The 57,671-nt window shown below is 39.9% G+C and carries 45 protein-coding genes (2 of these 45 cut by a window edge); 23 read left to right on the plus strand and 22 right to left on the minus strand.

What is annotated here, in order from left to right; translation table 11 throughout:
• From V6W77_RS06860 to V6W77_RS06880, 5 genes are all read right to left on the minus strand, one after another.
• Positions 1–956: the 5' portion of a restriction endonuclease subunit S gene (locus V6W77_RS06860; protein ID WP_334254193.1), read on the minus strand. The gene continues 244 nt to the left of window position 1, outside the view; only the first 956 of its 1,200 coding nucleotides appear in the window; its start codon is at positions 954–956; the stop codon falls past the left edge of the window.
• Between the two features lie 220 nt (positions 957–1,176).
• Positions 1,177–2,088, minus strand: coding sequence for an Abi family protein (locus V6W77_RS06865; protein ID WP_334254231.1), 912 nt, complete (start codon positions 2,086–2,088; stop codon positions 1,177–1,179).
• Between the two features lie 146 nt (positions 2,089–2,234).
• Positions 2,235–3,782: a type I restriction-modification system subunit M gene (locus V6W77_RS06870; RefSeq protein ID WP_334254194.1), complete on the minus strand. Its 1,548-nt coding sequence runs from the start codon at positions 3,780–3,782 to the stop codon at positions 2,235–2,237.
• A 111-nt stretch (positions 3,783–3,893) separates the two neighbouring features.
• A complete protein-coding gene (gene gyrA, locus V6W77_RS06875; protein ID WP_334254195.1) occupies positions 3,894–6,587 on the minus strand; it encodes a DNA topoisomerase (ATP-hydrolyzing) subunit A in 2,694 nt (897 codons plus the stop codon).
• A gap of 97 nt (positions 6,588–6,684) precedes the next feature.
• Positions 6,685–7,065, minus strand: coding sequence for a pyrimidine dimer DNA glycosylase/endonuclease V (locus V6W77_RS06880; RefSeq protein WP_334254196.1), 381 nt, complete (start codon positions 7,063–7,065; stop codon positions 6,685–6,687).
• Between the two features lie 64 nt (positions 7,066–7,129).
• On the opposite strand from V6W77_RS06880, the gene ubiG reads away from it, so the two are divergent.
• Positions 7,130–7,843: a bifunctional 2-polyprenyl-6-hydroxyphenol methylase/3-demethylubiquinol 3-O-methyltransferase UbiG gene (ubiG, locus tag V6W77_RS06885; protein ID WP_334254197.1), complete on the plus strand. Its 714-nt coding sequence runs from the start codon at positions 7,130–7,132 to the stop codon at positions 7,841–7,843.
• Positions 7,844–7,904: 61 nt separating this feature from the next.
• The gene (gene ttcA / locus V6W77_RS06890; protein ID WP_334254232.1) at positions 7,905–8,846 is read left to right on the plus strand and encodes a tRNA 2-thiocytidine(32) synthetase TtcA; all 942 of its coding nucleotides are present in this window, start codon (positions 7,905–7,907) and stop codon (positions 8,844–8,846) included.
• Positions 8,847–8,985: 139 nt separating this feature from the next.
• Here the strand turns inward: ttcA and malM are convergent, their stop codons facing one another.
• From malM to malK, 3 genes are all read right to left on the minus strand, one after another.
• A complete protein-coding gene (gene malM / locus V6W77_RS06895) occupies positions 8,986–9,882 on the minus strand; it encodes a maltose operon protein MalM (protein ID WP_334254198.1) in 897 nt (298 codons plus the stop codon).
• 83 nt (positions 9,883–9,965) lie between these two features.
• Positions 9,966–11,237: a maltoporin gene (locus V6W77_RS06900; protein ID WP_334254199.1), complete on the minus strand. Its 1,272-nt coding sequence runs from the start codon at positions 11,235–11,237 to the stop codon at positions 9,966–9,968.
• Positions 11,238–11,334: 97 nt separating this feature from the next.
• Complete coding sequence (gene malK / locus V6W77_RS06905; RefSeq protein WP_025235595.1) at positions 11,335–12,453, minus strand: maltose/maltodextrin ABC transporter ATP-binding protein MalK; 1,119 nt, start codon at positions 12,451–12,453, stop codon at positions 11,335–11,337.
• Between the two features lie 357 nt (positions 12,454–12,810).
• Here malK and malE point away from each other — a divergent pair, with 357 nt between their 5' ends.
• The 4 genes from malE to V6W77_RS06925 all read left to right on the plus strand — a co-directional run bounded on the left by malE (position 12,811) and on the right by V6W77_RS06925 (position 18,704).
• Complete coding sequence (gene malE, locus V6W77_RS06910) at positions 12,811–14,001, plus strand: maltose/maltodextrin ABC transporter substrate-binding protein MalE (protein WP_025217810.1); 1,191 nt, start codon at positions 12,811–12,813, stop codon at positions 13,999–14,001.
• A gap of 93 nt (positions 14,002–14,094) precedes the next feature.
• Positions 14,095–15,633, plus strand: a complete 1,539-nt coding sequence (malF, locus tag V6W77_RS06915; protein ID WP_334254200.1) for a maltose ABC transporter permease MalF — start codon at positions 14,095–14,097, stop codon at positions 15,631–15,633.
• Between the two features lie 52 nt (positions 15,634–15,685).
• Positions 15,686–16,576: a maltose ABC transporter permease MalG gene (gene malG / locus V6W77_RS06920; protein WP_025217812.1), complete on the plus strand. Its 891-nt coding sequence runs from the start codon at positions 15,686–15,688 to the stop codon at positions 16,574–16,576.
• Between the two features lie 70 nt (positions 16,577–16,646).
• The gene (locus V6W77_RS06925) at positions 16,647–18,704 is read left to right on the plus strand and encodes an alpha-amylase (RefSeq protein ID WP_334254201.1); all 2,058 of its coding nucleotides are present in this window, start codon (positions 16,647–16,649) and stop codon (positions 18,702–18,704) included.
• A gap of 101 nt (positions 18,705–18,805) precedes the next feature.
• Here the strand turns inward: V6W77_RS06925 and malT are convergent, their stop codons facing one another.
• Entirely contained in the window at positions 18,806–21,532 is a 2,727-nt protein-coding gene (gene malT, locus V6W77_RS06930) for an HTH-type transcriptional regulator MalT (RefSeq protein ID WP_334254202.1), read from the minus strand.
• A 163-nt stretch (positions 21,533–21,695) separates the two neighbouring features.
• Between malT and malP the strand changes: the two genes are divergently transcribed.
• Both malP and malQ read left to right on the plus strand, forming a co-directional pair.
• Positions 21,696–24,065 carry a maltodextrin phosphorylase gene (gene malP, locus V6W77_RS06935; protein ID WP_334254203.1) on the plus strand — a complete coding sequence of 790 codons (2,370 nt, stop codon included), beginning with the start codon at positions 21,696–21,698 and terminating at the stop codon, positions 24,063–24,065.
• 82 nt (positions 24,066–24,147) lie between these two features.
• Positions 24,148–26,226, plus strand: coding sequence for a 4-alpha-glucanotransferase (gene malQ, locus V6W77_RS06940; protein ID WP_334254233.1), 2,079 nt, complete (start codon positions 24,148–24,150; stop codon positions 26,224–26,226).
• A gap of 72 nt (positions 26,227–26,298) precedes the next feature.
• On the opposite strand, the gene V6W77_RS06945 is transcribed toward malQ, so the two are convergent.
• A complete protein-coding gene (locus V6W77_RS06945) occupies positions 26,299–27,957 on the minus strand; it encodes a putative transporter (protein ID WP_283385571.1) in 1,659 nt (552 codons plus the stop codon).
• A gap of 215 nt (positions 27,958–28,172) precedes the next feature.
• Between V6W77_RS06945 and V6W77_RS06950 the strand changes: the two genes are divergently transcribed.
• The 10 genes from V6W77_RS06950 (at position 28,173) to V6W77_RS06995 (ending at position 36,586) form a co-directional block, all read left to right on the plus strand.
• A complete protein-coding gene (locus tag V6W77_RS06950; RefSeq protein WP_334228978.1) occupies positions 28,173–29,549 on the plus strand; it encodes a Na+/H+ antiporter family protein in 1,377 nt (458 codons plus the stop codon).
• 95 nt (positions 29,550–29,644) lie between these two features.
• Positions 29,645–30,448 carry an exodeoxyribonuclease III gene (gene xthA / locus V6W77_RS06955; protein WP_334248553.1) on the plus strand — a complete coding sequence of 268 codons (804 nt, stop codon included), beginning with the start codon at positions 29,645–29,647 and terminating at the stop codon, positions 30,446–30,448.
• A 146-nt stretch (positions 30,449–30,594) separates the two neighbouring features.
• Positions 30,595–31,179 carry an LPS export ABC transporter periplasmic protein LptC gene (gene lptC / locus V6W77_RS06960; protein WP_334228979.1) on the plus strand — a complete coding sequence of 195 codons (585 nt, stop codon included), beginning with the start codon at positions 30,595–30,597 and terminating at the stop codon, positions 31,177–31,179.
• A gap of 23 nt (positions 31,180–31,202) precedes the next feature.
• Complete coding sequence (lptA, locus tag V6W77_RS06965; protein WP_025235585.1) at positions 31,203–31,709, plus strand: lipopolysaccharide transport periplasmic protein LptA; 507 nt, start codon at positions 31,203–31,205, stop codon at positions 31,707–31,709.
• 9 nt (positions 31,710–31,718) lie between these two features.
• On the plus strand, positions 31,719–32,444 hold the full coding sequence (lptB, locus tag V6W77_RS06970; protein ID WP_025235584.1) for an LPS export ABC transporter ATP-binding protein: 726 nt from the start codon (positions 31,719–31,721) through the stop codon (positions 32,442–32,444).
• Between the two features lie 44 nt (positions 32,445–32,488).
• Complete coding sequence (locus V6W77_RS06975) at positions 32,489–33,016, plus strand: PTS sugar transporter subunit IIA (RefSeq protein WP_334228980.1); 528 nt, start codon at positions 32,489–32,491, stop codon at positions 33,014–33,016.
• A 12-nt stretch (positions 33,017–33,028) separates the two neighbouring features.
• Positions 33,029–33,895 carry an RNase adapter RapZ gene (rapZ, locus tag V6W77_RS06980; RefSeq protein ID WP_283385565.1) on the plus strand — a complete coding sequence of 289 codons (867 nt, stop codon included), beginning with the start codon at positions 33,029–33,031 and terminating at the stop codon, positions 33,893–33,895.
• Positions 33,896–33,982: 87 nt separating this feature from the next.
• Entirely contained in the window at positions 33,983–35,167 is a 1,185-nt protein-coding gene (locus V6W77_RS06985; RefSeq protein ID WP_334254204.1) for an FAD-dependent monooxygenase, read from the plus strand.
• A gap of 139 nt (positions 35,168–35,306) precedes the next feature.
• On the plus strand, positions 35,307–35,888 hold the full coding sequence (locus tag V6W77_RS06990; protein WP_334254205.1) for a lipoprotein HlpB: 582 nt from the start codon (positions 35,307–35,309) through the stop codon (positions 35,886–35,888).
• 62 nt (positions 35,889–35,950) lie between these two features.
• Positions 35,951–36,586 carry a lipoprotein Hlp gene (locus tag V6W77_RS06995; protein WP_334254206.1) on the plus strand — a complete coding sequence of 212 codons (636 nt, stop codon included), beginning with the start codon at positions 35,951–35,953 and terminating at the stop codon, positions 36,584–36,586.
• A 45-nt stretch (positions 36,587–36,631) separates the two neighbouring features.
• On the opposite strand, the gene metQ is transcribed toward V6W77_RS06995, so the two are convergent.
• From metQ to cysS, 8 genes are all read right to left on the minus strand, one after another.
• Positions 36,632–37,423 (minus strand): methionine ABC transporter substrate-binding lipoprotein MetQ, encoded by a 792-nt coding sequence (gene metQ, locus V6W77_RS07000; protein ID WP_025235578.1) that lies wholly within the window; start codon positions 37,421–37,423, stop codon positions 36,632–36,634.
• Between the two features lie 78 nt (positions 37,424–37,501).
• A complete protein-coding gene (locus V6W77_RS07005) occupies positions 37,502–38,332 on the minus strand; it encodes a MetQ/NlpA family ABC transporter substrate-binding protein (RefSeq protein ID WP_188156701.1) in 831 nt (276 codons plus the stop codon).
• Positions 38,333–38,426: 94 nt separating this feature from the next.
• On the minus strand, positions 38,427–39,254 hold the full coding sequence (locus V6W77_RS07010; protein ID WP_334236134.1) for a MetQ/NlpA family lipoprotein: 828 nt from the start codon (positions 39,252–39,254) through the stop codon (positions 38,427–38,429).
• A 21-nt stretch (positions 39,255–39,275) separates the two neighbouring features.
• Positions 39,276–39,953: a methionine ABC transporter permease gene (locus V6W77_RS07015; protein ID WP_025216909.1), complete on the minus strand. Its 678-nt coding sequence runs from the start codon at positions 39,951–39,953 to the stop codon at positions 39,276–39,278.
• On the minus strand, positions 39,943–40,977 hold the full coding sequence (gene metN / locus V6W77_RS07020; RefSeq protein ID WP_334254207.1) for a methionine ABC transporter ATP-binding protein MetN: 1,035 nt from the start codon (positions 40,975–40,977) through the stop codon (positions 39,943–39,945). The genes V6W77_RS07015 and metN overlap by 11 nt, the downstream gene beginning before the upstream one ends.
• Positions 40,978–41,245: 268 nt before the next feature.
• Positions 41,246–44,842 carry a bifunctional proline dehydrogenase/L-glutamate gamma-semialdehyde dehydrogenase PutA gene (gene putA / locus V6W77_RS07025; RefSeq protein WP_334254208.1) on the minus strand — a complete coding sequence of 1,199 codons (3,597 nt, stop codon included), beginning with the start codon at positions 44,840–44,842 and terminating at the stop codon, positions 41,246–41,248.
• Positions 44,843–45,120: 278 nt separating this feature from the next.
• A complete protein-coding gene (gene putP, locus V6W77_RS07030; protein WP_334228983.1) occupies positions 45,121–46,629 on the minus strand; it encodes a sodium/proline symporter PutP in 1,509 nt (502 codons plus the stop codon).
• A 284-nt stretch (positions 46,630–46,913) separates the two neighbouring features.
• Positions 46,914–48,293: a cysteine--tRNA ligase gene (gene cysS, locus V6W77_RS07035; protein ID WP_334254209.1), complete on the minus strand. Its 1,380-nt coding sequence runs from the start codon at positions 48,291–48,293 to the stop codon at positions 46,914–46,916.
• A gap of 159 nt (positions 48,294–48,452) precedes the next feature.
• On the opposite strand from cysS, the gene V6W77_RS07040 reads away from it, so the two are divergent.
• Positions 48,453–48,962, plus strand: coding sequence for a peptidylprolyl isomerase (locus V6W77_RS07040; RefSeq protein ID WP_334254210.1), 510 nt, complete (start codon positions 48,453–48,455; stop codon positions 48,960–48,962).
• Between the two features lie 72 nt (positions 48,963–49,034).
• Here the strand turns inward: V6W77_RS07040 and V6W77_RS07045 are convergent, their stop codons facing one another.
• A complete protein-coding gene (locus V6W77_RS07045; RefSeq protein ID WP_334254211.1) occupies positions 49,035–49,964 on the minus strand; it encodes an AEC family transporter in 930 nt (309 codons plus the stop codon).
• 2 nt (positions 49,965–49,966) lie between these two features.
• Positions 49,967–50,779: a formate dehydrogenase accessory sulfurtransferase FdhD gene (gene fdhD / locus V6W77_RS07050; protein ID WP_025235569.1), complete on the minus strand. Its 813-nt coding sequence runs from the start codon at positions 50,777–50,779 to the stop codon at positions 49,967–49,969.
• A 238-nt stretch (positions 50,780–51,017) separates the two neighbouring features.
• On the opposite strand from fdhD, the gene fdnG reads away from it, so the two are divergent.
• From fdnG to fdhE, 4 genes are all read left to right on the plus strand, one after another.
• Positions 51,018–54,086 (plus strand): formate dehydrogenase-N subunit alpha, encoded by a 3,069-nt coding sequence (fdnG, locus tag V6W77_RS07055; RefSeq protein WP_283385554.1) that lies wholly within the window; start codon positions 51,018–51,020, stop codon positions 54,084–54,086.
• A gap of 2 nt (positions 54,087–54,088) precedes the next feature.
• A complete protein-coding gene (gene fdxH, locus V6W77_RS07060) occupies positions 54,089–55,000 on the plus strand; it encodes a formate dehydrogenase subunit beta (protein ID WP_283385553.1) in 912 nt (303 codons plus the stop codon).
• Positions 54,993–55,673: a formate dehydrogenase subunit gamma gene (locus tag V6W77_RS07065; protein ID WP_334228988.1), complete on the plus strand. Its 681-nt coding sequence runs from the start codon at positions 54,993–54,995 to the stop codon at positions 55,671–55,673. Before fdxH ends, V6W77_RS07065 begins: the two co-directional genes overlap by 8 nt.
• Positions 55,674–55,738: 65 nt before the next feature.
• Positions 55,739–56,656: a formate dehydrogenase accessory protein FdhE gene (fdhE, locus tag V6W77_RS07070; RefSeq protein ID WP_334254212.1), complete on the plus strand. Its 918-nt coding sequence runs from the start codon at positions 55,739–55,741 to the stop codon at positions 56,654–56,656.
• Between the two features lie 27 nt (positions 56,657–56,683).
• Here fdhE and V6W77_RS07075 read toward each other — a convergent pair whose 3' ends face one another.
• Positions 56,684–57,013 carry a hypothetical protein gene (locus V6W77_RS07075; RefSeq protein WP_334254213.1) on the minus strand — a complete coding sequence of 110 codons (330 nt, stop codon included), beginning with the start codon at positions 57,011–57,013 and terminating at the stop codon, positions 56,684–56,686.
• A gap of 58 nt (positions 57,014–57,071) precedes the next feature.
• Positions 57,072–57,671, minus strand: the 3' portion of a protein-coding gene (gorA, locus tag V6W77_RS07080; protein WP_334254214.1) for a glutathione-disulfide reductase. The gene runs 771 nt beyond the window's last position; 600 of the gene's 1,371 nt are visible here — the last part of the coding sequence; the start codon falls outside the window, past its right edge; the stop codon is at positions 57,072–57,074.

The following is a 57,671-nucleotide window of genomic DNA, read 5'->3' on the forward strand; positions in this document are numbered from 1 at the left end:
TTAGTGTTCATCCAATGTTTTACATATGTATTTAAAATACCATCTTTAACTCTTAAATAACCTAGGCTAACAAAAATGCAGAGTTCATCTTCAACATCAATAATAACAGGATGACCAAGGTTAGAACCTACTCTAGTAAAAAGTATATCTCCTTTCTTAGGTTTGGCATTACTCGTTATTTTATAATAGTCATCTTTAGATATATATTTTACATTTTTAAGATCTAAAAAATCATTTGACGTATTTTGAGCAGAAATAAATTTAATGCCATTGTCCACATAATTAGGTGTATATGTTAATCCAAGATAAATATCACAAACCTCTCCCAAAGACTTAAACACCACTTTACCACTCTGGCACAAGGCTTTGGTGATTTCGTTATACCCCCCCCTATCTAAATTTTGTGGGAATGTCAATAGAGTTTCTCTGTAATACTGATATTGTTTTTTCCGCAGAGCTAATTCAGCTTCCAGCGTAGCTTCCAGCTCGGTAAATTTGTCAAGTATTTTTACAATTTTTTCTTGAGTAGAGAGTGGGGGGATTGGAATTAACAAGCTAGATAAATCTTTTGGATAAACATGCGGAACACCAGAGCCTTTCTTTAAATTGAAGATCCATTGCTGCCTAGATAATAAAAAGTGATACACATATTTTGTGATTAAGACTTCTAAATAGGGTTTTACTGAAAAAGCATCTCCTAAAAAAATTGGCTCATTCCAATACATTAAAAAACCAGCATAAGCTCCGCTACCTGCAACAGTAATCGTTTCTCCTTCTCTATTATAGTTCCCAGTATAATACGCAGGTTTTTGTCCACCACTAATAACAGGGATATTTCCTTCCGTTGTGTCTTTTGCAGTAATGACTTGTCCTCTTTTTAATTCAGCAACTTCCCCCAAAGGCTTCCAATCTACCTTAGCCCCATTTAATAATTTCTCTATAATTCGATTACTCATTTTGCAAATTTTCCTGATTTTTATACCGCTTGTTTTATTGGATTAAAGCGAATGTGATTCGCCCCTACGATGATAACCGTTGATAAAATTTCAACCGTTTGTCAAGTCTTGACAATTTAAATTATTGACCTTTGGATCCATTTCAGTATAATGACCACCAATAACTCCCCTAGCTTTGCCAACCCACGAGGTTGGAACTACAAGGTTGGGGGCTTTCTTTTTAGGCTTTCTGCCATAATTTCCACTGACTCAAATCTGTCACAATACCCATTTGTTGTAAATTAATTGCATTATTTTCAACATTGGGAAATTCTTCCAAAAGTGCCAAAAATCTTGTTCCCCAAGTTGAATTTGGGCAAATCAAATCTAACATACGCTTCATTAAACAAAAATAGACAAAAGGCTGAGCAACATTAAGCTGTTTCCATTGTTCATCTGGTAAGCCTTTCAGATTTGCTTTGAAAATAATCGGCTTATTCCATAAACGGCTATGATGAGCGGAGACATTTCGGATAAAATTAAAAGCGTGCAAATACGTTTGTAAATGTTTCCCGTCTTTTAAGTGATAAATTTTAGCAATTCGGTCTTTATCTTTCGATAACATTCCCTTGTAAAGCATCGACATTGTGCCGAAATCCCATACTTCGCAGGCAGCCCAAATCGGTAAATCGCCATAATGTTCTAAATGATGTTTAACAAAACTACTTTCTGATTCTCTATTGATTAGATTTTGATATTTATCTAACCATTTTTGATGTTCAAAGTGCGGTTCAAAATACTGTGATTTTTGATGAGCTAATGGTTCATATTTACCTAATTCATAGGCGATACTCACTCTTAAAGCAATTTCAATACGTTCTAAAGCATCAAGTGCTAACTGCCTGAGCTTTTTGTCAAAAATATACAATGCTTTTACATCTTCAAAGCGGCTATTAGGAATAAACTGGTCAAGCCGATTTTTAGGACTACTTGGATCGATTTGCCTAAAAGAATACAAATAACCACTTAGCCGATAATAACCAAGGCTTTTCAAGTAACCTAAGGCTTTCTTTTCGTCATTAATCAACAACCCTCTTTCTTGTAAAAGAGCGAGTTGTTCATTAAAACTTTTCCAAATTTTCTGCTGCTTCATATGTATAATTATTTGCACATTTTCCTTCATTTTATACCGATTGTTTTATTTTGGGCGAATATGATTCGCCCCTACAGAATGACAAATCCTGACCAATGTGTATAAAATACCTTTGTAGGGGCGAATTACATTCGCCCTCTCATCATTTACCCGTTTTCAATCTCCGCCACAATAGCATCAATTTCCGCTCGCAAGCGGTCAATTTTTGCCACAGTTTCGCTAATCTCTGCATTAAGCTCGGCGATATTAATCACCTCTCGGGTATCTTTTTGTTCCACATAAGAACTCACTGCAAGATTGTATTCATTTTCAGCAATTTGACGGTTATCGACTGATTTTGCCAAATGCTCCACATCGGCTTTATCCGCAAAAAGTTTAAGAATTTGCTCAATATGTTCATCGGTCAGCACATTGTTGTTGGTTTCTTTCTTAAACAGACCACTTGCATCAATAAATTGGGTTTTGGTATCCGTTTTATGTTTGGAAAGTACCAAAATATTCGTTGCAATACTTGTGCCAAAGAAAAGGTTTGGCGGTAGAGCAATGACGGTTTCTACGACATTTTGCTCAATGAGATATTGACGAATTTTTTGCTCCGCACCACTACGATAGAAAATGCCCGGGAAAGTAACAATCGCAGCTCGCCCTTTTGCTGAAAGGTAATTTAAGGCGTGCAGAATAAAGGCAAAATCCGCTTTAGATTTTGGGGCAAGAATACCAGCAGGAGCAAAACGTTCATCGTTAATTAAGGTTGGGTCATCTGAGCCAATCCATTTAATCGAATAAGGGGGATTAGAAACAATGGCATCAAAAGGTTTATCATCTTTTAATTTTGGATTGATTAAGGTATCGCCTAGTTCAATATGGAATTTGTCATAATTGATATTATGCAAAAACATATTCATTCGAGCGAGATTGTAGGTAGTATGATTAATTTCTTGACCGAAAAATCCCTCTTCAATCAAATGATCATCAAATTGCTTTTTCGCTTGTAATAATAACGATCCAGAACCACAAGCCGGATCGTAAATTTTATTAACAGAAGTTTGACCATATAACGCCAGTTGTGAAATCAACTTCGAGACATTTTGCGGCGTGAAAAATTCGCCACCTGACTTACCTGCGTTTGCTGCATAGTTTGAAATCAAGAACTCATAAGCATCACCAAATAAGTCAATTTGATTATCTTCAAAACGACCAAAATCGAGTTCTGCTACGCCTTTTAATACAGCGGTTAAACGCTTGTTTTTATCTTCTACACTGTTCCCTAAACGATTCGAAGTTGTATCAAAATCTGCAAATAAGCCTTTGATATCATCTTCAGAAGCATACCCTACTGCAGAACTTTCAATGGCAGTAAAAATTTCTTTGAGATCAGTATTTAGATTTGGATTACCCTGAGCATTTTTAACAACATTTCCAAATAGCTGGCTTGGCAAAATAAAATAGCCTTTTTCTTTAATAACTTGATCTTTACCTAATTTGATATTTTCATCATCATCAGACCAAGTAGCATAATTGATAGAACTATCTCCCGCTTGAACATAACTCACAAAATGCTCGCTAATAAAACGATAAAATAATGCTCCAAGCACATATTGCTTGAAATCCCAACCATCTACGGCTCCACGAACTTCGTTTGCAATTTGCCAAATTTGGCGATGGAGTTCTGCTCTTTGTTGAATAGCTGCCATTTTTGTATTCCTAATATGACTCATATATTAAAGCGGTCGATTTTCCCCAAATTTTTGCAGATTGATTGTTTGCAAAATTCTCTGAAAAAACGACCGCTTGTTTTGTTAAGATTATTCTTCTGTTGAAGTTTCTACAATATCTGCATTTTCAACCGTTTCGATGTTTTCATCATCTTCTTCAGGCTCGCACACTCGTTCTAAACTCACAACGTGTTCATCTTCTGCGGTGCGGATAATGCGAACGCCTTGGGTGTTGCGTCCGACCAAGCTCACTTCCGCCACCCTTGTGCGAACAAGCGTACCAGCATCGGTTATCAGCATAATTTGGTCGGTATCGAACACCTGAACTGCCGCCACCACTTTACCATTACGTTCGTTCACTTTGATTGAAACTACCCCTTTAGTTGCACGAGATTTCACCGGATATTCGCCAATGACGGTACGTTTACCGTAGCCGTTTTGGGTTACGGTGAGAATATCGCCTTCGGTGCGAGGAATCACAAGAGAAACTACACGGTCTGTGTCTAAGCTCACGCTTGACGTATCTTCCGCGTCCTCGTTTTCAATTTCAACGATTTCTGCCTCTTCAATCTCTTCACTTGAAATTTCAGTGGTGGATAGTTTGATACCACGCACCCCTGTTGCGGTACGCCCCATTGCTCGCACCGCTTTTTCCGCAAAACGAACGACTCTGCCTTGTGCGGAGAAGAGCATAATTTCGCTCTCGCCGTCTGTGATGTCCACGCCGATTAATTCATCGCCTTCGCGAAGTTTTAACGCAATTAGACCGCTTGATCTCACGTTACTAAACGCATCTAGCGAAACTTTTTTCACCACACCGCTTGCAGTTGCCATAAAGATAAATTTATCTGCGGAGAACTCGCCGTTTGGAATCGGCAGAATCGCGGTAATACGTTCGTTTTCTTCTTTCACAAGCGGTAGAATATTCACAATCGGCGTACCTCTTGCCCCACGGCTGGCTTGTGGTAATTGGTACACTTTTAATTGATATAAACGACCACGGCTTGAGAAACAGAGAATCGTATCGTGGGTATTTGCCACTAACAGTTTTTCGATAAAGTCGTCTTCTTTCATTTTGGTTGCAGACTTACCTTTACCGCCACGGCGTTGAGCTTCGTAGTCGGATAACGGCTGATATTTCACATAGCCTGCGTGAGAAAGTGTGACCACCACATCTTCTTGAGCGATTAAATCTTCAATATTGATATCGCCTGAGGCTGCGGTAATTTCAGTGCGACGTTCATCGTTAAAGGTGGTTTTCACTAATTCTAACTCTTCACGGATCACTTCCATTAAGCGTTCCGGACTGGTTAAAATGTGTAATAATTCGCCAATTTCTGTGAGTAATTCTTTGTACTCTTCAACAATTTTTTCGTGCTCTAAGCCGGTTAAACGGTGTAAGCGTAACTCTAAAATCGCACGGGCTTGGGCTTCTGATAAATAGTATTGACCATCACGCACGCCTAAATTTTCCGGTAAATCTTCCGGACGAGAGGCATCTACGCCAGCAGCTTCTAACATTGGAGCCACGTTACCTAACGCCCAAGGACGAGCCAATAAGCCTTCACGGGCTTCTTCTGCAGTTTTTGAGGCACGGATTAATTCGATAACCGGGTCAATGTTCGCTAACGCAATCGCTAAACCTTCTAAAATATGGGCACGTTCACGGGCTTTGCGTAATTCAAAAATCGTACGGCGAGTTACCACTTCACGGCGGTGTTTGACAAAGGCTTCGATAATTTGTGTTAAATTCAAGACTTTTGGCTGACCGTTATCCAACGCCACCATATTGATACCAAAAGTTACCTGCATTTGGGTTAGAGAGTAAAGGTGATTTAACACCACTTCACCCACTGCATCACGTTTGATTTCAATAACAATCGAGATACCTTTTTTGTCTGAATAGTCATCAATTCGGCTGATACCTTCGATTTTTTTGTCTTTTACTAATTCAGCAATTTTTTCAATGAGCTTGGCTTTATTGACTTGGTAAGGCAACTCAGTGACCACAATTTGCTCACGACCTTTATCGGTAGTTTCCACGCTCGCTTTCGCACGCACATACACTTTACCACGACCGGTACGATAAGCTTCTTCAATCCCCTTACGGCCATTGATAATTGCCCCTGTTGGGAAATCCGGACCCGGGATGTACTGCATTAATTCTTCAACGCTAATATTTTCATTATCAATGTACGCTAAACAGCCGTCTAGCACTTCACCTAAATTGTGAGGCGGAATATTGGTTGCCATACCCACCGCAATCCCCGAGGAACCGTTTACTAACAAGGCTGGAATTTTGGTTGGAAGTACGTCAGGAATCATCTCTTTGCCGTCATAGTTCGGCGAGAAATCCACGGTTTCTTTATCCAAATCGGTTAATAATTCCTGCGTAATTTTTTGCATACGCACTTCAGTATAACGCATCGCTGCCGGTGCATCACCGTCAATTGAACCAAAGTTACCTTGCCCGTCCACCAACATATAACGTAATGAGAAAGGTTGAGCCATACGCACAATGGTGTCATACACCGCAGAATCACCGTGCGGGTGATATTTACCGATTACATCACCCACCACACGGGCTGATTTAACGTGCGGTTTGTTATAGGTGTTGCTGTTTTGATCCATTGAGAAAAGTACACGGCGGTGCACCGGCTTTAAACCGTCTCGCACATCAGGTAATGCACGCCCTACGATGACCGACATCGCATAATCAAGGTAAGAGGTTTTTAACTCGTCCTCAATACTTACGGGAATAATATCTTTGGCTAATTCGCTCATTGAAATTTCCTAATTTGATAGTAAAGAATTGCCTAAACTCAGGCGAAAAATTGGCGAGATTATAGCATAAAAAGTGTTAAAAAGGGCGTACAAGCGGTTATTTTCTTGCAGTAAATCGCGGATTTGCCGGCATTCTTAATGCAATTCTCTCACGATTCACCGCCAATGCGGTTTCTGTCGGCTCATAATCCAACCAAAGTGAAGGTTCGTCAGGCAAATTCTCCGCCCAAAAATATTGCACATTAAAGCCTCTTGCCAAGCATTCTTCGTGCAACGCATCGTACCGTTTTTTCAGAAAAGCGAGTTTGTTGAAGAAAAAACGCACGTGCCCTTCGCCCAATTTATAATCTGCCGGCTGACCTTTTAGGTTGAATTTCCCTTTCGCTACCGCATTAGGGATACGAGTCAATTCACGGTGTTCGGCTAGTAAATGTTGATCGCACAATTCCTCTGGTGGTACAAGGTTTATCCTTGTCATTTTAATTTTCCTTTTAGGCTAAATGCGTTATAGTAACGCCTTAAATTTACCATAGGAACAGCTTATGCAAAATGTCGATCAGCAAGAAATCACAAAATTTGAAAAAATGGCACAGACTTGGTGGGATCCAAACGGCAGTTTCAAACCGATTCACCTGCTTAATCCGCTACGTTTGTCTTATATTTTAGAAAAATCGAACGGGCTATTTGGCAAAAAAGTATTGGATGTCGGCTGTGGTGGCGGTATTTTAAGCGAGGCGATGGCAAAACAAGGGGCGATGGTAACAGGTATTGATATGACTACCGAACCGCTTGAAATTGCTAAACAGCACGCTAAAGAAAGCGGTTTAGAGATTGATTACCAACAAACCACGATTGAAAATTTTTTGGAAAAAATGACCGCTTGCAATGCAGAAAAATTCGATGTGATAACCTGTATGGAAATGCTGGAACACGTGCCTGATCCGCTTTCGATTATCCAAAGCTGCAAAGCGTTATTAAAGCCCGATGGTATTTTATGTTTCTCCACTATCAACCGTACCTTTAAAGCCTATATGCTTGTGATTATCGGGGCGGAATATGTGCTGAAAATGCTGCCGAAAGGCACGCACGAATTTGAGAAATTTATCAAACCAGCGGAATTATTGGCGTGGTGTGATCAAGCTAATTTGCGTTGCACAGAAATGAAAGGCTACCATTTCAACCCATTAACCGAAAAATTCTGGCTGAACAATGATGTGAGCTGTAATTATATCGCTACGCTCAACATCAATAATTAACTTGCAAAATAGAACGAAATCTTTACTATACACCGCTTGATTTCTTAGGCTTTTTTATATGATGACAGACGATATTCAACAAAAATCAGAGAAAAAAATCACTTATAATTTCAATAAGTTACAAAAACGTTTACGCCGCAATGTGGGTAATGCGATTGCCGATTTTGGTATGATTGAAGAGGGCGACCGTGTGATGGTCTGCCTTTCTGGTGGTAAAGACAGCTACACCTTATTGGATATTTTATTAAACCTGCAACAAAGTGCGCCGGTAAATTTCAGCATTGTTGCTGTAAACTTAGACCAAAAACAGCCGGGCTTTCCGGAAGATGTTCTCCCAAGCTATTTAGAAAGTATTGGCGTAGAATATAAAATTGTGGAAGAAAACACCTACGGCATCGTAAAAGAGAAAATTCCGGAAGGCAAAACCACCTGTTCGCTCTGCTCTCGCCTACGCCGTGGTATTTTATACCGCACCGCTACCGAGCTTGGCGCAACGAAAATCGCACTCGGGCACCACCGTGATGATATGCTCGCCACCCTGTTCTTAAATATGTTCTACGGCGGCAAAATGAAAAGTATGCCGCCCAAACTGATTTCTGATGACGGCAAACAAATTGTGATTCGCCCACTTGCTTACTGCAAAGAAAAAGACATCATCAAATATGCCGAAGCGAAACAGTTCCCGATTATTCCGTGTAATCTCTGCGGCTCACAGCCGAATTTACAACGCCAAGTGGTAAAAGAGATGTTGAACACTTGGGATCGCCAATACCCGGGCAGATTAGAAACGATGTTCAGTGCCTTGCAAGATATTGTGCCATCGCACTTATGCGACCCAAAATTGTTCGATTTCAAAGGCATTAAACACGGACAGATGATTGAAGGTATTGAAGGCGACATTGCTTTTGATAATGTCAAAATTGAAAGCAAAACTTTCTTAGATGAAGATGACGACAATAATTTTACCGATGCAGGCGTGATTCAATTTAAAGCAGTAAACTAAGTCTCAAGCGGTCAAATTTTCAGGAAACTTTGCAAATCTTCCCTAAAAAAGCACCCTATCAGATTATCCTGATAGGGTGTTGATGGAGAGTTCTCCATTCGATGACAAGGAAATGTCTATGAAAAAAACAATAAATAAATCAATTTGAACTTACATTTTTTAAGAAAATTTGGCGTGGAGAAGTAAGTCCTAATTTTTCTGCCTCATTAACTAAATTCATCGCTCTGTTAATATCTTTCGCTTTAATTGCTTTCATTACCGCCTGATTAAAATAGGCTTCCGTATCTTTATCAACTGCTGTTTTTACTGCAACCGGATTTTCTTTTAGTGGCATTTGTGCAACCGTTTTACCTACCGAAGTTGCCGCTTTATTTGAGTTGAAAATTTCAGTCGGTAAACCGATAAATTTTGTACCGTTTGAGCCGGAAACATTAATGTGAATTTGCCCTTTTAAACTATGTACTACTTCAATATCGTTAATTGCCGGTGGTTGTTTACCTGTTGCTTTTGCATAAGTTTTTGCTGGGTGTGGCATCATCGTAGTTTTGGCTAAATCTTGCTGCGTAGTATAAATGAGCAAATAAATATACTCTTGGTTCATTGCCGGCGTTAAATTAAGTTCTGCCCCTAAACGACTGCCTTTTAGCCCTCGTTCTTCTAATAATTTAAATTCAGAAGAAGGGTATGTTGCCGCCACATTAAAGTGGCTATCTAATACTACAGCTGTTGGTACAAAAACATTTTTGTCTATCACCGGGCTTTCAATTTCAATTTCCAATGTCCCTTGATTTGCCGGAATACGATAGGCAGCAATTGGACTGGCAATACCGGCAAACGAAGCGGTAAATGCTTGTTTATGCTGTTCATTTAATTCTGTTTTTACAGTTTGCGAGAATGGCACATCTTGCCATTGAATTTGAGCTAATTCAGACGAGTTAATATGAATAGGTTTAACTGCCAAATTATTTGCCATACTCGGAGATGCCACAAAAAGATGGGCGAATAATATTGCTGTTGAAAGAAGCGTTTTTTTCATATTAACCTCTAAAAATTGTGAAAAATGATAATGTGATTAAATTGTGGGTAGGTTACCGCCCTACCCACATAACTGTTTGATGATTACCACCAAGCTTCAAATTGAACACCGGTGATAAACTCGCCGTCTTTAGCTTTGTAACCAGCATCAGTACGAGCTTTGGTGTTGAATTTATCATTCCAATGTGCGTAGGTACCAAACACACGGATTGCAGGACGAGCCCAAATGCTGTTACCTGCTTGCCACTGTTGTGCAATGGTATATTTCACTAAATCATTTTTCTTGCCTGTTGCTTGATCTTTAATGCGATCATAACCAACTTCTAATAATGTGCTAATTGTATCGTTCCATTTGTACATTGGGCGAATACCGGCAGAGTACCAAGTTTTACCTTGTTTATTATCTAGTTTTGTTTTTTCGTAGATTAAGGCATACATTACTTCAACTTTATCACTCGCTTGTACTACCCCTTGGTTGATTAAACGAAGCATATTGCCTTTATTATCTGCTTTCGAACCCTGTGCGTGACCATTATTCCAAGAAGTCATAGAGTCGGTTGCATATTGTGCAGTAAATTTATTGAAGCCACCAAAGAAATTACCTTGGGTATATTCCGCTGTTACCATATAACCGTTTTTGGTCGCTTTTTCATTATTGAGTTTAGTACCATCTTTAGTATGAGCATTGCCATAATCAAAGCCTAACTCTAATGAGCCGTCTTTCCAAAGTTCAATACCTGCTAAGCGAACATCAAAAATATCGTTATATACTTCTTTTTTCGCATCGCGGTTATTTACATACGCTTTTTTAGCATAGTCATAGTAATAAGAGAATGCACCGTCTTTCTCTGTATCACGAGTTACCGCTAAAGAGAGTTTTCCGAAGCCTAAATCAACATTTTCAACCCCAGCACCCGGACCTGAAATATCCCAATAGTAGAAGTCGTTCATATGAACATCGTGGCGTTGGTAAAAACGTTTACCAGCCCATAGGGTTGCACCCGGTAAGCTATCCGCAAAGTTTTTGAATTGTACGTTTAATTCACGTAATGCCGGGCTGGTTTCTGTCCAGTCGTTGTTGTGAAGCGTACCGCCATAAGCAAGGTTAGTATCAAAATAGATGGATTTCTCACCACTTTTGAATAATTCCTGACCTAATTTCAATTCTGCATAGGTATCAGATTCGTTACCTAAACGGTATTTTGAACCACCACCATTAACAGTAAATGCCGATTGTTCACCACCACCGGATGTCCAACCGATACCTGAACGAGCGTAACCGTGAAAATCGACCGCTGATGCACTGGCTGCGAACATTGCACCGCTGATTGCAACTGCTAAGACTGTTTTTTTCATAATAGAACCTCTCTTAAGATTTGATTTTACTTAGGTTAAGTATTAATTGATTAGAAGATTGAAAATATCTCCTAAAATCAGTAATAAGCTGAAATTGTTATACCCCTTTTTCAACAAACAAACGTTTGCAAGCTGTACCGTCTTCCTTAAATAAATGGCAACGTTCCGGCAAAATGCCGATATTCATATCGTCGCCTTCATTGACTAATACCACATCATTTTGACGATAAATTAAGGTTGGTTGTTTGATTTCAGGGATCTCTAGGTGGATTTGTGTTTCATTTCCAAGCAATTCCACTACTTGCACAATACCGTGTAAGGTTACTTGAGTTTGATCCGAAGGAAGTAAATGCTCTGGGCGAATACCTAAAGATAGGTTATCTCCAACGTTTACTCCTTCTCCGGAAACCGGAATCCAAAAATTATGGTGATTTGCATCAGGTAATTCTATTTTTACTCGTTCCGCCTCTACATCAATAACTTTTACCGGTAAAAAGTTCATTTTAGGTGAACCGATAAACCCTGCTACAAAACGGTTTGCCGGATAATGATAAAGTTCTAACGGCTTGCCTACTTGAGCAATACCGCCAGCATTTAATACCACGATTTTGTCTGCTAATGTCATTGCCTCAACTTGATCGTGGGTAACGTAAATCATAGTGCGGTTTAATTTTTTATGTAATTTGGAAATTTCTACCCGCATTTGCACACGCAATGCTGCATCAAGATTGGAAAGTGGCTCATCGAGTAAAAATACTTCCGGTTGGGAAACTAGCGTTCTACCAATGGCAACCCGTTGGCGTTGCCCACCGGAAAGGGCTTTAGGTTTGCGGTCTAGTAAGTGAGCAAGTTGTAAAATTTCGGCAACTTGATTAACTCGTTGCTCCCGTTCTGCTTTACTCACACCTGCCAGCTTTAATCCAAAAGACATATTCTCAGCAACATCTAAATGCGGGTAGAGGGCATAGGATTGAAACACCATACCGATACCACGTTTTGAAGGCTCTATTTCATTCATTAGCTTTCCACCGATATAGAGTTCTCCTGTCGTAATATCTTCCAAACCTGCTATCATTCGTAATAGCGTGGATTTACCACAACCTGACGGACCAACGAAAACAACGAATTCCCCTTCATTAATTTCTAAATTAATATCTTTAGAAATATGAACATCACCATAGGATTTTCCCACATTACGCAATGATACATTCGCCATAATTAAACCTCTTTTTTGCTTTTGCTTGTGGTTTGAATTTAGGCTGAATGGTCGCCTTTTTATCTAAAGAAGAAATCATCCTAGAATACTTTTTTTTAGGGTTAGAGCCTTAATTACGTAAAGAACGCCCATTTAAAGAAATTTAATAAATTTTGTGATCAAGCTCTCATTTTTAACGCTTTTTTTTGTGAAGCAGATCACAAAATGATGAAAAATGTTACTTAGATCATACTTTTAGTCTGGGGGGCGTAGAGCAAAGGGTGATCTCAAATAGATTCTATAGCCCATAATTTGCCATAATTTAATAAATGGGTTGTTTCATATCCGTTTCTTTTATTTAACTTCAAGGAGTTTTTTATGAAAAACAAATGTGCCAAATTCACCTTAGCTACTCTTGCTACTTTAGTTCTTTCCGGAACAGTAATGGCAAAAATGACGGAAGGTAAACTCGTTATTTGGATTAATGGTGATAAAGGTTATAACGGGCTTGCTGAAGTCGGTAAGAAATTTGAAAAAGATACCGGTGTTCAAGTTTTAGTCGAACATCCGGATAGACTTGAAGAAAAATTTGCACAAGTTGCCTCAACTGGTGATGGTCCGGATATTATGTTCTGGGCTCACGACCGTTTCGGTGGTTATGCACAATCAGGTTTATTGGCTGAAGTGAACGTAAGCAAAGAATTTAAAGATAAATTTGTCGATTTTGCTTGGGATGCAGAAACCTACAATGGCAAAATTATCGGTTATCCGGTTGCGATTGAAGCTATTTCGTTAATTTATAATAAAGATTTAGTTAAAGAGGCTCCTAAATCTTGGGAAGAAATTATTGAGTTAGATAAAAAACTCAAAAAAGACGGCAAAAATGCAATTATGTGGAACTTATCCGAACCATATTTCACTTGGCCGATTGCAGCTTCAAACGGAGCATACGCATTTAAATTTGCTAACGGCAAATACGATCCAAAAGATATTGGTGTGAATAATGAAGGTGCAGTAAAAGCATTACAGTTTGTAGTGGATATGGTGAAAAATAAACATATTAGTGCCGATATGGACTACGCTGTGGCTGAAGCATCCTTTAATAAAGGACAAAGTGCCTTAACCATCAATGGTCCTTGGTCTTGGGGCAATATTGATAAAAGCGGTATTAAATATGGTGTAACTTTACTGCCGACATTAAACGGTCAAGCCTCTAAACCATTCGTAGGGGTATTAAGTGCTGGTGTAAACAGCTCAAGCCCAAACAAAGATTTGGCTAAAGAATTCTTAGAGAATTACTTACTCACCGATGACGGTTTAGACGCAGTCAATAAAGATAAACCTTTAGGTGCAGTGGCGTTAAAATCTTACCAAGAAAAATTAGCCGCTGATCCTCGTATCGCAGCAACAATGGCAAATGCGAAAAACGGCGAAATTATGCCAAATATCCCGCAAATGTCTTCTTTCTGGTATGCCGAAAAATCTGCTATCAATAATGCAGTAACCGGTCGCCAATCAGTGAAAGAAGCATTAGATGATGCACATTCACGCATTCAAAAACAACAATAATTATTCATCATTCAGGGTGGGTTATATGACCCACTCTATTTTTAAATCCACTCTAAGTACAGTAAATATGCAGTAAAAATTCGAGGTGCTGTTATGCTAACTCAAACTCAATCCAAACCCACCCATTGGCTCAAATATCTCTTAGCCGGATTAGTCTTGCTCCTTGACTTCTATCTTGTTGTATTAATGTACTCACAGGGTGAATATCTTTTTGCTATTTTAACACTGATTATTCTGACCTCTGGTGTCTATATTTTTACCAATAAAAATGCCTATGCTTGGCGTTATGTTTACCCGGGTATTACCGGAATGGCAATTTTTATTTTGTTTCCGCTGGTTGCAACTATTGCAATTGCGTTTACCAACTATAGTGGTTCTAATCAATTATCCTTTGAACGAGCCCTATCTGTTTTGACAGAACAACGTTATTTCGCCGGAGATAAATACCAATTCACACTTTATCCGCACGCAGATAATCAATACCGCATCGCATTAACAAATCCGGCAACCGAGCAAACTTTTGTGTCAGATCCTGTTTCATTAACTATCGGAACGAATGTGGTTGTTACTGAGCAAAGTATACCAAACGGAGATGTTGCTCCTCTTAAAGTGATTACGCAAAATCGGACTGCACTTCAGTCAATGAAAGTTGTGTTACCAAATAATAATGAACTGACAATGAGTTCATTACGCCAATTTTCAGAACAAAAACCACGCTATCAATTTGATGAAGAGAGTAAAATATTATTCAATAATGAGACAGGCAAACGTTATCAAGCAAATGACGAAACCGGTTTCTTCCAAGCTATTGATGAAAACGGTAATTGGCAAAGTGAAACGCTTGAGCCTGGTTATACTGTTACATCTGGCTTTAATAACTTCATTAAAATTTTTACCGATGAAGGTATTCAAAAACCTTTTATACAAATATTTATTTGGACGGTAATCTTCTCTTTATTAACCGTAGTCTTTACTGTTATTCTCGGTATGGTACTTGCCTGCCTAGTACAATGGGAGGCATTAAAAGGTAAAGCGATATATCGTGTCTTATTGATTTTACCTTATGCGGTGCCATCGTTTATTTCTATTCTGATTTTTAAGGGGTTATTCAACCAAAGTTTTGGTGAAATCAATATGATTTTAAACCAACTGTTCGGCATCAGCCCTGAATGGTTTAACGATCCGCTGCTTGCTAAAGTGATGATTCTGATTGTGAATACCTGGCTAGGTTATCCTTATATGATGATTTTATGTATGGGATTACTCAAAGCTATTCCATCTGATTTATATGAAGCCTCCGCAATGGATGGAGCCTCCACTTGGCAAAATTTCAGCAAAATCACGTTCCCATTACTGTTAAAACCGCTTACTCCGTTAATGATTGCTTCATTTGCATTTAACTTTAACAACTTTGTATTAATTCAATTATTAACAAATGGTCGCCCGGATATGATTGGAACCACCACCCCTGCCGGTTATACCGATTTATTAGTCAGCTATACTTACCGTATTGCCTTTGAAGGAAGTGGTACACAAGATTTCGGCTTAGCAGCCGCTATCGCAACGATTATTTTCTTATTAGTCGGTGGCTTAGCACTCTTAAATATCAAAGCAACCAAAATGGAATTATAAAAGTGGTAGGGATTTAACAATCCCTGACCCAAACTAACTTCAGGAGTTATATATGGCAATTGTTCAATCTAAATCTGTGCGTTATCGTGTATGGGCAACCCATTTCTTTTTAATTTGTTTCCTTGCCTTAATTATTTTCCCTTTATTGATGGTTATTGGTATCTCATTACGACCGGGAAATCTGGCTATCGGTGATATTATTCCAAGCCAAATTTCGTGGGAGCATTGGCAGGCTGCATTAGGCTTTGACGTAACACATTCTGACGGCACGGTAACACCTCCACCGTTCCCGGTGCTACGCTGGTTATGGAACTCTATCAAAGTAGCAACAATTACTTCTATCGGTATTGTAACCTTATCAACAACCTGTGCTTATGCATTTGCCCGAATGAAATTTAAAGGCAAAAAAACTATTCTACAAGGTATGCTAATATTCCAAATGTTCCCAGCAGTGCTTTCCTTAGTTGCCTTATATGCGTTGTTTGATCGTCTTGGGCAGTATGTACCGTTTCTTGGCTTAAACACACACGGCGGCGTAATTTTTGCTTATTTAGGCGGAATTGCCTTACACGTTTGGACAATAAAAGGCTACTTTGAAACCATTGACGGCTCGCTGGAAGAAGCAGCATCTCTTGACGGTGCAACTCCGTGGCAAGCGTTCCGATTAATCTTATTACCGCTTTCCGTACCAATTTTAGCGGTAGTATTCATTCTTTCATTCATTGCTGCTATTACAGAGGTACCGGTCGCCTCACTCTTATTACGTGATGTAAACAGCTACACCCTAGCCGTTGGTATGCAACAATATCTCTATCCGCAAAATTACTTATGGGGTGATTTTGCAGCCGCAGCGGTCTTATCTGCAATTCCGATTACACTCGTCTTCTTATTGGCACAACGCTGGCTAATCGGTGGCTTAACTGCCGGCGGTGTGAAAGGCTAGTTTGCAAAAAATTCTCAAAAAACGACCGCTTGTCAAGTTGATATGGCGGTCGTCATTTATAGAGGTGTCTATGAAAAATACGTTACCTTACCTTTGCTTATTCTACTCCTCAAGCCTTTTTGCCCAATCTTGGCAACATTCCCATTTTTCTGATTTTAACGATAATCTCGAAAAACAGTTGTTTCAATCCCAAGTGCAGTTAGAAAAAGGCAGCTATCCGCTTACGTTTAAATTTGGTGAACAATGTTATCAGCCACAACAAACGATAAAATTAAATCAATCGGTTACGTTAGTACCTTGTGTGAATGATGCCCCTCAACTACGCCTATTTCGTCAAGGCAATTATATGGCACAAATTGATATGCGAGGTGGCACACCGACACTAAAAATCAGTGTAGAACAGCAACCACAGCATAATGACTCTGTACTTCAAAGTTGCCCGAATTGGGACAAAAAACCGATTGAAATTGATGTTTCCTCTACTTTTTCCGAAGGAGAATCAGTGAGGGATTTCTATTCAGGAAACACTGCCATAGTTAAAAACGGCAAAGTTACCTTAATGCCTGACGAAAACGCAAGCGGTCTAATTTTGCTGGAAAAAAGCAACACCTCAAATAATGCGACCTTCGATTGGAAAAATGCTACTGTCTATTTCGTACTAACCGACAGATTCTATAACGGCGATCCCAGCAATGACCAAAGCTACAACCGACAAAAAGACGGAATGCAAGAAATCGGCACGTTTCACGGCGGAGATCTAAAAGGCTTAACCTCAAAATTAGATTATCTACAGCAGCTAGGTGTCAATGTTTTATGGATTAGTTCCCCACTGGAGCAAATGCACGGCTGGGTTGGCGGTGGTGATAAAGGCGATTTTCCGCATTATGGATATCACGGTTACTATCATTTGGATTGGACAAAATTAGATGCCAATATGGGCACCGAGGACGATTTAAGCCATTTTGTTCAACAAGCCCATCAACGTGGCATTCGAGTACTGTTTGATGTAGTGATGAACCATACCGGCTATGCTACGCTTGCGGATATGCAGGAATTTAACTTTGGTGGATTTTACCTAAAACCGGAGGAAATCAATCACACATTAGGCGAAAAATGGACACATTGGAAACCTAAATCAGGGCAAAACTGGCATAGCTTCAACGATTTTATTCGCTTTAATGATAATCAGGCTTGGCAAAATTGGTGGGGAAAAGCGTGGGTTCGTGCCGATATTGCCGATTACGACAGCCCTAAATTTGATGATTTAAAAATGTCGCTCTCTGCCCTTCCGGATCTAAAAACCGAGAGTGAACAAGCGGTCCAATTACCTGAATTTTTTGCAAATAAAAATACCAATGCCAAAGTATTGCCAAATGCTAAAGTGCGTGATTATTTAATCAGTTGGTTATCGGATTGGGTGAGAAAATATGGAATTGACGGCTTTCGAGTTGATACCGCCAAACACGTTGAAAAATCAACGTGGCTGGCATTAAAACAATCCGCTCAACAAGCTTTAAACGAATGGCAACAAGCCAATCCCCAAGCCAGCTTTAATGATAACTTTTGGATGACAGGAGAGGCTTGGGGACACGGCGTGTTCAAAAGTGATTATTATCAAAACGGCTTTGATGCAATGATCAACTTCGATTTTCAAGATCAGGCTAAAAAAGGACTAAATTGCTTTACCCATATTGAACCGGTTTATGGTGAAATGAGCCGTAAATTAAGCGACTTCAATGTGCTGAGCTATTTATCTTCACACGATACAAGATTATTCTTCCATTCTGATAGTGAACAAAATATCGAAAAACAAAAAATTGCCGCTAATTTACTGTTGCTTTCTCCCGGTGCTGTGCAAATCTACTATGGTGATGAGAGCGGACGAGAATTTGGAGCAACCGGTTCAGACCCGATACAAGGCACTCGTTCAGATATGAATTGGCAAGAGTTACGACAAAACGCTCAGAAGCAGGCGTTGTATCAACACTGGCAAAAGCTGGCACAATTCCGTCAACGTCATCCGGCTATTGGTGCCGGTGCTCACCGAACCATCAAAAATGACAGTTATTTTGCATTTAGCCGTCTACTGAATGAGGATAAAATTATGGCGATTTGGGTGGGAAATTAATCTTCCCCGTTAGGGGAAGAATCGAAGCCGATTAGGGGAATGTGGACGATATTGCAAAAAATCACAAAAAACAAACCGCTTGTTCCCCTGTGCGACTGAGATCAATTATACCCCATCAACATAAGCAGCTCTTTCGTATAGCTGATCGCTTCATTACGATTAGTAACACCGATTTTCTGATACAGATTTCGAATATGGGTTTTAATTGTGGTTGCTGCTACTTGCAATTCATCTGAAATTTGTTCATTGCTATACCCTGAATAAATCAAGCCTAGTACCTGCCATTCCCGCTGTGTTAATGGGCTAATTCTTAATAGCTCCGGTACTTTCGGATTTTTCAGTAATTGATTCACAAAATTTTCATCAAAGTGTGCAAATTTTTGGCGATAAAATTGATTGATGTTGCGTAAAATAAATTGTGCTTTATGTAACACTAATTCATCCAGCACATTGAGTTGCAATAAATGGCGGATCTGTTGTGCCATCACATCTCCTTCAATCACAAAAGCACTGATAAAGTTTGTTTGCCGTGTCAGTTTTAGTGCCTGAATTAAGTCTTGCTGAGCTAATTCTTTCTCGCCTTGTAAAAAATAAAGCCTGTTACGAACAATTAATGCACGATTTAAATCACTGATCAAAGAAAATTTTTCAGCAGTTTCAATTAAATTATCTAAAATTACTTTCGCTTCAGTATATTCTTCAAGCAAGATTCGAGCTCGTGCGATATTACGCCATTGAATTTGAGTAAAATGGTTTTTATCGGAAATTGGTGATGGATTTTGAATCAACCAATTACGAGCAGACTGAATGTCATTTGTCATCTGCCAATAAAACATCCTCACTTGATCAGCATTCGCAATCCAGTCGTGGTGATAAGAGTGAGAATGCTCTAACTGCTCAACTTCACCTAATAAGCGAGCAGTGTTATCCAAATTGCCTCGAGCTAATGAAATTTTAGTGAGTAAGGTTAAGCATTGTAACTTGTCTTCAAATTTAGATAAGGCATTCATTCCGGCAACTGCCATCGACTCAGATTTATCCAAGTTATACCATTCCCACAAAATTTTTCCCTTAGAACGTAACAGGAATTCATACATCGGCACTTTTTGTAAGTGGTTTTCTTTTACGAAGTTACTTGCTTTATCTAGCATTTCATAGGCAGCTTGTGAAAAACCTTGAGCAAGCAAAATTTCAGATTGTTGAAGCTGCGACCATAAAATGTTGTGGTAAGTATGGTGTTGGCGTGCCATACGCTCTGCTTTTTGTAACATTACTAACGCTTCTGCCAGATTGCCATGACAATGATGAGCTTCTCCAATAATTGAGGTGGCAACAATATGAGCGTAATAAGCATTTTCCGAGAGATCATTTAACGCTTCTGAGGCTAATTGAAGTGCTGTATTTTCATCACCGGAATTGATAGCAACCTGAGCCCGTAGTACATTGAATTCCGCATTGGCAGTTTTACTTAACTCAATCTTATTTTCCGTCAAAGCTCGAGAAAAATCTGCCAAAATACCACCTACTTCACTATGACGGTGCTGGCTTTGCACCAGCCAAGCTTTGAGTAAAACTAAATTAGTATGTTCGGTTAAATGTGCGTAATCCAAACAATTTAAACTCTCTTCCAATAATTTTAACTCACCTTGATGAAATACAGTCCACGCGTGCTTGCCTAAAATATTGAGCAATAATCCGGTATCCGATAACTGCATTGCATGATGCAGGGCTTCGGTTACATAGCCTAATTGTAACCACGCATTCGCCGCTTTTTGATGCAATTGTGGCAGTTCAGCATACAACTCATTTTGACAACATAAATTCAAAAAGGAAGCAAAAAGCGGATGGAATTTCCACCAACTATCATCACTGCTCTGCCATTTACTGTTTGCCATTTGTTGCAAAAATAAGCCTTGTTTTTCAAGAGATTCTAATTTAGTTCGACTATTCTGCTCTCCGGTAACCGCTTGCACCAACGATTCATTCATTGAGTGTAATACGGAACAACGTAAAATAAACAATCTGGTTTCTTCATCTACTTTATTGAGCACTTCATCAGCTAAATATTCGTTGATATGAAAATGATTCGACTTGGCTAAGCGTTTGGCAATATCTTGCAGTGGCACTTGTAGTGTATGCGATTTATTTTTCGCAAAAAGGCTAATTAACTGAAGAGCCGTTGGCCACCCTTCAACTTCGTTACAAAGTGCGATAACATCTTGCTGATTTAACTCTGAACCTAATCTTGCTTGAAAAAACGCAGTACTTTCTTGGTGATCAAACATAAGTTGGTTAATATCGATTTCCAACAATTGTTCTTGTACTCTTAAACTTGCAATACTTAACGGCGGAATAGATCGAGAAATCAAGATAAGCGTCATATTAGATGGCTGATGTTTAATCCAATATTTTAATGCCTCATGAATTTCATCATTTTCAATAATATGATAATCATCAATAGCAAGATAGAAATGTTCCGAAAACGCCGCTGCTTTAATCAATAATTGATTAAATAAAGCTAATAAATTAGCTTTACGATTTTCCTCTAACAATACATCTATTTCTTCATTAATTGCAGAATGCAAGGCAGCACTAAAATAAGCAGCAAAACGATCCGAATTATTATCGCCTTCATCTAACGCATACCAGCCGATATTCTTTTTATCTTCAATCCATTGGGAAACCAGTGTGGTTTTGCCATAACCTGCCGGTGCATTTATTAATACAACCGGATAACTACAAGATTTATCTAATTCTTGAATTAAACGTTTTCTAGGGATGCTGTTTTGTAATCGAAAAGAACAAACAAGTTTTGATGGTATTAACATAATAAATTCTATTTTCCCTCATAACAAAATGGGGATGATATATCCTCCATTTATGTTCTAACTACTTCCTAATAATCATACCACACAAGGTGATTATAAGGATGATTTGATTTTATTCGGATTTCACATAATAGCGGTGTTCATTTTTAACTGGGGGTTTCCTATGACATTTAATTCTATTGTAGAAAAATACTGTCGCTACTTTGATGTGGCAGATCCAAAACACTTCACCTTACAGCAATGGTACCAAGTCGTTGCAGAAGGTTCCCTTGAACTTATTTATAGTCAGCCTGCAACTAAACCGACAGAATCACGCCACGTAAACTATCTTTCGATGGAATTTTTAATCGGTCGTTTAACCGGCAATAATTTAATGAATTTAGGATATTACGAACAAATTCGTGAATATCTTAAACAATATCAAGTTGAATTAGTAGATGTTTTAGAGCAAGAGCGTGATCCGGCATTGGGAAATGGCGGATTAGGTCGTCTTGCTGCCTGTTTTTTAGACTCAATGGCAACTGTTGGACAAAATGCGACCGGCTACGGGCTTCACTATCAATACGGTCTATTCAAACAAAGCTTTAAAGAGGGAATGCAAAAAGAAGCTCCGGATACTTGGGCTCGTGATAGCTACCCTTGGCATCGTTTTAATCCATCTAAAACCCGTCATATCGGGTTTGGTGGAAAAATCAAACAAATTCAAGCTGATCAATATGAGTGGCAACCTAAATTAACAATTCAAGGTAAAGCATTTGATTTGCCAATCGTAGGTTACAAAAATAATATCATTCAACCGCTGCGTTTATGGCAGGCAGATAGTGATCAATCTTTTGATTTTGATGCTTTTAATGACGGTAAATTCTTAACCGCAGATAAAACTATTGTCAATGCAGCCGCACTTACGCAAGTACTTTACCCAAATGATAACCATAAAGCAGGGCAAAAATTACGCTTAATGCAACAATACTTCCATTGTGCCTGCTCTGTGGCAGATATTTTAGATCGCCACCTCAGCGAAGGTTATCCGTTAGAAGATTTGGCTAAACGCCAAGTAATCCAATTGAATGATACTCACCCAACACTCGCTATACCTGAATTAATGCGTGTGCTGTTAGATGATCACCAATTCACTTGGGAACAGGCTTGGGATATTTGCTCAAATACCTTTGCTTACACTAATCATACCTTATTACCTGAAGCTCTTGAGCAATGGGATCAACGCCTATTTAAGCAATTATTACCTCGCCATTACCAAATTGTGGAAAAAATCAATGATATTTTCCACGACCAAGTACGGGCGGAATTTGGCGATGATGCCAAAATTTGGGAAAAATTAGCCGTACTATTTGACTATCGTGTGCGTATGGCGAACCTTTGCGTTGTTACCTGTTTCCGTGTAAACGGTGTTGCGGAAATTCACTCGGATCTCTTAGTAACCGACTTATTCCCGGAATATCACCGATTGTTCCCAACAAAATTCTGTAATGTTACTAACGGCATCACACCTCGTCGTTGGATTAGACAAGCAAACCCACAATTAAGTGATTTATTGGATCGTACCTTAAAACAAGATTGGACACACGATCTGGAATTATTAAAAGGCGTTGAAAAATATGTTGATGACACCGGCTTCCGTGAAGAATATCAACGTATTAAACGTAACAATAAAGTGGTTTTAGCAAATGAAATCCATAAAACATTAGGATTAAATGTCAATCCAAGTGCGATTTTTGATGTACAAATCAAGCGTTTCCACGAATATAAACGCCAACATTTAAATTTATTAAATATTATTGCGACCTATCAGTCGCTAAAAGCTAACCCAAACCAAGATTACACACCACGTGTATTCCTATTCTCAGGCAAAGCGGCACCGGGTTATTATTTAGCAAAAAATATTATTCACGCCATTAACAATGTGGCAGATATTATCAACAACGATAAACAGGTGAATGATAGACTACAAGTGGTATTCCTACCGGATTATCGAGTCAGCCTTGCGGAAAAAATTATTCCCGCAGCCGATGTTTCAGAGCAGATATCAATGGCAGGAAAAGAAGCCTCCGGTACCGGTAATATGAAATTGGCACTTAACGGTGCATTAACATTAGGTACACTAGATGGAGCCAATGTGGAAATTGCCGAGATGGTGGGTGAGGAAAATGTCTTTATCTTCGGACATACCGTAGAAAGCGTGCGGGAACTGTTAGCAAAAGGTTATCAGCCTAAAACCTATTACAATCAAGATCCGATTCTGAAAAATGCGGTTGATTTCTTAGCCAAAGGGAAAGCCTCTCACGGCAATAAAGAAACATTCAAACTAATGTTAGACAGCCTGCTAGAACGCGATCCGTTCCTAGTCTTTGCCGATTTTGACAGCTACCGCCAAACACAAGAGAAAATTGGTATAGCCTATTTAGATCAAGAAGCTTGGCTACGTAGTGCGATTTTAAATACTGCCCGTTTAGGTACGTTTAGCTCAGACCGCTCAATTAAAGATTATCAACAACGTATTTGGTTGAATAGATAATAACTTCGGGCGACTTCTTCTCAACAGGAAGTCGCCTATTTTCTGTTGTATTTCATATATATTTGATATGTGGAGAAAAATGATGAAAATAACTACCAAACAATATCATCGGGCAGGTATTATGCCCTATTTTTTCGATGAACGTGGTGTAAAAAAATCAGCGTCTGAAAAAATAAAATATACTTTATTCAAAACATTTAACGGCAATATTCAAGTAAGCACTACACCAATTCCTGCTGTCAAAATTTTTTATCAGCACCAACCCTGTTTTTTACCTTTCCATTTAGCCGATAAAAAAAATCCATTAACCGGCAATTGGCAGCTCCAACTAGAAAACTCAAGCCAAGTTATTTCCGGTAAAATTAAAGCTCGGGGAATTACATTACCTCAAGACTTACCTTTAGGTTATCATCAATTACAACTAAACACGGTAGATAAAACCTTTAATTGCACGATTATTATCGCTCCGGAGCGTTGCTATCAACCTCAAGCCGTGCTTGAACAAAAAAAATTATGGGGAACATTTCTACAACTCTACACCTTAAAATCAGCCAACAACTGGGGAATCGGTGATTTTGGTGATTTAAAAAACTTCATCCAACAAATTGCACCTTACCAAGCAGATTTTATTGGCTTGAATCCGATTCACTCGCTTTTTCCGGCAAACCCGAATTCTGCAAGCCCATACAGCCCATCCTCTCGCCGATGGCTGAATATCGCCTACATTGATGTCAATCAGTTGGTAGAATTTCAACAAAGCGATGAAGCTCAAACTTGGTTTCATTCCGCTGAAATCCAGCAACAGTTATCTCAATTACGCAATCAAGACTGGTTAGATTACGCTCAAATCATTCCATTGAAATTGAAAGGGCTACGCTTTGCTTTTGCAAAATTCCAGCAAAATATGACCGCTTGTTCCGACTCAGCCTTCACTGAATTTGTACAAAAAGGCGGAGAAAGCCTACAAGTTCAAGCTACATTTGATGCTCTTCATCAATATTTATCCACACAATTTGCGGACCAATGGGGCTGGGATTTCTGGGAGAAAGCGTACCAAGATTACCATTCTGCTGCCGTACAACAATTTAGAGAAACACATAAAGCAGACGTGGAATTTTACCTTTGGTTGCAATTCATTGCCGATCAGCAATTAGCAGAATGTGATGCAATTTGCCGTCAGCAAAATATGAACATTGGTATGTATCGCGATCTCGCCGTTGGCGTCAGCCCCAATGGAGCAGAAACGTGGAATGACAAACAACTTTATTGTTTAAATGCGTCTGTCGGTGCTCCACCTGATGTATTAGGTCCACAAGGACAAAACTGGGGCTTAACCCCAATGAATCCACACGTATTAAAACAACAAGCCTATCGCCCGTTTATTGAGCTGGTCAGAGCTAATATGAAGCATTGCGGAGCATTACGCCTTGACCATATTATGTCTTTATTACGATTATGGTGGATTCCAAAAGGCGACAGTGCAGTGAATGGTGCTTATATCCGTTATCCTGTTGATGATTTAATTGCTATTTTGGCACTTGAAAGCCAACGCCATCAATGCCTGATTATCGGTGAAGATTTAGGCACTGTGCCAAAAGAAATTGTCAGCAAACTCAAAAATGCAGGAATTCTGTCTTACAAAATCTTCTATTTTGAATTTGATGAACAAGGAAAAAGTCGCGACTTGCAACATTATCCTTACCAAGCTATGACAACATTAAGTACTCACGATTTACCAACCATCAATGGTTATTGGCGTGGATATGATTTTGAATTAGGCGAAAAATTCGGTGTGTATCCAAATGCGGATATTTTGACCATTCTCAAACAAGACCGAGTCAATGCTAAAGTCAAAATATTACAACGCTTACAAGAGAATAATGTGGTGATAGAACCTGAAATTAGCGAGCAACTTAATTCACCGGTAAATACACCATTTATTCACCGTTTGCAAACCTATGTCGCTAATGTAAGCAGCGGATTATTCGGCTTTCAACCTGAAGACTGGTTGGGAATGACCGAACCTGTTAATATTCCGGGAACTAGTACTCAATATGCCAACTGGCGACGTCGCTTGACCGTAAATATTGAAGATATTTTTGCTGATACCGCAATCCAAGCTTTATTGAGGGAAGTGAACAGAATCCGTAAAGAAAAATAACAAATACACAGTAAACAGAAAAAGGGGTAAAAGAATTTATTCTTTTACCCCTTTCAAATATTAAAAAGAATACTACCCTGCCACCCAAAGCATTATCGCTAGCACTTGCGGCAACATTATGCGTAGAAACATTACAAGTGGGTAAACAGTAGCATAAGAAAGAGCAGCTGCACCGTTGCCTTCTTTGATTTCGTTAGCGAATGCGAGAGCTGGTGGGTCAGTCATTGAACCGGCGAGTAATCCACAAAGACTTAGGTAATTCATTTTAGCGTAAATTCTGGCAATCAATCCTGTAATCATAAGTGGGAAGAATGTGATGATTGCACCAAAGAGAATCCACTCCATACCTTCACTACTGAGTAATGTTTCAAGGAATCGCCCACCGGATTTTAAACCAACAACGGCAAGAAAGAGTACAATCCCGATTTCACGTAAAGCAAGGTTCGCACTTGGTGGCATAAACCAGTAGAGTTTACGAATACTACCAATTCTAGCCAAAATGAGGGCAACCACAAGCGGTCCTCCAGCTAAACCAAGTTTTAATGCAACAGGAAAGCCCGGTAAATAAATTGGGATAGAACCTAGCAATACACCTAATCCAATCCCAATAAAAATCGGCAACATTTGGACTTGTTGTAATTTTGATTGTGCATTGCCGATAATCGTCATTACCATTTCAATATCCGCTTGGCGACCGACTAAATTCAACACATCACCAAATTGCAGTGTCATATCGCCTGTTGGGACTAACTCTACTCCGGCACGGTTGAGGCGTGAAATAACCACATCATATTTGCCTTTCAGCATTAATTGGCGAATTTGTTTGCCAAATACTTTTTCGTTGGTAACCACTGCTCGTTCGGAACGATAAATTGTGCCTTTTGTAGAAACAGATACGTCTGCGACTTCGCCTAAAATAATTTGCATTTTATGTAGCGATGCTTGATCGCCAACTAAATGTAATATATCGCCAACTTGTAACACCGTATCTACTCGGGGAATAGAAAGCTCCTCACCTCTTTTTAAACGAGAGTAGGAAACTTCGTGCAAATCAAAATCAGGTAATTGATTAAGTGTTAAACCGTTAATATTAGGATTTGTTAAACGCACATTTAAAGTGCTGAGTTGTTCTTTACCTTGATTTTGAGACTGGTTAAAAGCTTCCGCTTCTTTATCAATATTAACTTTTAAGATGATACGAATTAACCACATTGTCAGTAAAATACCGATAATCCCAAACGGATAAGCAATGGCATAACTCATCCCCATAATTTCGGTTACACTCCCTCCACTTAGTTCAGCAAGCACTTGTTGCCCTGCCCCTAGAGAAGGTGTGTTAGTAACTGCTCCCGAGAAAATACCTAAAATCACAGGTAGAGGAATACCGAACAATTTATGAATAAGAACAACAAAAACCCCACTAAGTAACACAATCAAAACGGCAAAGCCATTGAGCTTTAAGCCTGAATGTTTAAGAGAAGCAAAGAACCCTGGACCGACTTGAATACCTATTGAGTAAACAAATAAAATTAAACCGAATTCTTGAATAAAGTGGAGAGTATGGGCATCAAGTTTAACACCAAATTGTGCCATAAAATGGGACACCAATAACCCGCCAAATAACACGCCACCGATGCCTAAACCAACGCCTCTAATTTTGATATGACCAATCCATAAACCAAGCACTGCCACTAAAGATAATAAACTGACAGTAAGTGCAATTTCGCTCATAACAGCCTCTATCTAATACGAAATACCTCAAAAATGGTAGTTAATTTTAGCAAATCTCAAAAATCAAAAATGAGATCTATATCAAAAAAATAAATATTGATAGCATTACTCCAATGTTAATTTTCAAAAAAGTTCCCTAATTTAAAAAAAATTCTCGACAACTCTATTTTTTGGGGTAAATTAAATACTATTTTTATTACTTAAGGACAAACACAATGCTATCTAACGAAGTTTTTATTTCGATTATCGTATTGTTAGTACTGAGCTTGCTTAGAATTAACGTGGTAATCGCTCTTATTATTTCTGCACTTACCTGTGGCTTAATCGGCAATTTAGGTGTTGAAGGTGTCGGATTTACTGATGCACTACAAAAAACTATAAAAAGTTTTACCGGTGGTTTAGGTGGTGGTGCAGAAACTGCAATGAACTATGCCGTGCTTGGTGCTTTTGCAGTAGCTCTTTCAAAATCAGGTGTAACCGATTTATTAGCTTATAAAGTGATTAAATCATTCGGACACAGCCCATCAGGTCGCTCCGTAACGTGGTTTAAATATATTGTACTATTTGTGTTAGTTGCCTTTGCAATGTCTTCACAAAACTTAATTCCGATTCATATTGCTTTCATTCCAATCTTAATTCCACCACTATTAAGCGTGATGAATAAATTAAAGATTGACCGCCGTGCGGTTGCTTGTGCTTTAACATTTGGTTTAACCGCCACTTATATGTTAATTCCGGCAGGTTTCGGTCAAATCTTCATTGAAAGTATCTTAGTTAAAAATATTAACCAAGCAGGTGAGCCATTCCAATTGGTAACTACAACCGCTGAAATGACAAAAGCAATGCTTATACCGGTATCAGGTATGATCGTAGGATTACTTTTTGCATTCTTTGTGTCATACCGCAAACCTCGTGTGTATGCAGAAAATACACCTGAACCAACTGTTGATGATATTGAAACTCGAGTAGCTAACGTTAAACCTTTCCATATTGGAATTAGTATTTTAGCAATTATCGCAACCTGTTCTGTGCAATTAGCGACAAATTCAACCATTATCGGCGGTTTAGTTGGTTTAGTGATTTTTGCCTTAGGTGGCGTATTCAAATTAAAAGAGAGCAACGATGTGTTCCAAGCCGGCTTACGTTTAATGGCAATGATCGGTTTTGTAATGATTGCAGCCTCAGGCTTTGCCGGCGTGGTTAATTCAACCGGTGGTGTACCTGCATTAGTGGAAAGCCTGCGTGATGTTATCTCATCAAAAGAAATGGCAGCACTATTAATGCTTGTAGTTGGCTTATTCATCACAATGGGGATTGGCTCATCATTCTCAACCGTGCCGATTATTACCTCAATCTACGTGCCACTTTGTGTGTCTTTTGGTTTCTCACCACTTGCTACAATGGCGATTGTGGGTGTAGCAGCCGCATTAGGCGATGCTGGCTCACCGGCTTCTGACTCAACGCTTGGTCCAACATCAGGCTTGAACGCTGACGGCAAGCACGACCACATTTGGGATTCTGTTGTACCAACCTTTATCCACTTTAATATTCCATTATTAGTGTTCGGCTGGATTGCAGCAATGACACTTTAAGTTATAATACGCAAAGTTTTCGCAAAATCAGACCGCTTGCAGAGATGACAAGCGGTCTATTTTCATCTATTTTTTGCAAAATCTTAGGATACTCAATGAAATTTATCTCTTTTAATATCAATGGCTTGCGTGCCAGACCGCATCAACTTGAAGCAATTATCGAAAAACATCAGCCTGATGTAATCGGCTTACAAGAAATCAAAGTGGCTGATGAAGATTTCCCTTACGATTTAGTCAATCATTTGGGTTATCACGTTTTCCATCACGGGCAAAAAGGGCATTATGGCGTTGCTCTATTAACGAAAAAAGAACCGCTTGCAGTGCGTAAAGGTTTCCCAACCGATGTGTTAGATGCTCAAAAGCGAATGATTATGGCAGATATTGAAACCGATTTTGGCGTTTTAACTGTATTAAACGGCTATTTCCCACAGGGAGAAAACCGTAACCACGAAACCAAATTCCCGGCTAAACAGAAATTCTATGCCGATTTGCAACACTACTTGGAAACTGAGTTAAAGCCGGAAAATCCAATCATCATTATGGGCGATATGAATATCAGCCCGACCGACTTGGATATCGGCATCGGTGAAGTCAATCGCAAGCGTTGGTTACGTGATGGAAAATGTTCTTTTTTACCCGAAGAGCGTGAGTGGCTAGAGCGTTTACACAGCTTTGGTTTAATCGATACTTTCCGTGCTGCAAACCCTGAGGTAAATGATAAATTCTCGTGGTTTGATTATCGCTCTAAAGGTTTTGACGACAATCGCGGCTTGCGTATTGATTTAATTCTCGCCTCAAAATCACTGGCTGAGCGTTGTGTAGAAACAGGAATTGATTTAGAAATTCGTGCGATGGAAAAACCATCTGACCACTCCCCTGTTTGGGCAACTTTTAAATAATTTGCAAAAAAATTTACTTTTTTAACCGCTTGTAGTACTTTCACAAGCGGTTGTTTTTTCTCACTTTTTTGCATTTTCACATCATACTATATCCCTTTTCAAATTTGTGCTACAATCAAACACTATTTTTAGACTATATTTAGATTATGAATACACGCTTAACCGTTATTTTACTGATTATTGTTGCCATACTCGGCGGTTGGTATTACAGCTTACAAGAGAAAGATAACACAGGGCTTGATCAGCTGATTAAAAAGGAAGGGCAGCCTGAATATGTAGGGAATAAAATGTCCACTACAGTTTATGATTTGAAAGGCAATCCACAATATTTCGCTCAGGCTACAGAAATCAAACGTTATGAATCCACCGAGCGAACCGAGTTTTTTAAACCTTTTATTGAACTTTTTGCAAAAGAATCCACGCAAAAACAGTGGAAAGTGAGTGCTGATTACGCTGAAATTACCAAAGAAAAAATGTTAAATTTAAAGGGTAATATCAAACTCGATGCGTTAGATCCTGCTTCTCGTTTACAACAGATCACTACGGATACTTTAACCGTTGATTTAAACACGCAGGATATTTTTACCGAAAGTGCGGTCAAATCAATAGGCTCGGGCTTTACAACAACAGGGGTTGGATTAAAAGGTAACTTAAAACAACAAGTTGCCACCTTACAAAAAGAGGTAAAATCTTACATTGAACCGACTATTATTAAAGAAACAAAAGAATAATTTGCTTTTCAAAAGGAATAAAAATGAAATTAATGTTTAAATCTATTTTAGTAACGATGTTACTAGGTAGCAGTTTTTCAGCTTATGCGTTAAAAGGTGATACTGATCAGCCTATTAATATTGATTCAGGCAGCCAATCTTTAGATATGACGAATAATATCGTTACCTTTAGCGATAACGTAGTGATTACACAAGGCTCCATTAAAGTAACCGCTGCGAATGTAAAAATTACTCGTCAAGAGGGGAAAAAAGAGACAATTGATGCTACTGGTTCGCCGGTTACCTTCCAGCAAACCTTAGATAATGGCAAACCTGTAAATGGTAAAGGCAGTAGTGTTCATTACGATTTAAATTCAGAATTTTTAACCTTAATCGGCAATGCTGAATTAAAACAGCAAGGTAGCTTTATTCGAGCAAATAAAATTACTTATGATGTGAAAAAGCAGCAACTTAAAGCGACAAGTGGCAGTAAATCACGCGTGAAAACCGTGTTAATTCCAAACGAACTTCAAGATAATAAGAAAAAATAGGGTTAATCTATGTCTGTACTTTATGCAGAACATTTAGCAAAAAGTTATAAACAACGCCAAGTCGTCAAAGATGTGAGTCTGAATGTAAAATCAGGTGAAATTGTTGGCTTGCTTGGTCCGAACGGTGCGGGTAAAACAACTACTTTCTATATGGTTGTTGGCTTGGTTCGCCACGATCACGGCACAATCCGCATTGATAATGAAGATATCAGCACATTACCAATGCACGACCGTGCAAAGCAAGGCATTGGTTATCTTCCGCAAGAAGCTTCTATTTTCCGCCGTTTGAGCGTGTATGATAATTTAATGTCCGTGCTACAAGTGCGTAAAGACATTAATGATAAAGAACGCAAAGACCGTGCTGAAGAGTTGATTTCAGAATTTCATATTGAGCATATCCGCAACAGTTTAGGGCAATCGCTCTCCGGTGGGGAGCGTCGCCGAGTGGAAATTGCCCGTGCTTTAGCGGCAAATCCGAAATTTATTCTGTTAGATGAACCCTTTGCCGGAGTTGATCCTATTTCCGTGATTGATATTAAAAAAATCATTGTGAATTTAAAAGAGCGTGGCTTAGGTGTTCTGATCACCGACCATAACGTGCGTGAAACCTTAGATGTATGCGAACGTGCTTATATTGTGGGGAGTGGTGAAATGATAGCCAGCGGTACGCCACAGCAAGTGCTTGAAAATCCTGATGTAAAACGTGTTTATTTAGGCGATCAATTCAAACTTTAACTAAAATCCCCTTTTTAGGGGATTTCATCTTTAGATGAAAAATTATGACAAAATTAACGGAATTTTTAAGCCCTGAAAACATTCGTCAAGGCGTGTTGGTTTCCAGTAAAAAGAGGGCGTTAGAGCTAGTCGGAAAGGTTGTAGCTGAATCCATTAATCAACCTCATTTAACACAAGCAGAAGCACAAAATGAATCTGTCTGCCCGATTGATTGTTTTGCTAACTTATTTAAGCGTGAAAAATTAGGTTCAACAGGTTTAAATCAAGGTATTGCACTTCCCCACGCAAAATTACCCGCTTGTAACGGCTTAACCTTAGACAAACCAATTGCGGTATTTTTGCAATTAGAAGAAGCCATTGATTATGAAGCACAAGACAACAAAGATGTTGATCTTATTTATGCGATTATGTTTCCTGAAAATAGCTGCGAACAATATAAGAGCTGCTTGCCACAAATTGCGAAACAATTAGCGGATAAATCCTTATTAAAACAGCTCCGAGCAGCAGAATCAGCAGAGGATATTTGGCAAATTTTGGTGTATGCTGATAATCACCCAAAAGATGAAGAATAATAGTGAGGCAATATGGAGTTAATCATTATCAGTGGGCATTCCGGCTCCGGTAAGTCAGTGGCATTAAGAGCATTAGAAGATGCAGGCTATTACTGCGTTGATAATATTCCTTTAGCCTTAATTCCAACCTTAACTTACTATCTTACTCAAGAAAACCGTTCTGCGGTCATTAGCTTAGATATTCGCAATCTGCCGAATACGCCTAATGCCATTGAAGAATTACTTACTCAGCTTGAACCTTTAAATACTAAGCTGATTTTCTTAGATTGTGATCGTAATACGCTCATTCGCCGTTATAGCGACTCTCGCCGCATTCATCCACTTTCCACACAAAATGATCTTTCATTGGAAGGAGCGATTGATCTCGAACGGAAATTGCTTGAGCCATTAGTACAAAATGCTAACTATATTATCGATACCAGCAATATCTCTTCACACGAGTTGGCAGAAAATCTACGTCATTTATTACAAGGTTCTAGCGATAAAGAACTCAAAATTATTTTCCAATCCTTCGGTTTTAAATACGGTTTACCTGCCGATGCCGATTATGTGTTTGATGTTCGCTTTTTGCCAAATCCACATTGGAATCCAGAGCTTCGTCCTATGACGGGCTTAGAACAGCCGGTGATCGATTTTTTAGAACGCCAAACCGATGTACATAATTTCATCTACCAAACACGCAATTATCTAGAAATGTGGCTACCAATGTTAGAGAAAAATAATCGTAGCTATTTGACTATTGCGATTGGCTGTACCGGTGGGAAACACCGCTCTGTATTTATTGCCGAGCAATTGGCAAAATATTTTCAAGCAAAAGGTAAGAATGTACAAATTCGCCATAAAAGTTTGGAAAAACACCATAAGAAAACCTCTAATTAGTTGAGCTACAAGCGGTTAAATTTTTTCCATAAATTGCAATTTTTAGAGAAAATTTGACCGCTTGTAAATGTTGAAATGCAATCAGTTATGAAATCTACAGATATTGTTATTATTGGTGGCGGAATGGTTGGACTTGCTCTTGCCGGGCTATTAAAAGAGACCAACTGCCAAATTAAAATCATTGAAAAAAACACGCCTCAATTTGATGATAGCAAAACTCACCATCGAGTCAGTGCTATCAATGCCTCAAGCCAAAAAATGTTGGAGCAAATTGGAGCATTCCAACAAATTCCCGAACATCGCCTCTCCCCTTATACTGAAATGTTTGTTTGGGAAAAAGACAGCTTTGCCAACATTCATTTCGATAATAACGATGCCGAAATTAAGCAGTTAGGCTTATCACAACTTGGCTTTATTATTGAAAATGCGGTTATTCAACACGTACTCTGGCAACAGATTTCTAAGCAATCAAACGTGGAATATATTGTTGCAACCCCGAAAACATTAGGTGTAAGCGAAAATGGGGCATTTTTAACACTTGATAATGGCGAGATGATTTCAGCTAAATTAGTAATAGGTGCTGATGGGGCAAATTCTTGGGTTCGCAATCAAACTAAAATCCCCTTAACCAGCAAAGATTATCAACATACTGCCTTAGTGTGTAATGTAAAGACAACGGAAAAGCATAATAAAACTGCTCGTCAAATCTTTGCTGAAGATAGCATTTTGGCTTTCTTACCAATGGCAGATGAAAATCTTTGCTCAATTGTTTGGTCATTACCACCAGAAAAAGCCAAAGCCTTGAGCGATTGCAGCGAGCACGACTTTAATAAAACCCTAAGCATTGCCTTTGATAATCAACTTGGCTTATGCGAATTGCAAAGTTTACGCGAAATTTACCCGCTTACCGCACGCTTTGCCCGTGATTTTGCACAGCCTCGCATTGCATTAATTGGCGATGCGGCTCACACTATCCACCCCCTGGCTGGCTTAGGTGTAAACTTAGGATTTGCGGATGCTCTCACACTTGCTCAAGAAATTCAAAAACATCTCGCTAATGATGAAGATATTGGTGAATATCGTCATTTACGCCAATTTGAGCGGGAACGTAAAGCTGAAGCCGTAAAATTATTAGCAACAATGGAAGGGTTAAAACAGCTTTTCAATGGCAATCACCCATTAAAAAAATTGGTAAGAGGCGTTGGCTTAAGTCTGACAAATCAACTCCCTTTTGCCAAAAAGTTATTAATTCAACAAGCTATTTACCTATAGAATGTAAATTAGATTGAAATAGCGTAAAGATTTCATCTTTTATGAACTAATATTAAGACTGCCTGTCTATTAGTTGGTACAATAACTGCCCCTTTTTACACTTTGGGGTTTATTTTCATCTTTTTAAGGAATTATTTTAATGAACAAATTTACTAAAATCAGTGCAACCGCTTTAGTCGCTTTATTTTTAGCAGCTTGTGATAAACCGGCACAAAAATCACCTGCAACAGAACCGGCAAAAACAACTGAAGCAGCACCGGCAGCTACTCCGGCTACAGAAACTGCAAAACAGGCTGAAATGATAGTTGAAGCTCCAAGCGAAGCAGCAAAAGCAGACTATCAAAAATTAGCCGCTTGGAATGCAGAACAAGAGAAATCAATGCAAGCAGCACAAGTTGAATTACAACAAAAATTAGCAACACAAGATCCTAAACAAATGCAAGAAGGATTAGTTGCATTTAACAAAAAAGTTGAAGATACCGTAAAAAGTTTAGATGCTGTTGATCTATCTGATGCTCAACTTAAAGAGCTAAAAGAAAAAAGCAAATCTGCCCTAACACTTTCAAGCGAAGTACTTAACGAACAAGTAAAAGTGCTGTCTAATCCAGCTGATGAAGCACTAAAACAATCAGCACAGAAAAAATCTGAAGCATTAATCGAAATTAATACTGAGCTACAAAGAATCAGTGCTGAAGTAGAAAAAAGATTTTCAGCTAAATAATTAGTATAATATCGAAAGCTAGAGATTTTGCTCTAGCTTTTTTTACGGACTTAAGGACGATTATGAACACTCTTTCTAAAATTAGTTTATCTGCATTATTTGCAGTTTTTTTGACCGCTTGCGAAAAGCCGACTCAGCCAACCGAACAAAAAACAGAGCAAGTACAAGCCTCTGAAATAAAAAAAGAAGAAGTTAAGCCGGTAGATACCGGAGCAGAAGATTACAAAACCTTCCGTGATTGGCAAGACGCTCAAGAAAAAGCTTTGAATGATGCTATTCAAACTGCAACAGATGGTCTTACAGACAAACAAAAAGCTGACCCTGCGGTTATGCAAGAAACGGTTAATAAAACGTTACTCACACAACTCGACAGCATTAAAACAAGTGCTGAAGCACTGAATATTCAACATAGTGAAGTAAAAGCTCTGAAAGATAAAACATTAGAAGTACTCACTTTAGGTACTCAAATGATTATTGAAGGGGCGAATATGGAGAAAAATCCAACCCCTGAAGCCCATAAAGCTTTTGGCGAATTGCAAACTAAACTTAATCAGTTAGCAGAAGAAGGGCAGAAATTGGAAAATGAATTAAAGGCAAAATATGCTCCAGCCCCTCAACCTGAAGTAACCCCAGCAGAAACAAAACCTCAAGAAGCAGCTCCTGTTAATACAGCCCCAACAGAAGCAACAACAAAGTAAAAAAATAAGGCATAGCTTTTCGCTATGCCTTATTCTTCATTCAAGTTACCAACCTTTTACCATCGCCCCTTTAAACTCTTCATTTGCTTTATTATAGACTTCTTCTGTTTGATAAGCCTTCACAAAATCTTTTACAGCGTCTGAATTTTGATTATTTTCACGAGCTACAATCAGGTTCACATAAGGAGAATCTTTATCTTCTACAAATAACCCATCTTTGGTTGGTGTTAAACCACTTTGTCCAGCATAAGTAGTATTGATAACAGAAAATGCAACATCATCTAAAGTACGAGGTAAAAGCGGAGCTTCAATCTCCTGAATGACTAACTTACGAGGATTTTCAATAATATCAACGCTGGTTGCTTTTAAACCGGCTTCGGCTCTTAATTTAATTAAGCCTTGTTTTTCTAGCAAAATTAATGCACGAGCTAAATTAGTCGGATCATTTGGCAAAGCTACAGTATCTCCATCTTTTAACTCTTCTAAAGATTTAATTTTCTTAGAATATGCTGCAATCGGGTAAACAAAGGTATTTCCAACCGGTACTAATTTATAACCTTTTTCTTGGATTTGGTTATCTAAATACGGTTTGTGCTGGAACGCATTTAAATCTAAATCACCTTTATTTAAAGCTTCATTTGGTGTTGCATAATCGGTAAATACTACCAGCTCCACATCACGGTTATATTTTTCTTTCGCAATTTTTGCCGCTACTTCCATTACTTTGTGTTCAGGACCTGAAATTACGCCAACTTTTAACTTCTCCGCTTTATCATTACAAGCAGTCAAAAATAGTGCAGAAATTGCAACTACACCTAAAATTTTATTCAATTTCATAATGTCTCCTTTTTTAAGATTTATTATCTAAAAAAATGAGCAGTAGCTCGCACTACTACTCATCTTAATAGGGGTAAATTACCAACCTTTTACCACACCGCCGTTAAATAATTTTAACGCTTCTTGGAATACTTCTTCGGTTTGGAATGATTTCACAAAGGTTTGTAAACGTGGATCATCTTTGTTGTCTTCACGGCTCACCACTAAATTTACATACGGAGAATCTTTTGATTCAACAATAACACCGTCTTTATCCGGACTTAAACCTGCTTGACCTGCGTAAGTGTTATTGATGATCGCCAATTCCACATCGTCTAACATACGGGTTAATAATGCGGTGTCAGCTTGGACGATTTTGATATTTTTCGGGTTTTCAATAATATCATTTTCCGTTGCAAACACATTTTTCGGATCTTTTAATTTCAACAAGCCGTGTGCTTGAAGTAATAATAACGCACGAGCGGTATTACTTGCGTTATTTGGAATCGCAACTTGAGCCCCCTCTTTTAACTCAGAAATATTTTTGATTTTTTTCGAGTATGCCGCGATTGGCCATACTAAAGTGTTACCGATGATCGCTAATTTATAGCCACGATCTTTCATCTCTTGTTCCATATAAGGCACAGTTTGGAAAGCGTTTGCATCTAAATCTTTTGCGTGTAATGCTGCGTTTGGTTGTGTGTATTCAGTAAATTGAACTAATTCCACTTCTAAACCGTATTTCTCTTTTGCAATTTTCACTGCAACTTCGGTCATTTGTGCTTCAGGACCGGTCATTACGCCAACTTTTAACGGAGCTTGTTTCTCCGCTTTTGCAGGTTCTGCCGCTGCTTGTGTTTTTTCTTCTTTACAGGCGGTTAATGCTAAAGCAGATACTAACACTACGCCTAATAGTTTTTTAAAGTTCATTTGAGTTCTTCCTATATAAGAGTTTTAAAATAAAAAGCGATTAACCTTAGAGATAAAGCTCAGCGATTAATCGCTAATATGAAAAAACAGAAAATTACCAACCTTTTACTACACCATCTTTGAAGTGTTTTTGTGCTTCTTGGTACACTTCTTCAGTTTGGTAAGACTTGATAAAGTTTTGTACGTTGTCTGCATCTTTATTATCTTGGCGAGCAACAATGATATTCACATACGGAGAATCTTTAGACTCAACAAACACACCGTGATCTTGAGTATTTAAGCCAACTTGACCTGCATAAGTGTTATTCACTACCGCTAAATCCACATCATCTAATGCTTTTGCAGCAATTGAAGTATCTACTTCTTTAATTTCTAATTTTTTCGGGTTCTCAATAATATCTACTGACGTTGAGAATAAATTAGTATTATCTTTTAACTTAATTAACCCCTGTTTTTCTAATAAAATTAACGCACGGGCTAAGTTAGATGGATCGTTTGGTACGGCAATCACAGCACCCTCTGCCAATTCAGCAACATTTTTCACTTTTTTAGAATAACCGGCTAACGGATAAACGAAAGTGTTCCCCACAATTACTAAGTTGTTTAAGCCTTTTGATTGGCTGTCTTTATCTAAATACGGCTTGTGTTGGAATGCGTTAGCATCTAAATCACCTTTGCTTACCGCCGTATTTGGTAATGCGTAGTCGTTAAATAGAACAAATTCTACGTCTAAACCGTATTTTTCTTTAGCAATTTGTGCGGCTCGTTCTGCAACAGTATGTTCAGGACCTGACATTACCCCTACTTTAATTTTTGCAGATGCAGGAGCTGCTGCTGCAGGCTCTGCTTTTTTCTCATCTTTACACGCAGTTAATGCTAATGCAGAAACTAATGCCACACCTAAAATTTTCTTGAAACTCATAAAAACCCCTATTTAATAAAATTAACGATGATCGTAACGTTTTGCTAAAGTATCGCCCAATTTCTGGCTTACCATCACAATCGCCACAATAATGATTGTTGCAATCCATTTTACATAAACCATATTACGGTGCTCCCCGTAACTGATTGCCAAGTTTCCTAACCCGCCGCCGCCTACAGCACCTGCCATTGCAGAATAACCGATTAAAGCCACTAAGGTTAAAGTAATACCATTGATTAAAATCGGCAAAGATTCCGGTAAATAAAATTTAGTTACTACTTGCCAATTGGTTGCCCCCATTGATTTTGCTGCTTCAGTTAAACCTGATGGAATTTCCAATAACGCATTAGACGTTAAGCGAGCAAAAAACGGAATTGCTGATACGCTTAACGGCACAATCGCCGCCGTTGTTCCTAAAGTTGTACCCACAATTAAACGGGTAACAGGTAATAAAATAATCAATAAAATAATAAACGGAATAGAACGTCCGATATTAATAATCACATCTAAAATTTGATGTAATCTTGGGTTTTCTAAAATTTCACCTTTACCTGTTAAAAAAGCTAAAAAACCAATCGGCAAACCAATGATGACAGCTAATGCCGTCGCCACAAAGCCCATATAAATGGTTTCAAAAGTAGATTCCCACACTAAGCCCCACATTTGTGGCGTCATCTCTCTCAAAAAATCAGCCCACATAGCCTAACACCTCTACTTTTACATTATTATCCATCAAATAAAATTTTGCTTCTGCAATCGCATCCGAATTACCGCTTACTTCTGCAATCACAAAACCAAATTTCACACCACCGGCATAGTCAATTTGTGACATTAAAATACTGAAATCAATACCAAATTTTTTCGATGCGGTTGAAAGAAGTGGTGCATCAACCGAACGGCCGGTAAATTCAAATTTAATAATCGGCTTACTGTTCTCACTTGGCGTTGCCGAAAGCTGCTCGGTATATTCCTGTGGCAATTCAAAATGGAAAGTTGATTGAATAAATTTCTGAGCCAATTCGGTTTTCGGATTGGAGAAAATTTCGCTCACCGAGCCAGATTCAATCAACTGCCCTTTATCAATCACCGCCACACGGTCACAAATACGTTTCACCACTTCCATCTCGTGAGTAATCAACAAAATGGTTAAGCCTAAGCGCTTGTTAATATCTTTTAATAATTGCAGAATAGATTGCGTGGTTGCTGGGTCTAACGCACTGGTTGCCTCATCACAAAGCAAAACGTGCGGATCGCTTGCCAACGCACGGGCAATCGCAACACGCTGTTTTTGCCCACCCGAAAGATTTGCCGGATAAACATCTTTGCGATCAGTTAAGCCCACCAATTCCAATAATTCATTCACTTTTTTCTCAACTTCGGCTTTCGGAGTGTTGCTCAAACGCAGTGATAACGCCACGTTCTCAAATACCGTTTGAGAAGAAAGCAAATTAAAATGTTGGAAAATCATCGCAATATTACGGCGAGCGGAAATCAGCTCTTTGTCCGACATTGCAGTTAAATCTTGCCCATCAACAATCACTTGTCCCATTGTCGGGCGTTCTAATAAATTTACGCAACGAATTAAGGTACTCTTGCCCGCACCTGAAGCCCCAATCACACCATAAATCGTGCCTTTAGGAACATCCAGATTCACATTATCCAGAGCAGTAATTTTTTTACCCTTTACCTCAAATTGCTTGCTGATATTTTTCAGCTGAATCATTTTTCTATCCACATTAATTAAAATTATTTCTTCGCTATTTTAGACGTCTAGATTGCTATGTCAATCAACTCACCTAATTTTTTTATTCCAAATAAGCATAACGCATAAAATAAGTGATTGCACTTGAAATAAATTGAGGTTTTGTATGACTGGTTTTCATCATAACTGAAAAAATACCCTTTATCATTTTTATAAGTATATAAATAATAAGCTATTAAATAAAAAAGACAGCTCAAATTGAGCTGCCTCATCATTTTATATTTATAGCTTAATCCATCTCACTCATCAAACTCGCATTACCACCTGCGGCAGCAGTATTGATACTAATTGCTTTTTCGTGAACAAGTGGCAGCAACGAAAGGGCTAAATCAAGGCTGTCGATGTAGGTCAAAATCGCACCTCTGCGTTCGGCGTGGTGAGTTTTTTCTTCGACCGAAAGCGGATCAATCACGATCAAGACACTCAACTGGTCAAGGCTGTTGAAATCATCCACTACCAGCACCTTTCCGTCGAACTGGGCGGCGTATTTCGCCAGTTCGCTGCCGCGTTCAACCACCGCTTGGCTACCTACAATTACAATCGCAATCAGTGCTTGAACCTGCTCGGCAAGCGTGCCTTTTCCAATCGCGATTTGCGGACGGGCGACCAGCGTGAGGTAGTTTTTCTCGCCGGTGATGCCCTGCATCGGGTAAATTTTGCCAAGCGGCGATTGACGGGTCAGACTGGCTACTAAATCGAGTGCTGCTTGCTGCTCTGTACCACTTAATACATTACGAATTGCATTTTCTAACCCAAAATTGACCGCTTGTACACTGCCTTCCAAGCCGTTAAGCGTCCACTCATTGCGGTTTACCAAACGTTGCAGGTAAAGCGGTCCCCCTGCTTTCGGACCGGTTCCTGACAAGCCCATTCCGCCAAATGGTTGCACTCCAACTACAGCACCAACAGTATTACGGTTCACATACAGGTTACCCGCGTGAATGCTCGCCAACCAGCGTTCGACCGTTTCGTCAATGCGGCTATGCAAACCACTGGTTAAACCAAAACCGGTCGAGTTGATGTCGGCGATCACTTGGTCGAGCTTATCGGCATCAAAACGAATAACGTGCAATACCGGCCCGAAGACTTCGTGTTTGAGCTGGCTGATGTGGTCGATTTCCAGAACGGTTGGCGGCACGAAAATGCCGTTCACCTCAATTTCCGGATCGATCGCAACCTGATAGCAACTTTTCGCCGATGTTTTGAGATTGTCGATATGGTCGAGTAAGCGTTGTTGCGCCACTTTGTCGATCACCGGGCCGATGTCCGTGGTGAGCTGTTGCGGGCGGCCGACTTTCAGCTCCGCCATTGCGCCTTTTAACATGGTGAGAATATGGTCGGCAACATCACGTTGCAGATATAACACACGCAGTGCGGAACAGCGTTGCCCTGCGGAGTCGAACGCCGAGTTCAGCACATCCGCCACAACTTGCTCGCCCAGTGCGGAGCTGTCCACGATCATCGCATTCTGCCCGCCCGTTTCGGCGACAAGCGGTACGATTTTCTCATTTTTCTGCAAATTACGGTTGATGTTCTTCGCCGTATCGGTTGAGCCGGTGAAAATCACGCCGTTCACGCGCTTATCTGCCACCAATGCCGCACCAACGGTTTTTCCGCTACCCGGCAAGCATTGCAACGCCGCTTTCGGCACGCCGGCTTGGTAGAACAGGTTTACGGCGAAATGTGCCATCAGCGAGGTTTGCTCGGCAGGTTTTGCCAACACCACGTTACCAGCAACTAAGGCAGATGAGACTTCACCTACGAAAATCGCGAGCGGAAAGTTCCACGGGCTGATCGCCACCACCACACCGCGTGGGTTGCGGTAGGCTTCGACATTATTACGAACAGTTTTTGCATAATAACGGCAGAAATCGACCGCTTCACGCACCTCGGCAATCGCGTTGTTCAGTGTTTTGCCTGCCTCACGCACGGCTAAATCGAACAGTTGCGGCATATTCGCTTCCATTAAATCCGCCATTTTTTCTAGGCACTCGGCACGCGTCGCAGGCGAAGTGTTCGCCCATTCGCTTTGGAATTGTTCCGCCGCATCAAAGGCGTTTGCCACATCGGTTTCGGTTGCGTCCACCACCTCTCCGACTAACTCGTTTACGTTTGCCGGATTGTAAATTTTTCGGCTTTTCTGACCGCTTGTTGTACCGATTGCAAGCTGTGGCTCAGCAATATATTGCTGTTTCGCCAGTTCGTTCAGGTGAGTTTCTAAGGTTTGCAGGCTGATTGAATCGGTTAAATCATAGCCTTTGGAATTCGGGCGAGCGTCGCCGAACAGTGCCACCGGCATTGGGATTTTCGGGTGCATTGTACCTTGAGTTGGCGTTGCTTTTTGCACCGGATCTTGGGCGAGATCATCAATGCTCAGATTTTCATCAACAATTTGGCTGACGAACGAGCTGTTCGCACCGTTCTCCAACAGGCGACGTACCAAGTAGGCGAGCAGGGTTTGGTAAGTGCCGACAGGGGCATAAATACGGCACTGTACATTCAAGTTATTGCTACCAACTACTTGATCGTACAGGCTTTCGCCCATACCGTGCAAGCATTGGAATTCAAAACGTTTGCCCTGTGCCAAGTGGTAAATAGTAGCAAGAGTTTGGGCGTTGTGAGTAGCAAATTGTGGGTAGATCACATCTTGTGCGGCAAGTAGTTTTTTCGCACAGACGATGTAGTTTAAATCGGTATGCACCTTGCGAGAGAATACCGGATAGCCCTCCGCACCGTCCGTTTGGGCTCGTTTGATTTCGGTATCCCAGTATGCCCCTTTCACCAAACGGATCATCAGTTGGCGGTTGTTTTTACGGGCGGTATTGATTAAATGTTCGATCACATAGGGGCAGCGTTTTTGGTAGGCTTGCACCACAAAGCCGATGCCGTTGAAGCCGGCTAAATCCGGATCGGCAAGCAGTTTGTCTATTAAATCGAGCGATAGCTCCAAACGGTCGGCTTCTTCGGCATCAATATTCAAGCCAATGTCGTAGTTTTTCGCCAGTAAAAACAGGTCTTTCAGGCGTGGATAGAGTTCGTCCATTACCCGTTGATGTTGTGCCAGCGAGTAGCGAGGGTGAATAGCGGAGAGTTTGACTGATACGCCCGACGATTTATACACTCCCAAGCCTTTAGAGGTTGCACCAACCGCGTGAATGGAAGCGACATAGTCGGCATAGTAGCGTTTGGCATCTTCCGCCGTGAATGCCGCTTCACCCAACATATCGTAGCTGTAACGGTAACCCATTGCGAAGCGTTTCTCGCCATTTTTGATCGCTTCTTGAATGGTCTCACCAGTTACAAACTGTTTGCCGAGCATCCGCATCGCAACGTCTACGCCTTTGCGGATTAACGGCTCACCACCTTTGGAAATCAGGCGGGAAAGAGCAGATGAGAGCGAGCTTTCGCTGTGGGTAGAAACCAGTTTGCCAGTAATCACCAAGCCCCACGCTGCCGCATTCACAAACAGTGATGGACTGTTTCCGGTGTGCGAACGCCAATCACCTTTGGCGATTTTATCTCGAGTGAGTTTATCAGCGGTAGCTTTATCCGGAATACGCAATAACGCTTCTGCAAGACACATCAATGCCACGCCTTCCTGGCTGGAAAGGGAAAATTCGTGCATTAACGCATCTACCCCACTCGCCTTTTTACGTGAGGTACGGACTTTGCCGACTAATTGGGTAGTAAGCTTTTTAATGCTGTCTACGTGCTCATCACAACGAGCTTGTTCCAGCAGGTTTTGCACGAGAGTTTGCTCGTCAAAACGATAATAACGACTCAATTCAGGACGGATAGTCGTATTCGGTAAGAGTTGGTATGGCATAGTTTTTCCTTATTTTGTAATGCAAGCGGTAGAATTTACTAATTTTTTTGTAAAAGAAACCGCTTGTTGTGATGATTTATGAAAATGTACATTCTTATTAAAATATTCCCCCTATTTATGAGCAAAGAGAAACCGGAGGAGGTTCGATAGAAGTGATTACTGCCAAATCATTACTAACTTCTCATAACTCAGAGGGAGAAAATACCATTGAAAATTTACATTCACCTTTTGTTCAAAAATATAAAAAAACAGCCGCCTAGACAGGCAGCCGTTTTTTGCTATTTGCTCATTTCAGTTTCATAGGCTTTTTCAGCATTTTCAAAAGTAGCCACGATCTCTTGGCGAGGCTCTGGAGTAATTAGAGAAACCACTACGATCGCGATCATTGCAAGGATAAAGCCTGGGATCATTTCATAAATTCCGCTATTAGGCACAATATCATTCCAGAATACTACCACTAACGCACCGGTCAGCATTCCAGCAAGTGCACCGGCAGCATTCATTCGTTTCCAAAACAGAGATAAAATGACCACCGGTCCGAAAGCACAACCGAAACCCGCCCACGCATACGACACCAAACCTAATACTTTGCTGTTTGGGTCTTGAGCAAGTACAATCGCTAATACAGAAATTGCCAGCACCATTAAGCGACCGAGCCAGACTAGCTCTTTTTGTGTGGCGTTCGGGCGGATAAAGCCCTTATAGAAATCTTCGGTAATCGCACTTGAACAGATAAGCAACTGACAGCTTAAAGTACTCATTACTGCCGCTAAAATCGCAGAGAGTAAGATACCGGCAATCCACGGGTTAAATAACAATTTGGAGAGCTCAATAAACACTTGTTCGTGATTTTGACTGACGATACCAGCTTGTTCAGGATGAGCAAAGAAATAAGCTTGACCAAAGAAGCCAATACCAACTGCACCAAATAAGCAGATGATCATCCAAATCATCGAAATACGGCGGGCATTCGGAATGGATTTTACGCTGTCTGCCGCCATAAAACGGGCAAGAATATGTGGTTGCCCAAAATAGCCCAAGCCCCACGCAGAAAGACTTAATAAACCGATAAAGGTAGTACCGGTGAACAGGTCAGTGAAATCTTTATTGACCGCATTGCCTGCTTGCACAATAACTTCGTGAGTCTGTTCAAAACCACCAAGCTGGATCAGTACAAAAATCGGGGTGAGAAATAAAGCAAACAACATTAGCGTGGCTTGAATAGTGTCCGTCCAACTTACTGCCAGGAAACCACCGATAAATGTGTAAATAATGGTTGCCAATGCACCATACCAAAGGGCAGTAGAATACGGTACACCAAATAGGTTTTCAAACAATCGAGCACCGGCTACAACACCAGAGGCACAATAGATTGCGAAGAAAAACAGGATAATCGCTGCAGAAACAATTTTCAGGATTTTACTTTTATCGCCGAAACGGTGATGGAAATAGTCTGGCAGAGTTAAAGCATTGGCATTAAATTCAGTATGAATGCGTAGTCTACCGGCAACAAACAGCCAGTTTAAATACGCACCGACAGTCAAGCCGATGGCAATCCAACCTTCGACCAGACCGGCAGCATACACAGCACCCGGCAACCCCATTAGAAGCCAGCCGGACATATCCGATGCCCCAGCTGATAAGCCGGTAACAAACGCCCCTAAACGACGACCGCCGAGAATGTAGTCAGAAAGGTTGTGAGTAAAACGATAGGCAATAAAGCCGATAGCGATCATTCCGAAAATATAAATCAGAAATGTGGTGGTGGTAGGATCAAAACCGAACATAGGACTCTCCCATATTTATTATTTGTTGAAATCCGTTAATCAATTACTTATACCAAATAAGTATTAATTTCTTGTACTTTTTATCAAAAAAACCGCAACAAAAGCAACATATTTATACATTTTTTTAACAAAATGTGATCTACCCCACATAAAGTGAATCGTATTAGTTCAAAATAATCTACTTTACTGCACAAATATAGATGAAAGAAGAAAAAAGGTTGATTCTGATGTCTCAAAATCAACCCTTAATATACTACTGCCTTTAAAGTCTTCCTATACTGAACTTACGCCTTACGCCAAATTGTACCGTTTGGGGTGTCTTCAAGTACGATGTTCATCGCTTTGAGTTTATCTCGCACTTCATCGGCAACTGCCCAGTTTTTGGTGGCTTTAGCTTCATTACGTTGTTTGATTAACGCTTCGATTTCAGCGGTTTCATCGGCATTTGCCTCGCCTTTTAAGAAGGCATCAGGGTCTTGCTCCAGTAAACCTAACACGCCGGCAAGTTCTTTTAAACGCACCGCTAAACCGTTGGCTTTTTCCATATCTTCGGTTTTGAGCTTGTTCACTTCACGGGCAATTTCAAATAATACCGCTAATGCTCCCGGTGTGTTGAAATCATCATCCATTGCGGTTTTGAAAGCGTCCACATATTGCTCGCCACCAATGGCTGCTCCTGATACATCGCAGCCACGCAGAGCGGTATATAAACGCTCAAGAGCTGAACGGGCTAAATCAAGGTTATCAATGCTGTAATCTAATAACGAGCGGTAATGGGCGGTTAAGAAGAAATAACGCAGCGATTCCGCATCGTACAAGCCTAACATATGGCGAATACTGAAGAAGTTGCCGAGCGATTTCGACATTTTCTCTTTATCAATCGTGAGCATTCCGGTGTGTAGCCAATAATTGACATAATCACCACCGTGAGCACAGCAAGATTGAGCAATTTCGTTTTCGTGGTGTGGGAACATTAAATCCGCACCGCCACCGTGAATATCAAAATGCTCGCCCAGCTCTTTGCTGTTCATTGCCGAACATTCGATATGCCAACCCGGACGACCGTTGCCCCACGGGCTTTCCCAGCTTGGCTCGCCTTCTTTCGACATTTTCCAAAGCACGAAATCCATTGGGTTTTTCTTCACTGATTTAATTTCAACCCTTGCACCGGCTTGCAGTTGCTCTAAATTTTGGCGAGATAACGCACCGTATTTTTGGAACGATTCCACATCAAACATCACATCGCCATCTGCAGCTACATAGGCATTGCCGTTTTTAATCAGCTTTTCCACCATCGCAATAATTTCAGGAATATGCTTGGTCGCTCGTGGCTCAACATCTGGGCGAAGAATGTTTAAATCGTCAAAATCTTTGTGCATTTCTGCAATCATTCGCTCAACTAGCTCATCACAAGTTTCGTTATTTTCTAACGCACGTTTGATGATTTTGTCGTCCACATCGGTAATATTGCGAACATAACGCAGGTTATAACCGCTATAACGCAAATAGCGTGCAATCACGTCAAAAGAAACGAAGGTTCTGCCGTGTCCGAAGTGGCAAAGATCGTACACAGTAACTCCGCAAACATACATTCCCACTTGCTCAGGATTAATCGGTTTAAATTCTTCTTTTTCCCGTTTTAGGGTGTTATAAATTTTGAGCATAAAGTCCCCATTTCTCAAATTTGTGTCATTTTTTCAAAAATACGGCTAAGTATAGCGAATAAGCGGTCTGATTTTGAGATTTTTTTGCAATTTGGCTGAAACTTTTTAATAATAGCGGGCGAATTTATTTCTACCCTAACATTTATAGAGGAAAACAGAATGATTACATTACACACCAACTTTGGCGACATCAGAATCGAGTTAAATTTTGACAAAGCCCCAATCACAGCGAAAAACTTTGAAGATTACTGCAAAGAAGGCTTTTACAACGGCACGATTTTCCACCGTGTAATTGATGGCTTTATGATTCAAGGCGGCGGTATGACGGTTGGAATGACCGAAAAACCAACCAAAGCCCCAATTCAAAATGAGGCAAGCAACGGTTTAAGCAATAAACGTGGCACACTTGCGATGGCTCGTACCTCTGATCCACATTCAGCAAGCTCACAATTTTTCATCAACGTGGCAGATAACACGTTCTTAGATTACCGTTCAAAAGAGATGTTTGGTAAAACCGTGGTGCAAGAATGGGGTTATGCAGTATTCGGCGAAGTGGTTGAGGGAATGGACGTTGTAGATAAAATCAAAGGCGTAAAAACCGGTAATAAAGGCTTCCACCAAGATGTGCCAAAAGAAGATGTGGTGATTGAGTCTGTTACTGTGGCTTAATTTACTTGATTTAGATATAAGCAAGCGGTTAAATTTTTGCAAAATTTTGCAAGGAATTAACCGCTTGTTTTGTTATGTGATTTGGTAAAGCCAGATAATTATCGGCATCGTAAACACACATAATAGAGTGGTAACTCCATAAATTGCACTCGCCTTTTTAGCATCTTGCCCGTAGGCAACCGCCATTTGTGTGATAGTGGCGGCGGAAGGGCTGATTGTAGCAAGAAAGGTAATCATCACAATGGTTTCGCCATTAATAACCCAGTTTTCAAAACCACATAATTTAATCACACCTAATAGAATCAGCGGAATAAAGATTAAACGCAGAAATGTAATCAAATAAATCCGTTTATCGGTAATAATTTCTTTAAATGGAATTGCGGCAATTAGCATACCTGCAACCAGCATTGATAAAGGTCCGATCATATTGCCTAAACCGGACAAGGTGCTGGCAATCGTTGTTGGTAACTTAATATGCAAGAGGAATAACGCCATTCCCACAATAATGGCAAGAATATTGATATTTAAGATAATTTTTCTCAACGGTACACTACCTTTACCGCAGATTAAAGCCCGTAAATGCGACCAAAACAGGACGCTTTGCACGACAATAAAAGCGGTGGAATAAATAACCCATTCAGGTCCCAAAAGAGAAGCTACAATTGGAATAATTAAATTTCCTGAATTGGAATAAATGGTTGTGGCTTGTTCAATATTATCTAATTTCGCACTTTTCTTGAGTATCCAGCCCAATAAAATCAACAATGCACTGAAAATGATTGAGATAACAAAGGCAAGATATAAACCATTAAGCGTTTCGGTGGTGTAATCGACTTGAAAGGCTGTTATCAGCATTGCCGGGCTAATAATATAAAGCCCGATAATTGAAATTGGATAACTTTGTTCTGAAGTTAAAAGTTTCGTTTTTACAATAACGTAGCCTAACAGAACCATTAAGGTAAGTTGTAAAATTTTGTCTGCTAATAAAAGTGCGATATCCATTGCTATTTAAGAGATAATCTCTCTTCTCCCGAATAAATGGTGGCTTTTCCTTTGCGAACAAATGCCAATAATGTGAATTGATTATCACGAGCCATTTTTGCCGCCATTTCGGTTGTAGCTGAAATAGCACATAACATTTCAATTCCAACTGCTAGGCATTTTTGCACCATTTCAAAACTGGCTCGGCTGGTAACAAAGACAAAACCATTTGGAAAGCCTGCTTTAGCATACCAGCCAATCAATTTATCTAATGCTACGTGCCGCCCCACATCTTCCCGAATGGCAAGTAATTCCCCCTCCACACTGAAAAAGGCAGCTGCGTGGCTTGCACCTGTTTTTTGCGATAATGTTTGTGCGTTTTCCAGCTGCTCTAAACAACTTTCTAAAATAAGCGGATTAACACCTTGCAAGCGGTTATTTTTTTTAACAATTTTGCAACTTTGATTGACTTGTTCTAACTGCTCTACGCCACAAATGCCACATCCTGTTCTGCCTGCCATTGAACGGCGTTTATCTTTTAATTGCACAAATTGTCGGGTAGAAATTTCAAGTTGAATCTCCACACCATTTTCTTGCTCAATAATATCTAGCCCGTATAATTCTTGCGGAGAATTCAAAATCCCTTCCGCTAAGGAAAAACCGAGTGCAAAGTCTGCTAAATCCGAAGGGGTTGTCATCATCACCGTATGAGAAATGCCATTATAAACTAAAGCAACAGGCACTTCTGAAATCAAATTATCTTCACAATTTTGCTGTTTAAGCTCAGTTGTTGAGAATAATAATTTTTTGGCATCTATTTTTGTGATCTTATTCACAATATTCATCTCTTCTATGCTTAAAAAGTGGTTTATTTTGTTAAAAAGTTGTATCATATCGGCACTTAAATTTGGTTTAAATCAAATTAATTTGATATTTAACCTATTTACCGACAAAAGAGTATATTCATTTCCTTTTATTAAGAGGAAAATGATACACCTCTTCGATCAATTTATTAACTTAATTTTTTGATCAACTTTACTTTTATTTACCACATTATGTGATTTTGGAGTGATTATGCAGATCTCAAGACGTAAGTTCTTTAAGGTCTGTGCAGGTGGTATGGCGGGTACTTCTGCTGCAATGTTGGGCTTTGCCCCAACGGCAGCATTAGCCGCCCCTCGCGAGTATAAGCTCTTAAGAGCGAAAGAAACTCGCCAAACCTGTACTTACTGTGCTGTAGGCTGTGGAATGATTATGTACAGCTTAGGCGGCGAAGCAATGAATAGCAAAGGGAAGCTTATTCATATTGAAGGCGACTCTGACCATCCAGTAAGCCGTGGGGCATTATGTCCGAAAGGTGCCGGAGCATTAGACTATGTAAATAGTGATCGCCGTGTACATTATCCGGAGGTGCGTGAGCCGGGTTCAAGTGAATGGAAACGCATTTCTTGGCACGAAGCTGTGGAACGTATTTCTCGCCATATTAAAGATGACCGTGATGCAAACTTCATTGAAAAAAATGCAGAAGGTACACCAGTTAATCACTGGCTAACCGCTGGTTTCTTGGCAGGTTCTGCGTGTAGTAACGAAACAGGTATCATCACGCAAAAATGGATTCGTTCTCTCGGTATGGTATTTACCGACAACCAAGCGAGTATCTGACACGGACCAACGGTAGCAAGTCTTGCTCCATCATTTGGTCGCGGTGCGATGACCAACCACTGGGTTGATATTAAGAACGCTGATCTCGTTATCGTAATGGGCGGTAATGCCGCTGAAGCTCACCCTGTCGGTTTCCGCTGGGCAATTGAAGCGAAAAAACAAAACGGTGCTAAGTTAATGGTGGTAGATCCACGCTTTAACCGTAGTGCTGCAGTTTCTGACATCTATATGCCAATCCGTCCGGGTACGGATATTGCATTCTTATTAGGTGCGGTAAACTATTTGCTGAAAAACGATAAAATTCAGCACGAATATGTTAAACACTATACCAATGCGACTTTCTTAGTACACGAAGGCTTTAAATTTGAAGACGGTTTATTCACCGGCTACGATGAAGCAACCCGTACTTATAAAGATAGATCGACTTGGGCATATCAAATGGATGAAGAAGGCAATCCGAAACGGGATATGACTCTTCAAGATCCTCGCTGTGTACTAAATATGTTACGTGAACACGTTTCTCGCTATACGCCTGAAATGGTTGAACGTATTACAGGTACTCCACAAAAAGACTTCTTGATTTTCTGTGAAGAGATTGCAAAAACCTCTGCACCGGATAAAGCTGCGACTTTCCTTTATGCGTTAGGTTGGACTCAACACACCGTTGGTGCACAAAACATTCGCTCAATGGCAATTATCCAGTTACTGTGCGGTAACATCGGTGTTGCAGGCGGTGGTGTAAATGCGTTACGTGGACACTCAAATGTACAAGGTATTACCGACTTAGGTTTATTCCCTGCACGTCTTCCAGCGTACTTACCATTACCAAGCGAAACAGATGTTTCATTAGAAGCATTCTTAACGCGTATTACGCCAAAAACAATGGGTGCAGGTCAAACCAACTATTGGGCAAATACACCGAAGTTCTTCATCAGTATGATGAAATCGTTCTATGGCGATAAAGCAACTGCGGAAAACGAGTTTGGTTTCCACTATCTGCCGAAACTACAAAAAGGTGGTATCGACCACTTCCGTTTCATTGAACAGATGTATGAAGGTAAAATCAACGGTTACTTCTGTCAAGGTATGAACCCGATTGCCTCTTACCCGAACTCACAGAAAATTATCAAAGCATTAAGCAACTTGAAATATTTAGTTATTTTTGACCCGCTTGTAACCGATACTTCTGAGTTCTGGAAAAATCACGGCGAGTTCAATAATGTAAATTCTGCGGAAATCCAAACGGAAGTGTTCCGTTTACCAACAACTTGTTTCGCAGAAGAAGATGGTTCTATTGCAAACTCAGGTCGTTGGTTACAATGGCACTGGAAAGCGGCTGATGCTCCACACGAAGCAAAACCGGATATTGATATCTTATCTGAAATTCGTGCTGAATTAATCCATCTTTACCATAAAGAAGGTGGTAAAGCACCGGTCGAGCCATTAGAAGCAATGACTTGGAATTACGCAAATCCGCTTGAGCCAAAAGCAGAAGAAATTGCGAAAGAAAATAACGGTTATGCGTTAGAAGATGTGAAAGATGCAGATGGCAATATTCTTGTCAAGAAAGGCGAATTACTTTCAAGTTTCGGTCAAATGCGTGATGATGGTACAACCTCTGGTGCGTGCTGGATCTATACAGGTCAATGGACACAAAAAGGTAACCAAATGGCTAACCGTGATAACTCAGACCCATCAGGCTTGGGTAACACCTTAGGTTGGGCATTTGCGTGGCCGGCAAACCGCCGTATTCTATATAACCGTGCATCAGCGGATTTAAGTGGTAAGCCTTGGAATCCAAAACGCCAATTAGTGAAATGGAACGGTAAAAACTGGAACTACATTGATGTGGCTGACTTCGGTACAGCACCACCAAATGCACCAACAATGCCATTTATTATGCAACCAGAAGGTGTATCAGGCTTGTTTGTGCGTGAACGTATGATTGATGGTGCATTCCCGGAACACTACGAGCCGTTAGAAACACCAATCGGTACTAACCCGTTACATCCTAATGTAATTTACAGCCCGGTTGCTCGTATTTTACCAACGGATAAAGCGGATTTAGGTACAAGTGATGAGTTCCCATATGTAGGTACAACTTACCGCTTAACCGAGCACTTCCACTATTGGACGAAGAACTCAATGATCAACGTTATCGCTCAACCGGAGCAATTTGTTGAAATCGGCGAGAAATTAGCTGAAGAGAGAGGCATTAAAAACGGTGATAAAGTGCGTGTTTGGTCTAAACGTGGTGAAATTAAAGCTGTTGCAGTAGTAACGAAACGTATTCGCTCATTAGTGTCTGACGGTAAGCCAATCCACACTATCGGCATTCCGATTCACTGGGGATTTGCAGCAACTACCGGTGCGAAAAAAGGTTATTTTGCAAATAACTTAACCGTACGTTCAGGCGACCCGAGCTCTAATACGCCAGAGTCTAAATGTATGTTGTTAAACATTGAGAGAATTGGAGGCTAAAAATGGGTGTAGTTCAATCTCAAAACATTATTAAGATCTCCGCAACCTCTGATTTAACACCTGCACCGCAGGCTCGTTCGCACCAAGTAGAAGTGGCAAAATTAATTGATGTAACTACTTGTATCGGCTGTAAGGCTTGTCAGGTAGGTTGTTCAGAGTGGAATGATATCCGCTCTGATGTCAATGCTGCTTGTGTTGGTGTTTACGATAACCCTGCTGATCTGAATGCAAAAGCGTGGACGGTAATGCGATTCAACGAAGTTGAAGAAAATGACCGCTTAGAATGGTTAATCCGTAAAGACGGCTGTATGCACTGTACCGAACCGGGCTGCTTAAAAGCCTGCCCGGCTCCAGGTGCAATTATTCAATACGCCAACGGTATTGTGGATTTTCAATCTGATAAATGTATCGGTTGTGGTTACTGTATCGCAGGTTGTCCATTCAACATTCCACGTATGAACCCGGAAGATAATCGCGTTTACAAATGTACATTATGCGTGGATCGTGTAACGGTAGGTCAAGAGCCGGCTTGTGTGAAAACTTGCCCAACAGGTGCAATTCGCTTCGGTAGCAAAGAACAAATGAAGTTCTATGCGGAACAACGTATTGCGGACCTCAAAGCTCGTGGTTATGAAAATGCAGGTCTTTATGACCCTGAAGGTGTGGGTGGCACACACGTTATGTATGTATTACATCACGCAGATAAACCGGAACTTTATTCAGGTTTACCAAAAGATCCGAAAATTGACACCACAGTTACGCTATGGAAAGACATCTTAAAACCGGTTGCAGCCGTTGCATTAGGTGGCTTAGCATTAGCTGAAGTAGCACACTATGTAACCGTTGGTCCAAACGTTGAGGAAGATGTTGAAGATCACCACCACGATATTAGAGAAGGAGATAGACATGAGTAAGCCATTTATCGTTACGAATGATACCAAAATCGTTCGTCATAAGCCGTTAGCTCGTGTTAGCCACTGGTTTCTCGTTATTTCATTTTTTATGACGATGTTTACCGGTGTAGCATTCTTCTTTCCTGATTTTGCTTGGCTAACAGAGATCTTAGGTACACCACAAATTGCTCGTGCGGTACACCCTTTCACAGGGATCATTATGTTCATTGCATTTAGCATTGTTGCATTAATGTACTGGCATCATAATATTCCTGAGAAAAACGATATTCGCTGGGCAAAAGGTATTGTTGAGGTGTTAAAAGGTAATGAACACGCGGTTGCCGATAACGGCAAATATAATCTAGGTCAGAAATTACTCTTCTGGACATTGATTATTGCAATGTTTACCCTTTTAATTACGGGAATTATTATGTGGAGACAATTCTTCTCAGCATATTTCTCAATTCCTGTAATTAGAATTGCGATTTTACTTCACTCTACAATGGCATTTATGTTATTTACCGGTATCTTAGTGCATATCTATATGGCATTCTGGGTAAAAGGCTCAATCAGAGGTATGGTTGAAGGCTGGGTAACGGTTCGCTGGGCGAAAAAGCACCACCCAAGATGGTATCGTGAAGAAGTGTTACCTGAAATCGAAAAACACGTTAAAAAAGATAACACTATCCAATAATCACACAAAGTGCGGAGAATTCCGCACTTTTATTTTATGACTATGTTATATAACTTAGGAAAGTTATGAGTATCAAAATTTTACAGCAAGATGAAATTCAACAAGTTGCAAGTTCATTCCAACAACCTGAATTACTTTTTGCTAACCCTAAAAATCTCTACTCTCGCCGTGCAAAGCGTTTACGCGAGTTAGCCAAAGAAAATCCGTTTGGCGATTATATGGAATTCTCCGCCAACTTAGTGGATATTCAGCTGGAATTATTAACTAGCAGACCAATTGCAAATTATTCGGAAAAAATAACCACTTGTGTAGAATTAACACAAGGCGATAAACCATTAAACAGCAAAAATTTCCAACGTAGTGATGAGTGGCGAGAGCTATTATTCGCTATTATTGATAAATTCAAACCTTATGCTAATGACACCATACTCCCAACACTAGAATGGTTGGAAAAAGCCTCTGCTTCTGAGTTAGAGACCTTAGCAGATAATCTTTTAAATGAGCATTATGAACTTGTAGCAGCAGACAAGGCAGTATTTATTTGGGCTGCCCTTTCTCTGTATTGGGTACAATTAGCACAGCAGTTACCTCGTAATACGCGTGCTGAAGTGGGACATAAACATTTTTGCCCTGTTTGTAACTCCGCCCCTGTTACCAGCGTGATTCATTTTGGCGAAGCACAAGGTTTACGCTATTTACACTGCTCTTTATGTGAAAGTGAATGGCACGTAGTACGTTCAAAATGCACTAACTGCGATGAAACAGGAAAGTTAGATTATTGGAGTTTAGACTCTGCTGAAGCAGCCGTAAAAGCAGAAAGCTGTGGAGATTGCCACTCTTACTTAAAAGTGCTTTATCAAGATAAAGATTTTAATGTTGAGCCTGTAGCGGACGATTTAGCCAGCCTGTTTTTAGATTCTGAAATGGAACAAAAAGGCTTATCGAGAAGCGGTGTAAATCCATTCTTATTTCAAGGCGAGTAACTAAAAAACGGAGCATAAGCTCCGTTTTTATCTTGGTCGGGAAATTCTCTTACTTTCGCAGCGGTTTTCAATCACATCTCTATCTGACATAAACGCATATCGGCATTGAGATTTATAGTACTGTACTTCGGCTCTATCAAGAATTCGTTGAGCACCGACACGTAACTCCTCCATAGAAAAACTACTTACTTCCTCATCTTTTGGAGGTGCTTTTAGTACTCTACGTTCCGAAATTTTAAATGCCGGTTTATTGTCTTGTTGTTTAGAACTATTTACATTGGTTTTATGACTGATTTGAGCGTGAGCACTTCCAATCATAAACAAACATAAAGCTACTAAACTAAGAGATGCCTTCATATGTTCCCTAAAAATTTATTAGAAAATATTTCCTATTCATCGTCATATTCTATTATATTTATCGCATTGTTACAAATTCTTCTGAACCTGTTGGGTGAATAGCAACGGTATTGTCAAAATCCGCCTTTGTTGCCCCCATTTTGATTGCAACAGCAAATCCTTGAATCATCTCATCAACACCAAAACCAATGCCGTGTAACCCAACGATTTTTTCTTCTTTACCGACACACACCAATTTCATTCGGCAAGGCTGACGATGCTGAGTAATCGCCGTGTACATTGCGGTAAAAGAAGATTTATAGACTTTTACATTATCCTTGCCATATTGCTCAATGGCTTGTGGCTCAGTTAAACCAATTGCCCCAATAGGTGGGTGGCTAAATACTACTGTTGGCACTAAGTTATAGTCTAAGTGCTCGTTTGGTTTGTTGTTGAATAAACGCTCTGATAATCGGCGACCCGCAGCAACCGCAACAGGAGTTAATTCAATACCACCTTCAATAATATCACCCACTGCGTAAATATTTGACACATTAGTATTTTGGAATTTATCAACTTTGATAAAACCACGTTCGTTTGTTTGAACGCCTGTTACGTCCAAATTAATCACATCGGTTGCAGGCTCACGACCAATTGCCCAAACTAAGGTTTCAATAGT

The sequence above is a fragment of the Mannheimia indoligenes genome, assembly GCF_036880405.1.
GTDB lineage: Bacteria > Pseudomonadota > Gammaproteobacteria > Enterobacterales > Pasteurellaceae > Mannheimia > Mannheimia indoligenes.

What these genes read in the sequence shown, in the direction of transcription:
- malM (WP_334254198.1), bottom strand. Translation starts at nt 9,882, where the DNA reads ATGAAAAAAACGCTTCTTTCAACAGCAATATTATTCGCCCATCTTTTT.
- lptA (WP_025235585.1), top strand. Translation starts at nt 31,203, where the DNA reads ATGAAATTAATGTTTAAATCTATTTTAGTAACGATGTTACTAGGTAGC.
- malG (WP_025217812.1), top strand. Translation starts at nt 15,686, where the DNA reads ATGGCAATTGTTCAATCTAAATCTGTGCGTTATCGTGTATGGGCAACC.
- rapZ (WP_283385565.1), top strand. Translation starts at nt 33,029, where the DNA reads ATGGAGTTAATCATTATCAGTGGGCATTCCGGCTCCGGTAAGTCAGTG.
- metQ (WP_025235578.1), bottom strand. Translation starts at nt 37,423, where the DNA reads ATGAAATTGAATAAAATTTTAGGTGTAGTTGCAATTTCTGCACTATTT.
- V6W77_RS06985 (WP_334254204.1), top strand. Translation starts at nt 33,983, where the DNA reads ATGAAATCTACAGATATTGTTATTATTGGTGGCGGAATGGTTGGACTT.
- V6W77_RS06870 (WP_334254194.1), bottom strand. Translation starts at nt 3,782, where the DNA reads ATGGCAGCTATTCAACAAAGAGCAGAACTCCATCGCCAAATTTGGCAA.
- V6W77_RS06995 (WP_334254206.1), top strand. Translation starts at nt 35,951, where the DNA reads ATGAACACTCTTTCTAAAATTAGTTTATCTGCATTATTTGCAGTTTTT.
- lptC (WP_334228979.1), top strand. Translation starts at nt 30,595, where the DNA reads ATGAATACACGCTTAACCGTTATTTTACTGATTATTGTTGCCATACTC.
- ubiG (WP_334254197.1), top strand. Translation starts at nt 7,130, where the DNA reads ATGCAAAATGTCGATCAGCAAGAAATCACAAAATTTGAAAAAATGGCA.
- fdxH (WP_283385553.1), top strand. Translation starts at nt 54,089, where the DNA reads ATGGGTGTAGTTCAATCTCAAAACATTATTAAGATCTCCGCAACCTCT.
- xthA (WP_334248553.1), top strand. Translation starts at nt 29,645, where the DNA reads ATGAAATTTATCTCTTTTAATATCAATGGCTTGCGTGCCAGACCGCAT.
- malK (WP_025235595.1), bottom strand. Translation starts at nt 12,453, where the DNA reads ATGGCGAATGTATCATTGCGTAATGTGGGAAAATCCTATGGTGATGTT.
- malQ (WP_334254233.1), top strand. Translation starts at nt 24,148, where the DNA reads ATGAAAATAACTACCAAACAATATCATCGGGCAGGTATTATGCCCTAT.
- V6W77_RS06945 (WP_283385571.1), bottom strand. Translation starts at nt 27,957, where the DNA reads ATGAGCGAAATTGCACTTACTGTCAGTTTATTATCTTTAGTGGCAGTG.
- lptB (WP_025235584.1), top strand. Translation starts at nt 31,719, where the DNA reads ATGTCTGTACTTTATGCAGAACATTTAGCAAAAAGTTATAAACAACGC.
- V6W77_RS06865 (WP_334254231.1), bottom strand. Translation starts at nt 2,088, where the DNA reads ATGAAGCAGCAGAAAATTTGGAAAAGTTTTAATGAACAACTCGCTCTT.
- V6W77_RS06975 (WP_334228980.1), top strand. Translation starts at nt 32,489, where the DNA reads ATGACAAAATTAACGGAATTTTTAAGCCCTGAAAACATTCGTCAAGGC.
- metN (WP_334254207.1), bottom strand. Translation starts at nt 40,977, where the DNA reads ATGATTCAGCTGAAAAATATCAGCAAGCAATTTGAGGTAAAGGGTAAA.
- V6W77_RS06925 (WP_334254201.1), top strand. Translation starts at nt 16,647, where the DNA reads ATGAAAAATACGTTACCTTACCTTTGCTTATTCTACTCCTCAAGCCTT.
- V6W77_RS06900 (WP_334254199.1), bottom strand. Translation starts at nt 11,237, where the DNA reads ATGAAAAAAACAGTCTTAGCAGTTGCAATCAGCGGTGCAATGTTCGCA.
- gyrA (WP_334254195.1), bottom strand. Translation starts at nt 6,587, where the DNA reads ATGAGCGAATTAGCCAAAGATATTATTCCCGTAAGTATTGAGGACGAG.
- V6W77_RS07040 (WP_334254210.1), top strand. Translation starts at nt 48,453, where the DNA reads ATGATTACATTACACACCAACTTTGGCGACATCAGAATCGAGTTAAAT.
- V6W77_RS07045 (WP_334254211.1), bottom strand. Translation starts at nt 49,964, where the DNA reads ATGGATATCGCACTTTTATTAGCAGACAAAATTTTACAACTTACCTTA.
- V6W77_RS07015 (WP_025216909.1), bottom strand. Translation starts at nt 39,953, where the DNA reads ATGTGGGCTGATTTTTTGAGAGAGATGACGCCACAAATGTGGGGCTTA.
- putP (WP_334228983.1), bottom strand. Translation starts at nt 46,629, where the DNA reads ATGTTCGGTTTTGATCCTACCACCACCACATTTCTGATTTATATTTTC.
- ttcA (WP_334254232.1), top strand. Translation starts at nt 7,905, where the DNA reads ATGACAGACGATATTCAACAAAAATCAGAGAAAAAAATCACTTATAAT.
- V6W77_RS07005 (WP_188156701.1), bottom strand. Translation starts at nt 38,332, where the DNA reads ATGAACTTTAAAAAACTATTAGGCGTAGTGTTAGTATCTGCTTTAGCA.
- V6W77_RS06990 (WP_334254205.1), top strand. Translation starts at nt 35,307, where the DNA reads ATGAACAAATTTACTAAAATCAGTGCAACCGCTTTAGTCGCTTTATTT.
- fdhE (WP_334254212.1), top strand. Translation starts at nt 55,739, where the DNA reads ATGAGTATCAAAATTTTACAGCAAGATGAAATTCAACAAGTTGCAAGT.
- malP (WP_334254203.1), top strand. Translation starts at nt 21,696, where the DNA reads ATGACATTTAATTCTATTGTAGAAAAATACTGTCGCTACTTTGATGTG.
- malE (WP_025217810.1), top strand. Translation starts at nt 12,811, where the DNA reads ATGAAAAACAAATGTGCCAAATTCACCTTAGCTACTCTTGCTACTTTA.
- malF (WP_334254200.1), top strand. Translation starts at nt 14,095, where the DNA reads ATGCTAACTCAAACTCAATCCAAACCCACCCATTGGCTCAAATATCTC.
- V6W77_RS07065 (WP_334228988.1), top strand. Translation starts at nt 54,993, where the DNA reads ATGAGTAAGCCATTTATCGTTACGAATGATACCAAAATCGTTCGTCAT.
- V6W77_RS07075 (WP_334254213.1), bottom strand. Translation starts at nt 57,013, where the DNA reads ATGAAGGCATCTCTTAGTTTAGTAGCTTTATGTTTGTTTATGATTGGA.
- V6W77_RS06880 (WP_334254196.1), bottom strand. Translation starts at nt 7,065, where the DNA reads ATGACAAGGATAAACCTTGTACCACCAGAGGAATTGTGCGATCAACAT.
- malT (WP_334254202.1), bottom strand. Translation starts at nt 21,532, where the DNA reads ATGTTAATACCATCAAAACTTGTTTGTTCTTTTCGATTACAAAACAGC.
- putA (WP_334254208.1), bottom strand. Translation starts at nt 44,842, where the DNA reads ATGCCATACCAACTCTTACCGAATACGACTATCCGTCCTGAATTGAGT.
- V6W77_RS06950 (WP_334228978.1), top strand. Translation starts at nt 28,173, where the DNA reads ATGCTATCTAACGAAGTTTTTATTTCGATTATCGTATTGTTAGTACTG.
- V6W77_RS07010 (WP_334236134.1), bottom strand. Translation starts at nt 39,254, where the DNA reads ATGAGTTTCAAGAAAATTTTAGGTGTGGCATTAGTTTCTGCATTAGCA.
- cysS (WP_334254209.1), bottom strand. Translation starts at nt 48,293, where the DNA reads ATGCTCAAAATTTATAACACCCTAAAACGGGAAAAAGAAGAATTTAAA.